Source organism: Pannonibacter phragmitetus DSM 14782 (assembly GCF_000382365.1).
Classification (GTDB): domain Bacteria; phylum Pseudomonadota; class Alphaproteobacteria; order Rhizobiales; family Stappiaceae; genus Pannonibacter; species Pannonibacter phragmitetus.
The window spans coordinates 1-56,069 of sequence record NZ_KB908235.1 but is presented as its reverse complement, the minus strand read 5'-3'; the positions used below and the strand labels follow the sequence as shown (position 1 = coordinate 56,069).

Below are 56,069 nucleotides of genomic sequence, written 5' to 3'. Positions count from 1 at the left end.
AACCGGATTTGCCGCCCGCTGCAGACTGCCGAAAGATGCTCCGGCAAGCTGCATGCGCGACATGCGCCTCGCCCCGGATCTCGTGGCCAGCTACCGCTTCGACATGAAGCTGCTCAGCAGCTGGGGCCGGCTGGACCGGCAGATGGGCGCCCTTTTCGAGAGTTTCCTGCCGCATTGATAGCTGATGCCAAGGCTCCGGGATGCTGACGCATCACGCCTTGAAATTGCTCAGGCGCCGCACGGGCTTGACCAACTCCCGATGAGTCAAGCTCTTCGGGAGTTGGTATGAGCGGCCCCGAACCGGTTGCGCCGAACCGGAAAACAGAAGAGACGCGCCTTGCAGCTTTGCGCAGGGCACGTCCCTTTCAGATCAGTTCCGGCAGCCGGCACCGCTTGCCCATGGCTCCGGCGGCGGCTTGCCGGATCAATCCTCGCCGTCTTCCTCAAGGTCCATCTCGAGGATGGCCATCTGGAAGCTCCAGCTCAGATCATCATCCTCATCATCACGGAAGACGACGCCGATGAACTCGTCGCCGATGTAAACCTCGGCGGAATCGTCCTTCTTCGGACGGGCCTTCACCTTCATGGACGGCAGGTTGAACTTGCGCTGCAGATAGGCTTCCAGCTTCTTGATTTCGTCGGCTTTCACGTCTTTCGCTCCTTTCGGGTCCCCGTATTTCACGGGTGCGGAACCTACACGAACAGCGCCGTGAGCCAACCGCCGGAACCGTCTTTCCCCGGAATCATGGGCTTTCCCACAGGGGGATCACGCGTCAGGCTGTTTATCCGCCAGCAGCTGGTCCATGGACCGGGCCGGTTCTGCGCATCCCGCCTGCCCCACGACCCGCGCCGGAACCCCGGCGACGGTGGTGTTGCAGGGCACGTCCTGAAGGACAACCGAGCCTGCGGCAATGCGCGAGCAGCGGCCAATCTCAAGATTGCCGAGGATCTTGGCGCCCGCGCCGATGAGCACGCCCTTGCGGATCTTCGGATGCCGGTCGCCCTGCTCCTTGCCGGTGCCGCCCAGCGTCACGCCCTGCAGGATCGAGACATCGTCCTCGATGACGGCCGTGGAGCCAACGACAAGCCCCGTGGCGTGATCCATGAAAATGCCCCGGCCGACAGGAACCGCCGGATGGATATCCACCTGGAAGATCTCGGAGGACCGGCTCTGCAGATAAAGCGCAAAGTCGGAGCGCCCGCGCCGCCACAGCCAGTTGGCAAGGCGATGGGTCTGCAGCGCATGGAAGCCCTTGAAATAGAGCAGCGGCTCCAGCAGCCGTTCGCAGGCCGGATCGCGGTCGAACACGGCCATCATGTCGACGCGGAAGATTTCGCCCAGTTCCGGCTCGTCGCTGAGGGCTTCGGAATAGGTTTGGCGGATAAGCGAGGCGGAGACGATGTCCCGGCCCAGCCTGTCGCCAAGCCGGTGTATCACCGCGTCCTCAAGGCGCCCGTGGTTGAGAATGGTCTCATAAACGAAGGACGACAGGGCCGGTTCGCCGATGACCATCTTTTCGGCCTCTTCCCGAAGCTGATGCCATACGGGATCATGCAAGCTCACGGTTGGCTTGGCCGTCTTGAAAGTGGTGTTCACCATGGCGCGTCTCCTGTCGCAAGCCCTGTGCGCAGCCTCTGCAGCACCGGACCTGTCATGCCGTCCTCATATAGGCCGGAGCGAGCCATAACAAAGCCCGGCCAAAAGGGAAAGAACTCATCACCGGACGCCATTCCATCAAGGCGCCAGACAGGGAAGATATCACGTGACGGGACAATCGCACACTCCCCCGCCGGAGCTTCAAATCCGGATTGAAGGCAGCACCGGCTGGCTTGTGATCGCCAATGAAAAGCGCCGCAACGCCATGACGCTGGAGATGTGGCGCGCCCTGCCCGCTGCCGTGTCCGCGCTTGAAGCCGATGGCGGGGTCCGGGTCATCATCCTGCGCGGTGCGGGCAGCGAAACCTTCTGTGCCGGAGCGGACATTTCCGAGTTCGAGGAGACCCGCAAGAACGCGAAGGCCGCCCGTGCCTATGAGGACATCAACCTCGCCGCCTTCGAGGCGCTGAAGGCCTGCCGCAAGCCGGTGATTGCCATGATCCGCGGCCATTGCCTCGGCGGCGGCTTCGGTCTTGCCGCGTCTTGCGACCTGCGCCTTGCCTGCCATGGCAGCAGCTTCGGCATCCCCGCAGCCCGGCTCGGCATCGCCTATCCCCCGGCGGCGCTGATGGATGTGGCTGCACTCATCGGCCCGGCGCGGACACGGGAACTGATCTTCACCGCCCGGCGCATCGAAGCCGGTGAGGCCTTGCACTGGGGTTTTCTCAACCAGCTTCTGGAGGACAGTGCACTGGAGGCCGAGGCACGGAAACTGGCGGCCACGATTGCGCAAAACGCACCGCTGACCCATGCCGCCACCAAGGCGGCGCTGACCATCCCTGCAGGCCACTCCGCACCCGATCATGATAAGGCGGAAGCCGCTGCCATCGCCTGCTTTGACAGCGCGGATTTCGCAGAGGGAAGAACCGCCTTCCTCGAAAAGCGGACGCCGGATTTCAAGGGAGTGTGAGAAGCGCCTCAACCGGACGGGCCAGAGACCTGAAACGACTCAGCTTTCGGCCCGCAGTTGAATCAGAATCAGAACTTGAGCCAAACGGCTCAAGACCCTGATCCGACTCAGGCTTTGGCCTCCACCGCCAGATCCTGCAGAAACTCCAGCAGCGCGCCGGTGAAGACGTCATTGCGGTCTCCGGCCACCATGTGTCCGGCCCCGGCCACATCGGCAAGGCGGGCATGGGGCACGAGCTGGCGGAATTCGTCGAGATGCTCCTGGCTGACCAGTTCCGACTGGCCGCCGCGCACCAGCAGCACCGGCAGGGTCAGCCGGGCGGCAGCTGCGACGAGTTCGGCTTCCACCTTTGCCCGCAGATCTTCGCCCCCTGCGTGGCGGGCGGCGATGAAGGCCGGGTCCCAGTGCCAGCGGTAGCGGCCATCGGGATGAAGGCGCAGGTTCTTCGCAAGCCCGTCCAGCGACCGCGGGCGCGGCCGGTGCGGCAGATAGGCAGCAATGGCATCCGCCGCGTCCTCCACTGTGGCAAAGCCCTCGTCCACCTTCTCGGCCATGAAGTCGAGAATGCGCGAAACGCCGCCCGCATCGACGCGCGGGGTGATATCGACCAGCACCATGGCTTCGAGCCGCCCCGGCGTCTGCGCGCCCTCAGACAGCAGTCCGGCCAGCCCGCCGAGCGACGCACCGACCAGCACCGGCCGGCGGCCATGGCTGTCCGTCACCTGTGCTGCCACGGCGGAAAGATCCCGGCCGAAATCGGCAAAATCATAGGCAGCAGAGGCCACCCACTCGCTGTCCCCATGGCCGCGCTGGTCCATGGCGTAAGCGGTGAAGCCCGCCTTGGCGAGACGGACACCCGCCCCCGCCCAGGCGTGGCGCGTCTGCCCGCCGCCATGCAGCAGCAGCACCGGCTGGCCTGTCCCGCTGCCGAAACGGTCAGCCGCAAGCCGGTTGCCCTCGGCACCGGTAAAGCTGGTGGCGGCGGGGGCGCTCATGCGGTCTGGGCCAGGAAGTCGAGGACGCCCTGCTTGTAGACCTTGTCGCCCACGGCGATCATGTGATCGCGGTTGGGGATCTCCAGCACCCTTGCGCCCGGAATGAGGTCCGCCAGCGCCTGCGGCGATCCGGCAATGTCGTCCTTGGTGCCGACGGCCACCAGCACCGGGCGGGCGATGCGGGCGACATCCTCTTCGGAAATCTTCTGCCGGGACGAGCGGATACAGGCCGCCAGCGCCCGCTTGTCGGCTCCGGTCTGTTCGGCAAAGGCGCGGAAGGCCCGGCCCGTGCGATCGGGAATGCCCTGCAGGCTTTCGGCTTCCAGCGCCCGGGCAATCGGCTCGCCATCACCGATGCCGGTGATCATGCCGTAGCCCATGCCGCCGAAGATTGCCCGGCGCACCCGGTCCGGATGATTGAGCGCCAGAAAGGCGGTGATGCGGGCACCCATCGAATAGCCCATCACATCAACACTGGAGAGGCCGAGATGATCCAGGAGCCACCGGGCATCCTCGGCCATCATCGGCGCGCCATAGTCTCCCGGATCATAGAACTTGCCGCTCTCGCCGTGGCCCCGGTTGTCGAGGGCGATCACCCGGCGGCCATCCTTGACCAGAAGATCCACCCAGCCCGGATTGACCCAGTTGACGGCCTTGTTCGAGGCAAAGCCGTGAATCAGCAGGATCGGCTCGCCCTCCCCCTCATCAATGTAGGCAATGTCGGCGATATCGGATTTGAAGACGGGCATGCGGGACCTGACGTTTACGTTAAAGGCAGAGACAATTTGTCCGATACCTTAGGCGCAAGATCCGCTGCTTGGAAGTCCCCCGGAATGGCTGATCTGCCTTATGCCGGGACAGGGAGCCTGCGGGCCGCCGCTGCGCACGGGAAATCCGCCAAGCCCCCTACACTTTCCGGCGCGGGGGCGGTATGTTCGCGCATCTTTTGACCCGGACAGTAATCTTGGACAGGTGCCATGGCGGATCACGTAGTCCCGCATTTCCAGAACAGCAGCGGCCACGAAAGCGTGGAGGTTGGCGCGCATGAATTCATGTGCATCGGCGCAAATCCGCCGTTCGATCACCCGCATGTGTTCCTCGACATGGGCGATGAAGACCAGATCGTCTGCCCCTATTGCTCGACGCTCTACAAGTTCAACCCGGCACTGAAGCCCGCAGAAGCCAATCCGGCGGATTGCGTCTGGGTTCCGGCTGCGGCCTGATTCCCGGCCGCCTGAGGTATCTTTCTGCGGTGCCCGCCGGGCGCCGCTGATCCGGCATCCCCTTTCGGGTCAGGAGCGGCCATGACGCATCCCGTCATCATAGCCGGAGCGGGCATCGGCGGGCTGACCGCCGCTGTTGCGCTGGCGCAAAAAGGTTTTTCCGTCATCTTGGCCGAAAAGGCCGCCTGGCTTGAGGAAGTGGGTGCCGGCATCCAGCTTTCCCCCAATGCCACGCATGTGCTCGCCGCGCTCGGCGTGCTGAATGCGGTGCGCAGCCATGCCTTTGAACCGCAGGAACTGACAATCCGCAGCGCAAGGCACGGCGGCACTCTTGCCCATGTCCCGCTTGGCGCCACTGCCGCTGACCGTTACGGCGCACCATATCTGCTGGTCCACCGCGCCGATATCCAGCGCGCCTTGCTGGATACTGTCCACGCGCTGCCGGACATTTCCCTGCGTCTGGGCACCCGCGTGTCCTCGGTTTCCGAAGAAGGCGGCAAGCTGCGGGTGACGCTGGCACAGGGGGCGACTCCCCCCGAAACACTGGAAGCCCACGCCCTGATCGGCGCCGATGGCGTGCGCTCGGCAATGCGCCAGACGATCCTCAACGGCCCATCCCCCGTCTTCTCCGGCCGCACCGCCTACCGGGCAACCGTTCCGGCAAGCCTGATCCCGCCCAAATTCCTTGGAGGATCCGGAATCTGGTTCGGCCGGAAGGCCCATCTTGTTCACTATCCGCTACGGCAGGGACGGGAGTTCAATCTGGTCGCGCTGGTGGAGGAAGACTGGGATGCCCCCGGCTGGTCGGAACCGGCCAGCAAGGAAAACCTGCTCACGCGCTTTGCCGGATGGCCTGAACCGGCCCTGAACCTGCTGCGGCTGCCGGATGAATGGCTCCGCTGGGCGCTGCGGGCCGTTGATGCAGGCGGCATCTGGCAGAAAGGCCGCATCTCCCTTCTGGGTGATGCCTGCCATGCCATGCTGCCCTTCGCGGCGCAGGGCGCGGCCATGGCCATCGAGGATGGCATCGTTCTCGCGCACCATCTGGCCGCCCGGCCGGATCAGCCCGCCGCCGCGCTTCAGGCCTATGTGCGCGAGCGCCAGCCCCGCACGGCCAAGGTGCAGCAGACGGCTGCCACAAATTCCACCATCTATCATCTGGGTCTGCCCGCCTCGCTGGCCCGCGACACGGTGCTGCGCCTGTCCTCGCCGCAGTCGCTGCTGCAGCGGATGGACTGGATCTATGGCTGGCGCCCGCCTGCACATGCTTGAGCGCGCCGTAAACCTGAGATAAAGCGTTTTTCCCGGCATGAATGCTGCCAGCAGCCGGGCAATTCCTGAAGGTAGAAAGCCCGGAAAGGCAACAGGCCATGCAGAGCGACAAGCCCAGTGACATCGTGACCGCCGCCTTTCTCGTCGTTGGCGACGAGATCCTCTCCGGGCGGACCAAGGACAAGAACATCGGCCATGTGGCGGATGTGCTGACCATGACCGGCATCGAGCTGCGTGAAGTGCGCGTCGTGCCGGATGAGGAAGACTGCATCGTCGAGGCGGTCAATGCCCTGCGCAGCCGCTATGATTACGTCTTCACCTCCGGCGGCATCGGCCCGACCCATGATGACATCACGGCCGATTCCATCGCCAAGGCCTTCGGCGTCAGCATTGACTACGATCCGCGCGCCATGGCCATTCTCGAGGCCCATTACGCGCCGGGCCAGTTCACCGGTGCCCGCAAGCGCATGGCCCGCATCCCGGCCGGCGCAGACCTCATCGAGAACCCCGTCTCCAAGGCCCCCGGCTTCCGCATCGGCAATGTGCATGTGATGGCCGGCGTGCCCAACATCATGCAGGCCATGCTGGACGCGGTGGTGCCCACCCTGCGCACCGGCCGCAAGATCCTGTCGCGCAGCGTCGATGCCGCCCTGCCCGAAAGCCGCATCGCCGATGCCCTGCGCCAGATCCAGAAAGACCATCCCGAAACGGTGATCGGCTCCTATCCCCGCAATCAGGACGGCCGCTACTCGACCCAGCTCGTGATCCGCGCCCGTGATGAAGACCCCTTGAACCGCGCAACCGAGGCCGTGGAAGCTGCCGTCGCTGCCGCTCTCAGCAACGCCTGAACAGGAAAAGACCTCCATGGAAAACCCGGACCAGCCGAAAGCCTTCCCCGTCTCATGGGACCAGTTCCACCGCGACGCCCGCGCCCTCGCCTGGCGCCTGTCCGGTCAGGGCGAGTGGAAGGCGATTGTCTGCATCACCCGCGGCGGCCTTGTGCCGGCCGCCATCGTTGCCCGTGAGCTCGGCATCCGCACCATCGAGACGGTGTGTGTCGCCAGCTATCACGACTACGAAAACCAGGGCTCGCTGCAGGTGATCAAGCCGATCGACCCGCGCGTCATCGGCCTTGATGAGGGCGAAGGCAGCGGCGTGCTGGTGATCGACGATCTGGTAGACACCGGCAAAACCGCCCGCGTCGTGCGCGAGATGCTGCCGAAGGCGCATTTTGCCACCGTCTATGCCAAGCCGATGGGCCGCCCGCTGGTCGACACCTTCGTGACCGAAGTCTCGCAGGACACCTGGATCTATTTCCCCTGGGACATGGGCTGGCAGTTCCAGCCGCCGCTGGCCAAGACGACGGCCGGCTGACCGCCCGCCCACTGACAGCATGGGGCGCAGCATGTGGCTGCGCCCCAATTGCATCTGCGCCCTTTTTGCCACAGTGATGCTGCCGTGCTGGGCCTTATCCGCCAGTCACGGCGATTTGGCCTCACCCGCCCCCGCGCTGCCACATTCCCCCTTAATGAGGGGACCATGATGACGGCCCTGAGAGGAAATCTGGCGATTCTGGCGCTCGCTCCGGCACTTGTGATGCTGGTGCTGGCACTTGCCGTGATGCGCCCGGCGCAAGCCCACTCCGCCTTTGTGAGAGCGGGACTGGTGAGCCTTGAGACCTTTCAGCCTGCCTCCTACAGCGTCATCGCCAGCATGGCCCCAAAGGCTGACACCCCGGACGAGGGGGCGCCGGTGCTGCCCGGTCAGGGTGCGCCCTGCAAGATCATGCTGTGCACCGGCATCATGGGCTTTCCCCTGCAGGAACAGCCGCAGCGGGTGAGCGTGCCCGCCGGAACGCTGCTTCTGGGGGCGCCGGAGCCTTATGGCGATCCTCCCGCCCGCCAGGACGACCCGCCCCCCAAACCCCGTTCATCAAACTTTTCGTGAAAATAGAACGGATTAAGCCCCCGGAAAGTTAAATCGGGGAGCTTGTCGCCAGGGGCCGGGCCCGTGCTGCGCAATGCCGCCGGCTCCAGATCAGAATTGAGGTCTTAAATGCTGCTTTCCCGTCGCCGGTTTCTGGTTGCTGCCTCGGCAACCCTTCTTGCCGGTTGTAACTCCCGCTACGTCCAGCCGGTCCCCTCGCCCGGTCTCGCCCGTGATGGCTATGAGGGCGCAGCTCCCTCCTACAGCCAGATCCCGGTTGAGTATCTGCAGATGTACGGCCCGATGCCGAACGAGCAGTTCCCGATCCCGGCTGCGGATCTGCGCCGCGTCAAGCCGCAGTTCTTCCGTCAGATCGTGCCCTATCAGAGCGCCGAGCCGACCGGCACCATCATCGTCGACACGCCCAACCGCTACCTCTATCTGACCATGGAAGGCGGACAGGCCATGCGTTATGGCGTGGGCATCGGCCGCGCGGGCTTCACCTGGGGCGGCTCGGCCCGCATTGCCTACAAGCGCGAGTGGCCGCGCTGGACGCCGCCGGCGGAGATGATCGCCCGTCAGCCGGAGCTGGAAGAGTTCCGGAACGGCATGGAGCCGGGCCTCGCCAATCCGCTGGGCGCCCGCGCGCTCTACATTTTCGAAGGCGGCCGCGACACGCTCTACCGTATCCATGGCACCGCAGAATACTGGACGATCGGCACCGCCGTTTCTTCCGGCTGCGTGCGCATGATCAATCAGGACGTGATTGACCTGTACAACCGCGTGCCGAACAACACCAAGGTGGTGGTGCTGCAGGCCCCGGCCGGTGCTCCCATGGCGGGCGCTCCGCAGAGCATGGCCCTGCCGAGCTGACGCCATTTGCCCCGGTCCGCTTCGTCATACCAAGGCTCTGAGATGCTGACGCATCATGCCTTGAATATGCTCAAGCGCCGCACGGGCTTGACCAACTCTCGATGAGCCGGGCTCATCGAGAGTTGGTCTCAGGCGCGGATCGTAACCTTGCGGGTGGCGCGGATGAATTCCGGCGTCACCTCGCAGCCGATGGCATGGGCTTCCACTCCAGCTGCCATGGCCTGTCTGAGGGCCGCCGCATAGGCCGGATCAATGTCGGCGGCAAAATCCAGTTCGCTGCAATCGGGACGCTGCACCAGATAGGCCATCACGGCCCTGTGCCCGGCGCGTACCATATCCTCCAGTTCCACCAGATGCTTGGCCCCGCGTGCCGTCACTGAATCGGGGAATTCCGCAAGTCCGGGCTGACGCATCAGATGGACGTTCTTCACCTCCACATAGGTGAGCCCGCCGTCCGCACCTTCCAGCAGAATGTCGATCCGCGAGTTCTTGCCGTATTTGACTTCCCGCCGCAGGCCGGCAAAGCCGGAAAGCTCCGGGATGAGCCCGGCCAGCAGCGCCTCCTCCACCAGCTTGTTGGGATGGGCCGTGCTGATGCCGACCAGCGCGCCATCGGCCTCGATGATCTCCCAGGACCAGGCCAGCTTGCGGGCCGGATTGTCCGAGCGCGACAGATAGACCAGCGAGCCCGGCGCATTGAGGCCGAGCATGGAGCCGGGATTGGCGCAGTGGGCGGTGATCTCCTCGCCGCTGTCCAGCACCACATCCGCCAGAAACCGCTTGTAGCGCTTGACCAGCCGCCCCCGGATGAGAGGTTTGCCGAAGTCCATCGTCCAGCCTTTCAGTTTGCCCAGAAATCGCGGTCGAGCAGCACCAGTACCGTGAGAAGCTCCAGACGCCCCAGCAGCATGGCAACGCTCAGCACCCACTTGGCTCCGTCCGGCACCGCCGCATAGCTGCCGGCCGGCCCGGCAACCTGACCGAGCCCCGGACCAATGTTGCCGATCGCACTGGCCGCCGCCGAAAACGACGTCATGGCCCCCAGATCAAACACGGACAGCGCCAGGGTGACCGCGCCGACTGCGCCGATATAGACGATGAGAAAGGACAGCACCGAGAAGGAAAGCTCAGGCGTCAGCCGGGTGCGGCCGAAATATTCCGGCGTCACCCGGTTGGGCCGTACCATCTTGCGCAAATGCGAGCGCACCGTGCCGAAAAACACCTGATAGCGGAAGATCTTGATGCTGCCGCAGGTCGAGCCCGTACAGCCGCCGACAAAGCACAGCATCAGCACGAGACCGGCCACCGCACTGCCCCAGGCCTGATAATCGGTCAGCACAAAGCCGGTGGTGGAGGTGATCGACACCACCGTGAAGGCCGCTTTTCTGAAAGCTTCGTGAAAAACCAGATCCTGCGTGCCGCCCAGATGCACGGTCAGGCCCAGCGTCACCACGGCCATGAACAGCAGGAAGGCACGCACCTGCGGATCGCTCCAGAGCTGCAGCGGCCGCCCGCGCAGGGCCTGGACGATCAGCACGAAAGGCAGCGCCCCAAGGATCATGAAGACAATCGAGGTCCAGACCACCGCCGGCATGTCCGCAAAGGCGGCAAAGGAGGCATCTCGCGTTGAAAAGCCCCCTGTCGCCACCGTGGTCATGGCATGGTTCACCGCATCGAAGGTCTCCATGCCTGCGGCCGCATAGGCAAGCGCGCAGGCAAAGGTGAGCAGCAGATAGCAGCCCGCGATCAGCCGGATGTGCTGCACGGAGCGGGCCACGATCTTTTCGGTGCGGTCGGCCACTTCCGTCTGGAACAGCTGCATGCCGCCGACCCTCAGGAAAGGCAGCAGCACCACGGCCATGATGGCAATTCCGGCGCCGCCCATCCACTGCAGCATTGAGCGCCAGACGAGCAGCCCCGGCGGCAGGGAATCCAGTCCCTCCAGAACGGTGGCTCCCGTGGTGGTGAAGCCGGAGACAGCCTCGAACATGGCATCCGCATAGCCGATGCCGAGCCACAGGAACGGCAGCGAACCGAAGGCGGGCAGCGTCACCCAGGCCATCACCGTCAGCACGAAGGTCTGGCGCATGTTCAGCCCGCGGCTCAGCGTGCCGCGCATGGCAAGGGCCAGCAAGGTGCCCGCAAGGCAGGTCAGAAAGGCCGAAAAGACGAAGGCCTGCCAGTCGGCATTCTTGCTGGCCACATCCACCATGGCCGGCACCAGCATGGCCGTCGCAAGAGCGGCGTAGAGAAAGCCGAGAACACTCAGGATTGGGCGCAGAGCAATCAAGTCAGGACTTTCCGCCGGAACAACGTCACCACCGCCGCATCAGGCATCACCCCGCCGGCACATGCGCCAGACATTGCCGCGCCGCACCCGCCCTGTCGAGCCCGGATTGGACCCCATCCCCTGTTGAGGAGCGCAGTTTGGCACTGGAACAGGCAGATGTGCGGCCGGAGAACCTATCTTCCAGCTTCAGCCCGCAGCAAGGCTCCCGGCACTTGCCGGAAACAACCGCTCAGCCCCGGTCACAGGAACAGACCAGAACGCCACAGCGGCGAACCTCGGGCAATGCAAGTTTTGGGAGAGAAGAACGGAATGGCCCTCTGGCTCACGTCCACCTGGGCTAATTCCAGCAGGAGTGAGCAGACGCATGATAAATGCACCCGCCCGTGGAGCTGAGCTGGCCATTCCTGTTTTAAAGATTACAGCTGCCCTGAATCACATTCAAGCTGGAAACACGCGCTGGCGCGGCCATAAAGACCAGCCTCAAGCTACAAGCGCCTCCAAATCCGGCTTGAGCGCCGGGAGCCAAAGAACTGCTTTCGTAACATTCACCTCCCGCGCAGCCCTTGCAACATCATGCAGGCCCACATCAAGCTTGTATTCCTTGCGGGCTTCCAGCCATTCCAGCACATCCGAAAGATGCCACAGGGTGACCGAGGGCCCTTCATGAACAGGGCGCGGAAAGTCCCCGTTCAAGATCATGAACTTGCGGATATTCTGGCGGCTTTTGCCAACAAGATCAGCAATGTCGCTGGCACTGACAAGATCCGGCCCTGCCTCGACGAACTCGGCTGCGGGCACTGCGGCCTTCACATCCTGAAGCGCTGACAGCAGGGCATCATGTGCCGTTCCGGCTTCCCTGTCGAATTGCAGAGCCAGCCGCCCGGCCACCCCGGTTCCAGCCAGAGCATCCGTGCAGCCGGCCTCTCCAAGCCGTTCCACGATAGCGTCATGACCGGCATCCTCTGCAGGCAGGCGGTATTTCAATGTAAAGCTGTATTCCTTCATCATGGTCACTCCCCTCTGCCTTGAGCCGTTTACCCTCCAGTCTTCATGGAGCATTTATCCACCACGCGCCGCAGTGCCTTTGCATGTGATCCGGCATTTTTTGGCGTGCTCCATATGCTCGTCATACAAAACTCGCCACAGCGGCAGCTATCATCATTGTAAGGGCAATACATCTTGCCCCATGCATGGCTGCCACCCAGCCTGATCCGCCAGCCCTTCTCTTCAGCATGCCTTAACGCCGCTTCGATTTCCCTGTCCGGAGGCACTCTGCGCAATATCTCTCCTCCCATAAATGGACATCATGACCCGGTTGTCAAGCGACAACCAAACCATGCGGTTCTTGTGGTTGCTCAAGCTCAAACAACAGTCTGTTCAACTCACCGGACACGCTCTCCCGCGAGAGCTTCATCCCCGCGTGTGCGGGGAACACCGTTCCATCGTCACGCCAGAAACCTCAACACGCGGTTCATCCCCGCGTGTGCGGGGAACACGCATCGCTGCGATGCTTCAGAGAGAACGAAATCGGTTCATCCCCGCGTGTGCGGGGAACACACAGGTCGTCCGAGTACAGTCTGCAACGAACGCGGTTCATCCCCGCGTGTGCGGGGAACACATCTTGAGCGTGACGTAGTTCGGCTGAGGGAACGGTTCATCCCCGCGTGTGCGGGGAACACTCGACGAGGTGACCTGCAGGACCCACGCTGAACGGTTCATCCCCGCGTGTGCGGGGAACACACCGATTGGAACGACCTGAAGCAGGCCCGTGGCGGTTCATCCCCGCGTGTGCGGGGAACACCATGCTGGCCAGAGCCACCGTGTTTTCGATGCCGGTTCATCCCCGCGTGTGCGGGGAACACTCACCAATGTTCACCAGCTCGCATTGATCGGCCGGTTCATCCCCGCGTGTGCGGGGAACACGTCTGTCTGCGTGCCCGCTCATGTTGTTTAGCCGGTTCATCCCCGCGTGTGCGGGGAACACGAGGTCAGCGGCGACCTACTGGTGACATGGACCGGTTCATCCCCGCGTGTGCGGGGAACACGCATCCTTGTTGAACCAGCGGTAATGGGTGAACGGTTCATCCCCGCGTGTGCGGGGAACACTGCAGCTGGGTTTCCGTGACAATCTCGTCCAGCGGTTCATCCCCGCGTGTGCGGGGAACACGTCGATAACTGGCACAAAGAGGTGTTCGCCTACGGTTCATCCCCGCGTGTGCGGGGAACACGAAGAAGGCTGGCGCAAATCAGCAGCAGATGACGGTTCATCCCCGCGTGTGCGGGGAACACCTGCTGCGCATTACGCATACTGTCCAGCGTGCCGGTTCATCCCCGCGTGTGCGGGGAACACGTCTGGTCGGGGTTGAGCGGGCCATCGTCCTGCGGTTCATCCCCGCGTGTGCGGGGAACACAGGCCATGCCGGACGGGCCGCGAAAAACAGCCCGGTTCATCCCCGCGTGTGCGGGGAACACGCCCATTCTAGGGCAGGGAGAGGGGGTCTAAACGGTTCATCCCCGCGTGTGCGGGGAACACCGGCTCGCACCGGCATCGACGAAAAGACCATTCGGTTCATCCCCGCGTGTGCGGGGAACACTGCATTTGCAACAAGCGCCGGAAACCGCCCGGCGGTTCATCCCCGCGTGTGCGGGGAACACGGAAAAACTGAAAGGGAAAAGTGGCCGGGCGCCGGTTCATCCCCGCGTGTGCGGGGAACACCGCCGAACTCAACCTCCGCGCCGCTGCCGCCGCGGTTCATCCCCGCGTGTGCGGGGAACACCCGCCCGGCTTCATTCCTTTGTTGGGCCGCCCCGGTTCATCCCCGCGTGTGCGGGGAACACCAAACTGCTCAAGTGCAGCACCTGACATCAACGGGTTCATCCCCGCGTGTGCGGGGAACACCCGGAACCGGCGCCAGCAGCATTGTGCAGTTTCGGTTCATCCCCGCGTGTGCGGGGAACACAACGCAGTCATCTCACCCCCGCCGCCGCTGAACGGTTCATCCCCGCGTGTGCGGGGAACACTGAAGGACGGCTGCTAATTGTGGGGGCAACGTCGGTTCATCCCCGCGTGTGCGGGGAACACGCCCGCAGGGTCAAGCCAACCTGCGCGCCAGCCGGTTCATCCCCGCGTGTGCGGGGAACACATCCGCATGCCGCGCGCCGCCGTGGCCTGATCCGGTTCATCCCCGCGTGTGCGGGGAACACCCGCGTGGGTCCTGCCTGTGGAAGGCTGTGACCGGTTCATCCCCGCGTGTGCGGGGAACACCTGGCTCTGCGCGTCCGCGTCTTTGCCGCTGGCGGTTCATCCCCGCGTGTGCGGGGAACACAGACCGGCATCCGCCAGCGCCTTCGCGCCAGCCGGTTCATCCCCGCGTGTGCGGGGAACACTCTTGCTGGAGAGCATTGATCTCATTGTAGAATTTCAAAGAGCGGGAAGCTACCGGTTTTTTGGGCGGTTTTGCGGGCTTCCGGAGACGGGCAAAATAACGGGTCCGGCCGGCCTGTTTCAGCCTGATCCGAGCCCACCCGGCCCCGGATTTCCGGCATCCGGCGGATGGAAGGCGACGAGGCGCAGGCCGTCGAAATCGACGGGCATGCGCCGGTTGCGGCCATAGGTCTGGAAGTCGAAGCCCGCGTCGGTGGGGGCCGTCCAGGCGATCACGGCATCCCCATCCTCGATCATCGCCGCCACCTGACTGGCGATCATCTCGCGCGTGCGGGCCGAGTATGTGCCGATGTAGACGCCTGCCCGCACCTCCAGCAGCCAGACGGCGAGACGCCCGCGCAGCCGGGGCGGAGCATTGGTGGTGACAACCATCATCATGACCTGTGCCCCGCATCGCCGGAGGGAGAGGGATCCTCGAAAGCCGGATCGACGGCGTAGTCCGGATCTTCCGGCGGCGGCAGCTCGCCTGCCAGCAGCACCTCCTCGATGGCGGGAATGAGCCGCCCCAGCAGATTGGTGCGGCGGAAGGCATCGCGGCAGGCAATACGCACTTCCCGGTCCACCGGTCCTGTCAGCTTGCCCTTGGCCTGCTGCCCGGCAATGCGGAAAGCCTCCGGCACCACGGTTTCGAATTTGAACAGGTCGGCGATGTCATAGACGAAGGACAGCGGCTTGCCCGTGTGCAGGAAGCCCACGGCGGGCGCATAACCTGCTGCCAGCACGGCGGCCTCCGTCAGGCCGTAGAGGCATGCCGTTGCGGCAGACAGGGCGCGGTTCGGCACGTCCGAAATATCCCAGTTGTCCGGATTGTAATTGCGCCGCGTCCAGGTGACGCCGAACTGGCGGGCAAAGCCATCGTAAAGCGTTCTGACCCGCGCCCCTTCGATGCCGCGCAATTGATCGACCGAGCGCTTTTCAGGCGCGGCCTCGCCGAAGCGCATTTCGAACATCTTGCGCACGATGCGCAGGCGCGCCGCCTCGTCCATGGCGAGACGGCACTGCCACAGCAGCCGGTCAGAGCGCGCACCGCCTGGCTGTCCGGCGGCATAGACGCGCACACCCGCTTCCCCGACCCAGACCAGCAGCGTACCGGCGCGTGCAGCCAGCGACACCGCCGCATGACTGGTGCGCACCCCCGGCTCCAGCATGATCGCCGCCAGCCCGCCGACCGGGATGTGCATGCGGATGCCATTGGCATCGACCAGAACGAAGGCGCCGTCGATGACGTCCAGCTGGCCCTTTTCCACGAAGATGATGGACGAGCGGTCCTTCAGTGGAATGGGGCGCGGCGGTGGGGCACCGGGCATGGTGGAACCGGATGCCGATGCCCCGCCGCCCATGGTTCAGGCCCTCCGGATCATCATCAGGCCGCAGCCGAAGGCCTTGGCCCGGCCGAAGCCACGGCTGAGGCGCGCCAGAAAGGCCGCCGGGTCCTGCACCTCAATGAGACCGGCAAGATCCAGCACGCCGAAGCGGGCGGGCTTGCCCTTGCTGCGCGGCACCTGCTCAACACGGTATGCCTCCATCCGCAGGCCCTTGAGAGCAAAGCCGGAGCGTTCCCCCTGCCCTTTCAGCCAGGCCACCGCCGCATCACGGGCCGCCGCCTCGCGCAAGGTGCCACGTTGCAGGGCAACACCCGCTTCCGCCTCGCGGCGGTGGATCAGGTCCATCACCACATCACTGCGTTTGCGCAGCGGCCTGCCGTTGGCATCCGTGCCAATCTTGCGGTCAACGGTGGCGTTGACGCTCAGCTCGAAGGCCAGCAAGTCGCCGGGTTCCAGCTGCGGCTCAAAGGGGCGGGAGGAAATCTCGAAGAAGGGCGATTCCTCCTGTCCCAGTTCCGGTCCCAGCACGTAGTAACGGTCCTCCTGCGGGTCGCGCCGCCACAGGAAAGGCGCGCCCTCCCCGGCCCAACTCTCCCCGGCACTACCCTCAACTGCCCCGCCCTCAGCTGCCCGGCCCTGCAGATGCGCAGGCATGGCCGTCCACAGCAGACGGTGGCCCGTGTTCATCTGCGCGGCGCTGTCAGCGGGGTTGAGCAGGCCGATAAGCGGGGCCACATTGCGCGAAGAACGGCGCAGATCCAGCCGCGAAAGATAAAGCCCGCTCATCGTGCAGCCTCCCGTTCCGGCCTTGCAGGCAGGCTGAGGCCCGTCACATATTCGCTGCGGCTGGCAAACTGCCAGCTGCTGCGGCTTTGCGGATCATCGCGCCGGGTATGCTGGCGGGAAATACGGGCACCAGACGGAAGATCCCCCAGGGTCTCCACAGCAAGCTCGGCCTCACGCGGCACAGTGGCCAGGAGCGCTGGATCCGCTTCGAGATAGGCAAGAAAGGCGCCTGCCGCATCCGGTGACGGAACCACTAGCGGGTTGAGCGGACGCGACAGCGGGCAGGACTTGCGTCCCAGCCAGAGCGCAAAGCGCGGGCGGCGGAAGGCCTCCGCCAGCGCCGCCAGATCAATGTCCTGCCCTTCCGCAACGCCATCCGCAGCGGTAAAGCCCGCGAGATAGCGCACATCCATGCGGTATTCGCGCCGGGTGATGGAGGTTGAAAGCTCCTCACGCAGGGCAAGGGCTGCCGCACGGCTGCGCGGGGCCCCAGCCGAAGATGGCAGGGACTGGAAGGTATGGAAGTCGGTCAGCAGCTTGCCGCTGCGCTGGCTGAGGCTGGCCGTGCGCAGCCCCGCAAACAGGCGCGCCTGCCCGGCGGCATCCTCCCGGCGCAGGCCAAGCGCGGCGCCAGCCAGGCCCAGCAGCGCCGAGCGGGAGGGCCGCTCCGCCGTGCCGCGCTGCGCGTTGCCCGCCGCCTCACCAAAACTGGCCAGGGGCGCTTCCAGCGTGATGACGAGCCAGCTCTGCGTCATGCTGCCCCGGCCTCTGCATCTTCAGTCACTCCGCCAGCAGCAAAGGCCGCCAGTTCGTCCAGCGTGGCGCTGTTTGCATCGCCCACCTGAAGGCAGCACTCGGACGTCCAGTCCCGGCCATAAGCCTTGGCAAATGCGCCGCGCTTGGCCAGCAGTGCTTCAACGGATGCAGCCGTATGATCGCGGCCTTCGACGGGACGGGTGAAGGCCCCTGCCAGCGTGCGCGGCTGGGCATCGCCCAGCTCGGCCAGAATGAATTCGGCCTTCACATGGTTGGCAAAGCTGTTCTTCTTGCCGGAGGGCGAGGCCACGGAAACAGTGCGCACCAGCGCCTCGACCGCACGGGCCGCCAGCTCCCGGTCACCGCCAAGATTTTCCGCCAGAAGCTCCAGATCGGCGCAGATGTAGAGGTAGAAAATACCGGCACCGAAGCCGGCCTCGCCGACGAAACCAGCGCCAGCATCTTCGCTTGGCCGCTTCAGGTCATCGACGGCGGTGTAGAAGTCGTCCTCCACCTCGGCGCGGGAGGTGGTGAAGGCATGAGCCACCTGAACCGCAGCATCCCGGTTGAAGTCCGGATTGTCGGCCAGCATGCGGCCGAACATGGCAATATCAACGGCGCCGTCGGCCTTGAGGAAAACCGTCTTCGCCAGTTCCTTTTCCTTCGGCAGCTTTTCTCCGGCCAGCTTGCGCAGCGCAATGTCCGTTGCGATCTGCCGCTCCTGCGGGGAAATGAAGGCCAGCTGCTCGGTGTAGGTGGGGTTAGCGTCCTTCTCCCCCTTCAGCTTGCCGAAGACGCCCGCAACCTCGCGGGCGATCTCAACTGCCTTGTCCTCGTCTGCGCCCTTGTCCAGAAGCGCCTGCCTCAGCACTTGCCCCATGCGCTGGGTACGCTCGCCCAGATTGCCGGTCAGCGGCTGGGTGAAGGCTTCATGGGTGCGGATGGAGCGCTTGATGGCCTGGCTGGACATGCGCATGCGCGGCACACCGCCCAGGATCATGCTCTTTGGACGGCCCAGATCATCCCGGTTGGGGTTGGAGGCCGGATAGGGGGTCAGAATGTGAAGCTGCAGAAAGCGGGCCATATCAATTCTCCTCAGGGGTATCATGTCCGGCGGCGGGGCTCTCCTGCTCCCCGGCCTTGCCATCGCCCGCAGCAAGCTGCGGCTGGCCGTAATAATCGAAGGTCCATTTGCGCTGCACGGCGCCGTCAAAGCCGATGACATCGCGGATGAAGGCGGCCGCATCAAAGGGCTCGCGCCTCACCACGTTCAACGCCCGGCGGGCATGGCGGCAGAAGTCATCCGGCTCTTTCCACGCCCGCATCATCGCGCCGAAGCGGGACACGGACCAGCGGCGGCGGTCGTCGGTTCCGGCACGCAGGCCATCCGGCGTGAGGCCCAGAAGCCCGGCAAAACCGCGCTGCCTTTCCTCAAAATGAACGTCCGTCTCTGCCAGCAGAATGGCCAGCACCCCGAAACGCAACAGCAGCGTTTCCTCTTCCTCGAACTGGGCCTGCAAGGACCAGGCCTTGCCGGATGCCCGGCGCACGGCCTCGATGAGAGCCTGCGTCTGCGGCTCCAGCAGAGCTTCCAGCGGCCCGGAGGCCCGGCGCAGCCGTGCCCGCCCTGCCCTGTCGCCGCCTCGGCCGGTCACCGGATTGGGATGCAGCCGCTGCCACCAGTCCCTTGCGGCTTCAGCGGCTGATTTGTTGAGTTTCATGGTCATTCGTCCCTCCCGGAGCGGGATTTTGCCTTTTGCGCGCCTTTGCCCTTGTCCTTTTCCTTGTCGGGGACCGGCAGGGGCAGACGCAGAGCTTCAAAGAACCGCTTTCCGCCCGGCCCATAGCCCCGGCAGCTGCGCTGCAAGGCGGCATAGGCCTCGACAACCGGCTGTGCCCGCTCGGGCGGCACGTCTTCAACGCTGGCAAACTGATTGAAGAGCGACAGCACGGTTTCCTCGATCTGCCGCCGCCAGTTCTGCCGCTGCCGCTCTGCCCGTGCCTCAAGGCTTTCGTCCGCACCTTCCTTCAGAAAAGCGGCGGCCAGCCTGTGAAACTGCGGTTCTGTCGTGTCGAAGAAGGCGGCCTGCGCATTGCCCAGCGCGCCTTTTTCCGCATCCGGCGTCTGGCCGGAAAACAGCGCCTTGCGCAAGGCGTCACGCAGGGCAGACAGCGCAGCACCCCCAGACTCGGAAAAGCTGAGGACCAGCTCGTCCAGAGCCTTCGCCGTGGCCCGGTCACGAGCCAGATGCATGGGCTGTTCGGCGAACTGATAGGCCATGGCCTCCATATTGTTCATCGCCCAGCCGCCAACGCGCAAAACCGGATCGCGGCCAAGCGCCAGCAGTGGCTCTACCCGGCTCAGCCTTGCGGCATGCACATTGAGCGGCAGCCGGGACAGACTGCCCTCCCCTTCCCCCGCAGCCGCAGCCATCCAGTCGCGGTAGCCGAAACGGGCGGTCTTGGGCTTCACCGAATAGGGCGGCTCGCCCTCTTTCATCTGGCGGTAGGGAGTCAGAGGATGCTGCCAGATGCCGTAATTCATGCCGTAGGGCCGCTGGGCAAAGTGTGTCACAACCGGCCCCTCCCGCCCCGTCAGGGCGCAGACGCCCGGCTGCGCGGACGCCACCAGCCGCAGGCGGCGGGGCATGCCGAAGAAAGCCTGCAAGGGATGTGTTGCCCCAGCTTCATCGGGATGAAGCGCCACGCCACCTTCAGAGGTGAGTGTTGGCGCAAGCCAGGGCAGGATGGTGTGAAGCCGGCCGGTTGCGTCACCGGTGCCAAGTTCCGTCACATTGGCCAGCAGCCGGTGCCAGAGCGCAACCGGCGCCTGCCCCTCATCCGCCACGGGGAACACGAGAACGGACAGCGGCCCGCCGCCCCGCATCGACGTGCGATTGCCCGCCCCGCCGGCCGGAGCAAAGGCCTGCAAGGCATAGAGCGTCATGGCTGCCGCAGGCAGGCCCAGCGCCGGATAGCGGCCCCGGTGCGTCAGCACATCAGCATTCTTCTTCTGGCCATTCTGGCCCGGCGTATCAATGAAAAGCCCCTCAATGGGCGAAAGGGCGGCAGGCTTCAGGTCCGCCTCGAAGGCCTCCCGGTCCTGCAGGAAGCGCGGCCCGTCGCCCAGCAGCTCGAAGGCATGGGTGAAAGGGGCGATCCGCTCCGCCAGCTCGTCCCGGCTAAGCGCGCTGTCCCACAGCGCCTGCCAGTCATCCTCGTTCTGCACATCAAGGCAAAGCTGCAGCACCCCGATGCTCAGCTCATGGCAGGCGATATCCAGATCCGGCCTCGGCCAATCAAAGGCGACCGCATAGTCCGCCCCGGCCTCCGGCGCATCAAAGGCGGAAAAGCCGCAAGCCAGCCCGGCAAAATCCACCCACCGCCGCTCCCCGGATCGCATGACCACGGGAAAACACCGGTCCGTCAGAACATTGAACCCCATCCCACTCCCCCGGCACGGGCCTTGCGCTAACAGTCACGCAACGCCCCCATTTCCGATATGAAAGCACCACCAGAAATAAGCACAAAGCCGAAATACACGAAAGTCACATAAAAACACCTCGGCAACGAAGGTTGCCGAGGTGTTCGAATCGGGCTACAAATCAATAATAGCCGAAGATGAGAACCATCCACTGAATGGCTTCTGATACAAGCCAATCAACGATTGTGGACAGAATCTGAGACAATATCATTTCTGCGATTTTCAGCATGGTTTCCTTTCGGATTGAAACGCCTCGCATGGCCGTGCGGGGCGTTTTCGTTTCCATCATCCACTACGGATGATGCGCCTATCAGATAGGTCGATTCGCAATCTATCGTCAAGCCTATCAGAGAGATCATCAAAGCTTACGCCAAACGGGTAAGTCTCCTACACAAATCACTCAGCCTCAAAATGAAAACCCCGCGTTTGCGGGGAACTGGAAACGTCTGATGATCAGAGCGACCAACAAAGCGGTTCATCCCCGCACACGCGGGGAACTCGTCGGAAAAACCCTATAATCCCCTGCATGTCAACCGCCTCCCAGTTGCCCATCACACATCCGCAGCGCGGGGCGGGCGGAGGCGGCGGTAGAGGTACTGGATCAGGGTGCCAAGGCCTCCGATACCCGCAATGCCGAGGAAAGCGGCGATGGCGACGCCGATCTTGTTGGCTGTGTCGAGCGCAACGCTGACGCCGCCAACGGCCCTGCCGATCCGTGTGAAGAGATCCGCAGAGACGGCAATGGTCTTGGGGAAGCTGCGGACGGGTCTTTCGATGGTCTCTCCGCCGAAGATCAGTTTCTGCCGCAGATCAATCGTCAACTGAAGCTGCCCCTCCTTGCGGGGCGTCACCACCCAGAGGAAGGTTTCCTCCTGCCCGTCGGGCACCTGCCGCCAGATCATCTCCTTCGGCTCGATATCGAACCCGGCACCGCGCAACTGCACCCCGATGGTGGATGACGTTTCCGTCTGCACCGGCGCCAGCGTTACGGGCTCCATCGTGGCGCCGATGCTCATGGCCGCCGCAGGGCCGGTTGCCGCGACAGTATCGCCCTTTTTGCCCCGGCTGACATAGATGAAGGCATCGTGCGGTGAATCCAGAACCATGTCAGGGAAGAATTCGCCGCTGACTTCGGTGACGCGCAGTTCCCGCCGCTGAACCTCTTCAAGGATCGCCGCCCGCCCGGCGGCATCAGCCTGCGCATGCCGCTTGCCCAACTCCGTGAGGCTGAGACGTGTCAGATCCTGCGGCAGGATCAGATCCTCCCCCGAGGCGATGGCATGCGGAGAGAGGATATAGGCATGCTCGTGAAGGTAGGCGTAAGATGCCGTTTGCGCGATGCCATGCATCAGGTGGGCAATTGTGGCAGACGGATCGCTGGCAGGCTCCGGATCACGTCCGGGCGAAGGCTCGACGGCACCTGTCGTTGTGTAGTCGATCAGGGCCTTCCTGCCGCCGCCATCCAGCCCGGCCACCTCAAGCAGCGCTGTGCCCAGCGGCGGGGAAAACAGCACGCCGGCAAAGACGCCCGCTCCGAAAACGGCTGGAACACCCAGCCACCAAACCAGCCTGCCCATGCCGCCCCTCCCCACTCAAGGATGCAAACACTCGCCAGCCTCAACCTTACGGCAAGGGCAGGAAGGAATCAATCATGGCTCTTAGAAAACGCGGCAGCCGCTCAGGGCTCCAGCACCAGTGGCACGGAAGCACGATCGCCGAATGATGGGGGAAGTCCGGCACATGTCAGCATGAGGAGACGGGAGCGGAAACCTTGGGAGCCAGCCTGATACCGAGTGCATGCAGCACTTTCATGATGGTCGCAAACTCGGGGTTACCTTCCCCGCTCAACGCCTTGTAAAGCGCTGCACGGCTCATGCCGGTCTCGCGGGAGAGCTGGCTCATGTTACGCGCCCTGGCAACAGTGCCAAGGCAGCGGGCAATAAAGGCAGGATCCTCCGTTTCGAAGGCCGCAAGCATATATTCCTCGACGGCTTCTTCACTGTCGAGATATTCGGCACTGTCAAAAGGGCTGAGTTGGACTGTCATCATCCGTCCTTCCATTCATGTGCGATCTGCAAAGCCTTCCTGATGTCTGCCGGTTGCGTGCTCTTGTCACCGCCACACAGAAGCAGCACCAAGGCGTCACCACGCCGCAAATAGTAGACCCTGTAGCCGGGTCCATAATCTATCCGCAATTCGCAAACGCCCTCGCCTACCGGCGCAAAATCCCCCGCATTCCCTTCGGCAAGCCGGTCTATGCGCATGGCAATCCGTGCCCTCGCCCGCTGATCTGCCAAGGATTTCATCCAGCGGTGAAAGGCATCCGTCTTGATCACATTGACCATAAACATGTACTCCATAGAGTGCAATTTGTCTAGGAGACCTCTGCGATACCTTTGCCTCCAGTCCATCAAACAAGAGCAAGGATGCCGTAAGTCCGGCCCATCCCTGCGTGTGCGGGGAACACTTCGGCAAGCGCACGCTGTACCCTGAGGCGTTCGGTTCATCCCCGCGTGTGCGAGGAACACGGCCACCCAGCCCGCCTTCCCGGTCAGTCTTCCGGTTCATCCCCGCGTGTGCGGGGAACACGGCAAGACGCAGAACGTCGGCACTCCGGATCCCGGTTCATCCCCGCGTGTGCGGGGAACACTAGTCAATCTGCGGGACCGCCTCTCCGGCGGTCGGTTCATCCCCGCGTGTGCGGGGAACACACAGGCGATCTGCCCCAGGAAGTGGCAAAGCCGCGGTTCATCCCCGCGTGTGCGGGGAACACATCACGACGTTGTCGTAGAGGCGCCAAGTGACCGGTTCATCCCCGCGTGTGCGGGGAACACTGCCGCCGCATCCATTTCCCGCTCTACCCGCGCGGTTCATCCCCGCGTGTGCGGGGAACACGACCCCAGGATTGGTCAGCAGGACCGAGACGACGGTTCATCCCCGCGTGTGCGGGGAACACGCCGTGGATCAAGGATCTGGCCAGCCTGACGGACGGTTCATCCCCGCGTGTGCGGGGAACACCGCAGGATCAGCCGGAGCCGGGTCCAGATAACCGGTTCATCCCCGCGTGTGCGGGGAACACAGAGCTTCAACGCAACGCAAGGAAAGCTGGCGCGGTTCATCCCCGCGTGTGCGGGGAACACTCTGTAGGGCGATGTTGGCCTACGTTGTTCGCCGGTTCATCCCCGCGTGTGCGGGGAACACGTGTCCCGGCACGTGCCGCGCAGATCCGCCACCGGTTCATCCCCGCGTGTGCGGGGAACACCGATGTTATCACCGGCTCCAAGGCCACGTTCATGGTTCATCCCCGCGTGTGCGGGGAACACCACGGAGCGGATCGCGCCAGCAATGCGCAGCGCGGTTCATCCCCGCGTGTGCGGGGAACACGAGCTCCGCCGTCCGCCGCTGCGCCATGCTGGCCGGTTCATCCCCGCGTGTGCGGGGAACACGCGGTAACGAGGATCCCTGCCGCAATGCTGGTCGGTTCATCCCCGCGTGTGCGGGGAACACACACAAGCGGACAAAGCGCGGTCATTTGTCCGCGGTTCATCCCCGCGTGTGCGGGGAACACGCCCGCAGGGTCAAGCCAACCTGCGCGCCAGCCGGTTCATCCCCGCGTGTGCGGGGAACACCACCGCTCGTATTGCCGCCACCGAACGCCGCGCGGTTCATCCCCGCGTGTGCGGGGAACACTGTAGTGCGGCTGCTAATTGTGGGGGCAACGTCGGTTCATCCCCGCGTGTGCGGGGAACACGCAGGCCTCAACCGCAGTTACCTGCGCAAGACCGGTTCATCCCCGCGTGTGCGGGGAACACGGGTAGTCTTGGGTTCGTGGTGACTGGTGGCGCGGTTCATCCCCGCGTGTGCGGGGAACACAATCGCTCTACCATCAGCAATCTGTCCCCAACCGGTTCATCCCCGCGTGTGCGGGGAACACCGTCGATGAGCTAGGCCTGTCTCTGGAAAGCGCGGTTCATCCCCGCGTGTGCGGGGAACACACTAAGCTCGCACAAGATCAAGGCCGAATACGCGGTTCATCCCCGCGTGTGCGGGGAACACCGTTGATCAGGCCACCACAAACCTGCAAACGGCGGTTCATCCCCGCGTGTGCGGGGAACACACCGCTGATCTTCATCTTGCAATGATCACAGGCGGTTCATCCCCGCGTGTGCGGGGAACACATCATCTTCATTGCCAACCACCATGCCCCAGGCGGTTCATCCCCGCGTGTGCGGGGAACACATTGAGCGGGGATGAATTGAGGACAGTATGTCCGGTTCATCCCCGCGTGTGCGGGGAACACTCCTCCATCTGCCCGGCAAGACCGCTGATCCGCGGTTCATCCCCGCGTGTGCGGGGAACACGTGGTGCCGGTCGGCCAGATGCCAGAGCACCAGCGGTTCATCCCCGCGTGTGCGGGGAACACCAACCCGGCAAAACGCTCCAGCGCCGCCACCACGGTTCATCCCCGCGTGTGCGGGGAACACAGCGGCGCCGCCTTCTTGGGCTTCCGCTGTTCCGGTTCATCCCCGCGTGTGCGGGGAACACTCTTGCTGGAGAGCATTGATCTGACAGTAGAATTTCAAAGAGCGGAAAGCTACCGGAAAATCAGGGGCTTTCGGGGGCGGGTTGGAGAGTGGCGCAAAGGGCTGTAACAGGCAAGAGAAACCCGGCCAGATTGCAGCTCTGGCAGAGCGGCATCACTCTCGCGCCGCGCCGTTCATCAGGCCCTTGCTGCGGCTGTAGGACAGCGAGCGGCTGAAGTCCGGGCCCGCATCCAGATGGCCGTCTTCCTCCAGAATGGCGATGACGATGGAGGCCTCGAACTCCGGCCAACTGCGGCGCAGGGTTTCGCGGGCAGCGGTGCGGCACCTTTCTTCTGCCGCGTCCGGTGCCGGGCTTGCATCCCTGCCCTGCCGGGTAAGAATTGCCTTGCGGCAACTGAGGGCAGACAGGGCCCAGGCCTCTGCCATGGCATCGGGGCCGGGGCCGCCGGGTTCGGCCAGCGGCACCAGCTTTCCATCCCGCATCCGGGCGATGCGCAGGGTGAGCGTTGCCTCCCCCAGCCTTGTGCCGATTTCCTCATCGGAGGAAAGCTGATCCTGAAGCCCGGTGTAGCCATCGGCAGGCGCCGCCAGATTGAATTTTGCCAGCTGCCGGTTGCCCTGCTCCTCGCCTTCCGCCATCTGCTGGGCCTGATGAAGGGGCTCAGGCACATCGTCCCAGCTGCCTGCATCATAGACAGTCTCGATCAGCGGGCGCATGTCCGTGGGGCTGACGATGCGGCCCCGGTCAAAAAGGTGGCGCGCCGTGCGCCACAAGACAGCGGGCCGCCTGTAGGTGAAGGCCGCCTGCTGCAGGACATCAACGCCCCATTTCGCATCCGCCACTTCGTCCGGATCCGCCGAGAGCACCACAAGAGCGGGGGCGGCAAAGGGCCGGGTTTCCAAGGGCCGCTGCGGCATGTGCCGCCACAGGCGCCCGGCACGCTGGATCAGCAGATCCACTGGCGCAAGGTCGGTGAAGATGAGATCAAAATCGAGGTCCAGCGACTGCTCGATCACCTGCGTGGCGACAAGAGTGCGCCCGGCGCGCCGCTCTTGCGGCGCATTCTTGCCGAAGCGCGAAAGAACTTCCGCCTCGATGGCCTGCCGGTCTACCTGCGCCATGCGGGCGTGGAACAGGTCCACCGGCACACCGCCTGCCTGCCTGAGTGCTTCAAACATGCAGATGGCCGGGTCCACCGCATTGCAGATGATGGCAACGGCAGCGCCCTGGCGGGCTGCTTCCAGCGCCTCCTGCATCACCGCTTCCCGGCTGGCAGCCCGGCGCACCGTCACCTCACGGTGGAGACGCGGGTCCGTGCCCGGAGCGGTTCGCGTGACGGTGCCTGCATCCAGACGGGTGATCAGGGGATAGGGAACACCGGCAGGGTCTGCCCCCGCATCCAGGCCCTGCGGTGCGCGCATGCCCAGCCCTTTGGCAAAGGCTTTCAGCATCGCAGCCTTCTGCGCCTCGGCGAGCGTTGCCGACAGCACGATGGCAGAGCCGCCCAGCATGGCGTGCAGTTCAAGAAGGCGCTCCAGTTCCTCGCCCATATAGGCATCAAAGCAGTGGGCTTCATCCACGATCAGCACATGGCTGGCAAGGCCTGCCTGCCGCAGGGCCAGATGCTTCTTGCGCAGGATGGCCAGAAACGCCTGATCGATGGTTGCCGCCCCCACATCCGCCAGCAGCGCCTTGCGGCGGCTGTCCGCCAGCCAGCTGGCACAGAAGGCGGAAACGGGCTGTTCGTCTGCGCCGGGATCAAGGATTGCAGTGGCGGCCTGCGCCGCACTGGCCCGGAACACCTGCGATAGCGAAGCCTGCCCATGGGCAAGCACCAGCGAGGGTGAGCTTCCGTCTTCAAAAAACTGCCGGTAAACCGGAGCAAGCCGGCCATACATGGCGTTGGCGGTCGCCATGGTCGGCAGGGCCATGAAGACGCCCTCCCCCATGCCCTCTGCCAGCATGCGTGCGGCCAGCACAAGAGCTGCCTCCGTCTTGCCGGCACCCGCCGTATCTTCAAGGATCACGAGGGCCGGATGGCCGGACAGCGGCAGCTCTGCTGCTGCCTGTTGCAGGGGCCGGGGCGAGATAGCCGCAGCGGGGGCCACGCGGGCGAGATCCGGCGCGGCGAAGGCGGCGGGCGGGCACAGGCCCTTTTCCCGCACGGCCTTCCCGGCTGCCTCCAGCGCCAGCGGCCAGTATTCATCCGCGCCCATGTCCGGGTCCTGCGGCCCGAAGAAGTCAGCATCCGAGCCCACCCAGTCCGCCAGCGTGATCAGCCCGGCAACAGGCCAGGACAAGGCCTTGAAGGCAGAATTGTCCTTCAGCCCTTCCAGCGGCTCGGGCTTCAGAATGCGCGCCAATTCCCCCGCCACATGGGCAGCGATGGGGACAAGCTGCGGGCCGAGATCGGGATCGTTCACGGCATCCCTTGTCATATCGTCAGGAGATGGCGGCACACCGTGATGTCCGGCAATGGCCGCAATCAGCGGTGCCATCTGACTTTGCAGGTAGGCTGGCTTGACAGAGGGAAACAGCCCGGTGAGCAGAGGCGCAATCGATGGCGCACGCAACAGCAGCGCCGTATTGCGCCAGTGCGACCGTCCCGCCACCGGCAGCAATGGCCCAAACTTGTCCTCAGGCCAGATTTCGGGCCACTTGATCTGGAAACAGCGGGAAATCTTGCCAAGATCATGCAGCCCGGCCAGAAACGCCAGCACCAGCAGCAAGCGGTACTCCGGCACGTCATACCGGACTGCCAGACGGCGCAACAGGCCCGGCTTTGCCTGCAAGAGACAATAGGCGGCGGCCGCCACGTCCAGCAGATGATGCAGCACCGGCTTGTAGGCCGCGCCCCCCAACAGATCCGCAGCCAAGGTCTTGGCCCAGAACCGGCTCGACAGATGATGAAGATCTTCCTGCATGCTCAACCCCTTGCAGCTCTTCTGCTTTCATCAATCATCACGTGCATGCGGTCAATGCGGCAGAGGCTTCGCCACGTCCTGAAAATTTTTTCCCCGTATTTTGCGTTTCGGGCCAAGCCGATCCGGTATTGAGGCGATATAGATGACCCGGTCCCTCGCGCCGGAGGCGCGGCTCTGGGATATTAGAGTCACAGTCTGCCAGCAGGCCCCCTCCCGGGGCGTTGCGGGCGGTCCTTCCAACAGGTTCCTTGCCCCCGTGAACATGCAATCCATTCCGCCCGATCCGCACAGTCTTGCGTCCACAGAAGCTGACGGCAGCCCGGCGCCTCTGGTGCAGATCAAGGGCGTGGCGAAGATCTATCCGGCCCGCAGCGGCCATGCTGCCGTCGAGGCGCTGAAGGACATTGACCTGTCCGTCGCGCGCGGGCGCATTCTGGGCGTCATCGGGCGTTCGGGTGCTGGCAAATCCACCCTGATCCGCCTCGTCAACGGGCTGGAGCGTCCCAGCCGGGGCGCGGTGATCGTCGATGGTACCGACCTGACGCAGTTGAGCGAAGCGGCTTTGCGCGCCGAGCGCCGCTCCATCGGCATGATCTTCCAGCACTTCAACCTGCTGGCCCGGCGCACCGTGTTCGACAACGTGGCCCTGCCGCTGGAAATCATCGGCGCCAGCCGGTCCGAGATCGAACGGCGGGTGCGCCCGCTGCTGGATCTCGTCGGCCTCGACGGCAAGGCAGACCGCTATCCGGCCGAGCTCTCCGGCGGCCAGAAGCAGCGCGTCGGCATCGCCCGGGCTCTGGCCACCGATCCCAAGGTGCTGCTGTCCGACGAGGCGACATCGGCACTCGACCCGGAAACGACGGAGCAGATCCTTGACCTGCTGCGGCAGGTGAACCGGGAACTGGGCCTCACCATCCTGCTCATCACCCACGAAATGAGCGTGATCAACGCCATCACCGACGAGGTGGCGGTGATCGACGGCGGCAAGATCGTCGAGCATGGCCGCACCTTCGATGTCTTTACAGAGCCGCAGCACGCCACCACGCGCAGCTTCGTCTCGGCCGTGACCGGCGCCGTGCTGCCGGAGCATCTGCGCGCGAAGTTGCAGAGCACGCCCCAGCCCGGCGGGCAGGCGCTGGTGCGCCTGATCTTCAAGGGCGAAGGCAGCCAGAGCCCGTTCATCAGCCACTTCTCGCGCACGCTGGGGCTCGACCTGTCCATCGTGCAGGGCAAGATCGACCAGATCGCAGGCCAAACCTATGGCCAGCTGGTCGTCAGCGTCGATGCCGCACCTGAAACCCTTGCCGCCGTTGAGGCGGGAGCCCGCTCCCACGGCCTGACCAGCGAGGTGCTTGGCTATGTTGCCTGATTTCCTGCCGCCGCACATTCTCAAGCTGATCTTCGACAGCCTGCTGCAAACCCTTCACATGGTTGCCGTTTCCGGCCTTCTGGCAACGGCCATCGGCCTGCCGCTGGGCGTGTTCCTGGCCACCAGCCGCAAGGGCGAGCTGTTTGCCGCCCCCGCCCTCAATGCCGTGCTGGGCCTCATCGTCAACGCGGCGCGCTCCACCCCCTTCATCATTCTGGTGGTGGCCATCGTGCCGCTGACCCGGCTGATCGCGGGCACGTCGATTGGCACCACTGCGGCCATCGTGCCGCTGACGATCGGCGCCACGCCGTTCGTTGCCCGTGTCATCGAAGGCGCAATCCGGGGCGTGGATCAGGGCCTGATCGAGGCCGCCCGCGCCATGGGGGCAACGCCCTTGCAGATCGTGCGCAAGGTGCTGCTGCCGGAGGCGCTGCCTGCCATCACTCACGCCCTCACCTTCACCGCCGTCAGCCTTATCGGCTATTCGGCCATGGTCGGCGCCGTCGGCGGCGGGGGCCTTGGTGATCTCGGCATCCGCTTCGGCTACCAGCGCTTCATGCCCGACGTGATGCTGGCGGTGGTGCTGGTGCTCATCCTTCTTGTGCAAGGCGTGCAAAGCCTTGGCGACAGCCTTGCCCGGCGCTTCGACAAGCGCGCCCGGCATTGAAGTTTCCGCTTGTCCTTTCCCAGAACCGGAGTGCTCACATGCTCTTCAAGTCCATTACCGCGTCCCTGACGGGCGCCGTTGCTGCCCTCACCCTCTTCGCTGCCGCCCCGGCTTTTGCCGAGACGATCAAGGTCGGCGTCACCCCCGGCCCCCATGCCCAGATCATGGAAGAAGTGAAGCGCCTTGCCGCGCCGAAGGGGCTCGACATCGAGATCCTCGAATTCTCCGACTATGTGGTGCCGAACGAGGCGCTGAATGCCGGTGATCTGCAGGCCAACTCCTTCCAGCACAAGCCTTATCTCGACAACCAGGTGGCCGACCGCGGCTATCAGCTGACGGATGTGGCCTTCACGGTCAACTTTCCCATCGGCGTCTATTCGCAGAAGCACAAGGCGATCACCGACCTGCCGGAAGGCGCGACGGTTGCCATCCCGAACGATCCGACCAACGGCGGCCGCGTGCTGCTGCTGCTGGATGACGCGGGCGTGCTGAAGCTGCGTGAAGATGCAGGCGTCAAGGCCTCCATCGCCGACATCGTCGAGAACCCGAAGAACCTGAAGATCGTCGAGATCGACGCCGCCCAGCTGCCGCGCTCGCTGCCGGATGTGGATGCCGCCGGCATCAACACCAACTATGCCAAGGAAGCCGGCCTTGATCCGGTCAAGGACCCGATCCTGCGCGAAAGCCCGAAGGGTCCTTACGTGAACCTGATCGCCGTGCGCACGCAGGACAAGGACGCCGCCTGGGTGAAGACCCTCGTGGAAACCTACAATTCCGACGAAGTGCGCAAGTTCGTGGAAGACACGTTCCACGGCGCAGTTCTCGCCGGCTGGTAATCAGCCCGGAACTTTGACCGAAGCAAACGGCAGCGCCCCTTTCCAGCGATGGATTGGGGCGCTGTTGTTTTTGGGAAGCTGCGGCGAACATGTGCGCCGGTTCTGACGCTCCGCCCCTCACTCCGTCATGCCATGGCTTGACCATGGCACCCATGCCATTCCCCATCGGCACGGGCAGCACCTCGAAGGGTCTCATCGTCACAGGGGCCCAATCCCGTGCACAACGTGCTGAGACGCATCGGGGTGGATGCCATGGTCGAGCCATGGCAGGACGAAAGCGGAGGGGTTTTCGCGTGATGGCGGCGTGGTCATTGGCGAGGCGGCGGGACTGCGCAAGGTGGCAGGACGGCGCAAGGCCGCAGTGCCGGTTCTGACACTCCGGGCCACCCACACACTCGGTCATGCCATGGCTTGACCATGGTACCCATGCCGTTCCCCATCCGCACGGGCAGCACCTCGAAGGGTCTCATCGTCACAGGGGCCCAATCCCGTGCACAACGTGCTGAGACGCATCGGGGTGGATGCCATGGTCGAGCCATGGCAGGACGAAAGCGGAGGGGTTCTCGCGTTATGGCGGCGAGGTCATTGGCGAGGCGGCGGGACTGCGCAAGACGGCAGGACGGCGCAAGGCCGCAGCGCCGGTTCTGACACTCCGGGCCACCCAAACACTCCGTCCTGCCATGGCTTGACCATGGCACCCATGCCATTCCCCATCCGCACGGGCAGCATCTCGAGGGGTCGCGTCGTCACAGAGCCCCGATCCTCCGCACAGTGTGCTGAGACGCATCGGGGTGGATGCCATGGTCGAGCCATGGCAGGACGAAAGCGGAGGGGTTTTAGCGTGATGGCGGCGTGGACTTTGCCAAGGAGGCAGGACTGCGCAAGGTGGCTGGACGGGGCAAGGCCGCAGCGCCGGTTCTGACGCTCCGCCCCTCCCTTTTCTCCGTCATGCCATGGCTTGACCATGGCACCCATGCCGTTCCCCATCCGCACGGGCAGAATCTCGAAGGGTCGCGTCGTCACCGATTCCGCGCACAATGTGCTGAGACGCATCGGGGTGGATGCCATGGTCAAGCCATGGCATGACGAAAGTGGAGGGGTTTTAGCGTGATGGCGGCGTGGACTTTGCCAAGGTGGCAGGACTGCGCAAGGTGGCTGGACGGCGCAAGGCCGCAGCGCCGGTTCTGACACTCCGGGCCACCCACACACTCCGTCATGCCATGGCTTGACCATGGCACCCATGCCGTTCCCCATCCGCACGGGCAGCACCTCGAAGGGCCGCCCCTCAGGCCCCACTTAATCCAGCAGCCCAGCGCGATACATCCTCCGCAGTCCGTTTGCCGGTGAGGGCGTCAGCCACGCCGAGGCCCATCAGCGGGCCGAGCTTGAAGCCGTGACCGGAACAGGCGCTGAGCAGCCAGCCGGACTTGCCCAGCGGCTCGCTGACGAAGCGCTCGTCCGCCGAGACGGTGTAGTAGCAGATCTTTTCCTCGATGATCCGGTAGCGGTCAGAGCCGCGCAGCGTGCCGGTCAGGGCCTCGCGCACCGGGGCAATGTCGGCAGGCGTGGGCGTGCGGTCATCGCTGCCGTGGCCGATGCGGGTGAAGCGGTGGTCGCCGATCTTCAGCCGTGTGCCGTTGCAGGGCGGCAGGACATAGGCGCCATAGCTGCCGCTGCCCATGTCGATGATGATGGGTGCCAGCGCCCAGGCGGCGGCCATATCCTGCGGCGGCTCCAGATAGAGCACCAGCTGGCGCGAAGGCACGAGGCGGCAGGCGGCGGAAGGCACCAGATCGCTCACCCAGGCACCGGCGGCCACGATGACCGCATCGAAGCTCTCGCGGCTGCCATTTACCGTTACCGTGGCGCTATCCGGGTCAACATCCGTCACGCGGGAGTGAGGCCTGAGGTTCGCGCCGTTTTCTGCCAGCCAGGCGGCAAGGGCGGTGATCGTGCGGGCAGCAAAAAGCACACCGGTTCCGCCCACCTCGAAAGCCTCGCGGATGCCGGAGGTTTCCAGCACCGGGATCATGGCCGCAAGCCCGTCCAGCGGCAGGGGGCGGATGGGGATGCCCAGCGCGTTCATTTCCGCTTCGGCGGCGGAAAAATAGCTCACCTCCCCGCGCGAGACATGCACCATCGGGCGCGGCTCGAAATGGCACTGCCCCAGATCCTGCCAGAGCGCATCATAGGCGCGGAAGGCCTGTGGCATCAGCTGGCCGTAGCCATCCAGCCCCGGATAGATGTGGCGGGTGATGCGGTGCTCGTCGTGAGAGGTGGCCAGCGGATTGGGGATCGGCCCCTGATCAAAAACCGTCACCGCCACACCGGCCTTGCGCAAGGCCCATGCTGCCGGCAACCCGCCAATACCAGCGCCAACAATCGCAACTTTCACCGTCTCGTCTCCTGTGCCTGTCAGACCCAATCTAGACAGGAAGCGTCAGCGGCAACAGCGGCGCGCGGCCATCCCCAGAGGCGGGAGTTCCCTCTCCCAGAAAGATGCGTTCAATTTCCCAGTCTGGTTAGGATGGCGTGGGACCGGGTGGAGCCGCCTTAAACGCTGATACCATTGATCTATTTCGTACACCCCAATGTGTCTTTCTAGCGGCTTTTATAGCGGCAAGCAATTTGCAGCCACTTTCTATAAGATGTTCGACGTGCACTGCAAGGCGCACTCCATTCGTGCCAAAGCAGCTTCGCGTCACCAACTATGGAGCAGTCAAAAGCCAGACCAACAAACAGCGATCTTCAGCACGCTGAATTACCAAACAAACCACTCTCAATTCGCAGAATATCTTCCGCATTCAGAATCGCTCGGCGTATCGAACGATAATCGTCAACTGGGACGTCGATGTAGTCAAAAGCGTCTGTCTGGAACAGGCCTGCTGGAGCTTTCTGTGTGTTGATAAGCTCAACATAACATCCGTAGTCGATCTTAAATGCATCATACCGGACACCTGGCTCGTCGTGAGACGAAATGTTTTTCTTCAAGGTATGAATCACTCGAGCATCATATAGTCTATCGATATGACTATCGCGACTTCCTGATTTAACTAGAAACGCCCTCGCTTTGCGCTGACCGATGACATAGTCAATAATAAACTCCAAAATACTCGAAAGTACAACATTCGAGTTAACAGGCGACGCTTTGTCTTGGAGATACCAATCCCTGGCCGCAGTTCTTACATCAACGACTGACGCTTTGTTCCCAAATGCCTTCGTTACAACTTTAGTAGCAAGATTCAACGCATCCCGAGGGACCCCCTCAGATGCCCTGACCAATTCCTCGAACGCATTGACCTGCGTGAACAAGAGCTGAACCAATTGATCAGCAGACTTAACGTCTGCAAAGTCTCCGCCCGCTTGCAAGTGCCTGTAAAACAAATTTTTGAAAAATTGCAGGGACCTATGCTGATTACTTTCGAATACGAGAAAGTCATCAAGGTTGATGTCTGCCGAGATGTCAGCTCCCAGCTCTAGACCAACATACTCTCCTCTCTCGCCGGGTAGATAAAACAACGAGCGATGTTCTATAGCGCCGATCTTAACCACCACATTTTCAACGGGCATTAGAGTTCTACGTAGAAGGTCCGCGAGGTAGGGCTGAAGGTCGACTGGAATCTCGGACCACTCGTCGAACAAGACCCAAAACGTCCCAGGACTAAGCACGGACAGGAGCGACCGCAAAGTTCCCTGCACTCGGCCAAAGTTTACCGATACACGTTGTTTTCCAACATTTTGCATGTGCCTTTCTGACTCATGTCCAAAGTTGCCGGAGCTTTTGCCTCCCAACGCTAGAGAGCCGTCACGGACCGAGAAATCAGCATGGACTTCGGAAACACTCTGTGAAGTCGCGGCCTCTCTGACAAGAGCAGTCGTTTCACCGACAACCCTTACCTCAGAAATCGCCTTTTCGAAGTCATCAACCCGAAGGGATATCTGCTGGGGATGCAACGCGGTGCTGATGGCTGACACAGCCACCTCAAACAAGTGACCGGCAATGGCATTGAGAACATCTATAATAAGCCTTGAGCTCCGCTCAGCAAGTGAGAGGCGATCATCATTGTAAATTGATCCATCTGAGCCAATAGAACGTAAATCTATATATATTGCATAATCACCACCCCTGTTAACCTGCTCAGCAAGGTATAACAAAGCATGCGTCTTTCCAGTCCCCCTTCTCCCATAAACAATCTGACTATTCTTTGTATGAATTACATCCGCCAGCGGCTCCGTATCAACAAAAGTCTTTGCCAATATCTCAGAGCTTACCTTCTCAGAACGCTTAGCAAACCCCATGATACATTTTTGAATTGTCTTCAGATCGGATGACATATTCACCCTTCGCTTTCTGCTCGGCCGCGTTCAGCAAGCGTAGACAATTCTAGCCGAGGGTCGCAAGCTTAAAGTGCTAGATAATCACCAACTTGAGAAGGCATTGCCCCCCTTAAAGAGTAAAGCTAACGGTCGCGGACGAAGCGCTCGAAATACACTCGACCTGCTAGTTACCAAATCCACAGCAATTTGCTCAAAGGTCCGCCGCTTGGCCTTCATCCGTTTCACTTCGGATGGAATCATGCAGCCGGAGCGCTTGCGCCATTTATAGAACCTCACGCCGCCCCTGCCGCCATCCTGTCCGGCTGTTACACTGCCGCAACTCTAGCCGGGCCAGGACAAAAGCCCAAGCCCGGCAAAAGGAACCGGCAACAAGCCCTCAGCGTGATGCGGCCCGCGCGGATGCGGGGGAGCCTGCCTCCTCCCCGGCCGCACCGGAGACGGCAGCCCCGCCATTGGACGGAAACACCTTCCACGCAAGCGGGCGGAAGGAAATCTGGCTGCGCAGCGAGGCCGGGTGGCTGACGGGAACGTCGATCTCCACCTTGTGGCGCGAGCCGCCGAGTTCCAGTTCGAGACGCCGGGAGCCGGCATGGCGGCGGCTGGCGGAAACGGTGCCGGCAAAGCAGCCGCCGCAGCCCTGCGTGATGTCCACCTGATCCGGGCGGAAGAACAGCGTGCCATCCCCTTCAGCAGCGCCCTGTGCGGCAAGGCCGGTGGGCCGGTCATCGAGCCACACCTGCCCGCCCTCGATCCGCACCGGCACTTCAGATGCTTCGCCGATGAAACGGTGCACGAAGGGCGAGCCGGGATTGTCATAGACATCATCGGCAGAGCCTACCTGCTCGATCCGGCCCCGGCTCATCACCACGACCCGGTCAGCCAGCTCCAGCGCCTCTTCCTGATCATGGGTGACGAAGACCGTGGTGTGGCCGGTGGTGTCGTGGATCTCGCGCAGCCAGCGGCGCAGATCCTTGCGCACCTGCGCATCCAGCGCGCCGAAAGGCTCGTCCAGCAGCAGCACGCGCGGCTCGATGGCGAGCGCCCTTGCAAGAGCCACACGCTGGCGCTGGCCGCCGGAAAGCTGCGCCGGATAGCGCTTTTCGAGGCCGGAAAGCTGCACCAGATCCAGAAGCTCCAGCGCCCGCCGGTTGATATCCTCCTTCAGCGGGCGGAAGGCGCGCGGGCGGACGGAGAGGCCGAAGCCGATGTTCTCCAGCACGGTCATGTGCCGGAACAGGGCATAATGCTGGAAGACGAAACCAATCTGCCGCTCCTGCACGCCGCGGCGCGACGCATCCTCCTTGCCGAAGAAGATCTGGCCGCTGCTGGGTGCTTCAAGCCCGGCAATCAGCCGCAGCAGCGTGGTCTTGCCGGAGCCGGACGGCCCCAGAAGGGCGATGAGTTCGCCGGAATGAATGTCCAGAGACACATCCTCCAGCGCATTGGCGGCACCGAAATCCTTGCGGATGTTGCGGATGGAAAGCTCCATGGGTCAGGCTCCATCAATGGCCGCGCGAGGCGGACAATTGTCCGGCGTAGCGCAGCTCGATTGCGGTCTTGAGGATGAGGGTCAGCAGCGCCAGACCGGCCAGCAGCGAGGCGACGGCAAAGGCAGCGGCAAAGTTGTATTCGTTGTAGAGGATCTCGATATGCAGCGGCATGGTGTTGGTCACGCCGCGAATGTGGCCGGAGACCACCGATACGGCGCCGAACTCGCCCATGGCACGGGCATTGCACAGCAGCACGCCATAGAGCAGGCCCCAGCGGATGTTCGGAAGCGTCACACGCCAGAAGGTCTGCCAACCGCTGGCCCCGAGGCTGAGGGCGGCTTCCTCATCGCCCGTGCCCTGCTCCTGCATCAGCGGGATCAGCTCCCGCGCCACGAAGGGAAAGGTGACGAAGACCGTCGCCAGCACGATGCCCGGCACGGCAAAGAGGATCTCGATGCCATAGCCCTTCAGCCAGGGCCCGAGCACGCTGCCGGAGCCGAACAGCAGCACGTAAACCAGCCCCGAGATGACCGGAGACACGGAGAACGGCAGATCGATCAGCGTGATCAGGAATGCCTTGCCCTTGAACTCGAACTTGGCAATGGCCCAGGCCGCCGCCACGCCGAAGACCAGATTGAGCGGCACGGCAATGGCCGCAACCAGCAAAGTCAGGCGGATGGCAGACAGAGCATCCGGATCCTGCATGGCCGCCACCCAGGCGCCCGGCCCGTTGCGGAAGGCTTCGCTGAAGACCGCAAGCACCGGCAGAGCCAGAAACACCGTCAGGAACAGCAGGGACAGAAGCACCAGCAGCAGCTTGGCCAGGGGGCTTTCGCTGATGGGCGAGGAGCGGGTCAGAAAGGCAAGATCAGCCATGGCCATATCTCCGGCGGCTCCAGGCCTGCGTCAGGTTGATCACCAGCAGCATGACGAAGGAGATGATCAGCATCAGCGCGCCAATGGCCGTCGCTGCGCCATAGTTGAATTCCTCAAGCCGGATCACGATCAGCAGCGGCGCGATTTCCGTGACATAGGGAATGTTGCCCGCGATGAAGATCACCGAGCCGTATTCCCCAGCCCCGCGGGCAAAGGCGAGCGCGAAACCGGTGAGGCTGGCAGGCAGCAGAGCGGGCAGAAGCACGCGGAAGATGGTCTTGAACCGCCCTGCCCCAAGGGTTGCCGCCGCTTCCTCCACCTCCCGGTCCAGATCCTCCAGCACCGGCTGCACCGTGCGCACCACGAATGGCAGCCCGATGAAGACCAGAGCGATGACCACGCCCGGGAAAGCATAGGCGATCTTGATGCCATAGGGCGCCAGCAGCGCGCCAATGGGGCCGTTGGGGGCATAGATGGCCGTCAGCGCGATGCCCGCCACAGCCGTCGGCAGGGCAAAGGGCAGATCGACGATCGCGTCGATCACACCGCGCCCCGGAAAGCGGTAGCGCACCAGCACCCAGGCGGTGATCAGGCCGAAGACCAGATTGATCAGGGCCGCGATGAACGCCGCCCCGAAGCTGACCCGCAAGGCCCCGACCGTGCGCCGGTCGGTGGCGATGCGGATGAATTCGTCAAGCCCCAGCCCGGCGGCGCGCCATGCAAGCGCCGCCAGCGGAATGAGGATGATCAGCGTCAGGTAGGTCACCGTGTAGCCGAGCGTGAGCCCGAAACCGGGAAGCACGCCCGGCTGACGGAACCGCCACCGCGCCTGTGGAGTGATGGCTGCCATCTGTTCTTACTGCGCCGGCTTGTAGATCTGGTCGAAGATGCCGCCGTCACCGAAGAACTCGGGCTGCACCTTGGCCCAGCCGCCGAAGTCCTCGATGGTGACGAGTTCGACTTCGGGGAAGCGCTTCAGATCCTCCGGATTGGCCAGTTCAGGGCTCGCCGGACGGTAGTAATGCTTGGCTGCAAGGGCCTGCCCTGCCGGGGAATAGAGATAGTCGAGATAGGCCTTGGCCACCTCTTCCGTGCCCTTTGCCTTGGCATTGCCTTCCACCAGCGCCACCGGGGGCTCGGCCTTGATCGAGATGGACGGAACGATGATCTCGAACTGGTCCGGCCCCAGTTCCTCGAGAGCAAGGAAAGCCTCGTTCTCCCAGGCCAGCAGCACATCGCCAATCCCGCGCTGAACGAAAGTGGTGGTGGAGCCGCGTGCACCGGTGTCAAGCACAGGCACATGGCGAAGAAGCTCGGTTACATACTCGCGCGTCTTGGCTTCATCGCCGCCATAGGTCTTCTGCGCCCAGCCCCAGGCGGCCAGGAAGTTCCAGCGCGCACCACCGGAGGTCTTCGGGTTCGGGGTGATCACCTGGATGCCATCGCGGACCAGATCCGGCCAGTCGTTGATCTCCTTCGGGTTGCCCTTGCGGACAAGGAAGACGATGGTGGAAACGTAAGGGGCGCTGTTGTTCGGCAGCAGGCTGCGCCAGTTTTCGGGAATCTTGCCGGTGGCCGAGGCGATCTCGTTGATGTCGGCCTCAAGCGCCAGCGTCACCACGTCGGCTTCCAGCCCGTCGATGACCGAGCGCGCCTGCTTGCCCGAGCCGCCATGGGACATCTGCACGGTCACGTTGTCTCCCGTCTTCTCCTTCCAGAAGGCGGCGAAGGCGGGATTGAATTCCTTGTAGAGCTCGCGGGTCGGATCGTAGCTGACATTCAGCAGCGTCACGTCTGCGGCAAAGGCCGGGGCTGGCGCCGCAAAGGCGAGCGCGAGGGCAACGGCGGCGGCGGATTTCAGAAACCGGATGCGTGTCATTTGGGGAACCTCCCTGCTATCAACGCATTTAATCTCTATCGATTTTGTCGAGTTTAAAAACAAACCGCCACTGCAATAAAGCCGAAATCGTAGAAAATTTATCCAACAAGGCGGGCTGGATTGGATTCCGGCAGCCCCTGACCCTTCAGGCAGTCGGCAATCGTGGTGTTATCGAGGATGGCGCGGTTGGCTTCGGCAACCTTCGCAAAGACCCGGCGGATCTCGCAGGACGCCTCGTCCCGGCAGGTATCACAACGCCGGTAGGCCGTGCGGCTGAGGCAGGGAAGCGGCGCCAGCGGCCCCTCCACGATGCGCAGGATTTCGCCGAAGGTGATGAGGTCGGGCGACTTGCGCAGCATATAGCCGCCCGCCTTGCCGCGCCGGCTGACGACCACCCCGTTGTGCTTGAGATCCAGCAGGATCTGCTCAAGGAATTTCTTCGGAATCGCCTGGGTTTCGGCAATATCCGCCGTCAGCTGCACCTCGTCCGCCCCGTTGCGGGCGAGCGCGATGACGGCCTTCAATGCATATTGTGCCTTGAGAGATAACACGTGCGTCTCTGTTCCCCGGTCAGGGCTGCAAGGCAACCAGCCGCCGGACCATCCGGCGGGAACCACGAAGGGGCTGCCTGCATTGTAGGGCATCCGGCTGCGGAGGGAAACAGGAACAGTTTTCTCCCGCACAGCCCTTTCGGGGAATTTGCAATGCTCCGCAGCGCAAGCGCGCAGAACGGAGCCAGCTTGACAGAAGCACCTTCCCGGCGAAATATATCTACTAATTCGATATACATATTGGAGAAGGCATGTCTCTGGACCTCATCGACCGCAAGATCATCGCCGCATTGCAGGCGGATGCCACCTTGTCGATTGCCCAGCTCGCCGACCGGGCAGGCCTCTCCCCCACGCCTTGCTGGAAGCGCATCCAGAAGCTGGAGCAGACCGGCATCATCCTTGGGCGCGTCGCGCTCGTCGCGCCGGAGCGGATCGGGCTGGGTCTCACCGTCTTCGTCGAGATCGAAGCAGCGGACCACACGCCGGAATGGCGCGACAGCTTTGCCCGCATCACCGGCGCCATGCCCGAAGTCATGGAGATCCACCGCATGGCGGGGGACGCCGACTATCTGCTCAGGGTCGCCGTGGAAGACATGGCCGCCTTCGACGCCTTCTACAAGCGGCTGACGGAAAGCGTGCCGCTGAAGAACGTCACCTCCCGTTTTGCGATGGAGCGGATCAAGGCCACCACGGCCTATCCGGTCGACGTGTCGCGGAGATGAGTTTGTGCGCCGGACGGGCCGGCGGAGAACATCCATGCTCTTCGGGGCACTGCCTTTGGAATTCAAAAGTACAGCGAACCAGTAGATGATCAGCACAATGTCAACAGCAGCCATATGGAGATGGCAATGACTGTCACCCTGATCATTCCGGGCCTTGGCGGCTCCTGCAGCAATCACTGGCAGACCTGGTGGCTGAAGACGGATCCGTCGGCCATCTGGGTGGGCCAGGACGACTGGAGCGCGGCTGATCCCTATCAGTGGGACGTGACCATCGTGCGGCATCTGCGCGAGCATCCCGGCGCCAATATCGTGGCGCACAGCCTTGGTGCCACGGCCATTGCCCGCGTGGCGGCGCGCTGGCCCTCGGTGGAAATCGGCACCGCCCTGCTGGTCGCCCCTGCTGATGTGGAACGCGGCATCGGCGCCCAGCGCCTCGGCCATTTCGGCCCGCTGCCGCGCGAGCGGTTCGAGTTCAATGCTGCCGTTGTGGCAAGCCGCAACGATCCCTGGATGACCTTCGACCGGGCCGGCCGGCTCGCCGATGACTGGGGCGCACGGCTGATCGATCTCGGGCCTTCGGGCCATATCAATCCGGACGCCGGTTTCGGCCCGTGGCCGGTTGGCAAGACGCTGCTGACCGACCTGTCGCTGATCCCCCGCTATCCCGGCGGCCGCAGCGCAAGCCCGCGCCGCCGCACAGATGACGGACGCACCGTCACAACCCATGAGAGGAGGCACGGAACATGACCGGACGACGCATCACGGCCACCAGCCCGGCCAGCAACACCACGGCGCGCAAGGACATCATGCGCCTCGCCGCCTGGATTGCCTTCGTTGCGGCCTATGCACTTGTCGTCGCCGTGCTCGCCTCTCCACGCGGAGCGATGGCGGGCGGCAGCAGCGGGGTGCAGACAGCCCCAGCCACCGTTCCCGCGCAGACCGCCGCCACCCGGACAGATGGCAACCTGCCGCGCACACTGGCGCTGGCCGGTTTTGCGTCTGGTTCCGCCCATGGCCCCCGGTACTGAACCTCACCGGGCAGTGCTGCACTTCTTCGCGCCGCCGGTTCTCCGGCCGCGCACCCTTCCGCCGTGGCGGAAAGCCTTTGGTTCTGGCCAGAAAGGACAAACCGGTCTATATGGACGATCAACAAAATGGATGAATAGGGTCCATTGTCCTGCGGAGTCCTGTTTCCATGCTGTCCATGAAAGGCAAATACGGGTTGAAGGCCATGTGCCATCTGGCAGGCCTGCCCGAGGGACAGGTTGTCCAGTCGTCGGAAATTGCCGACGCCAATTCGATTTCCAAGAAGTTTCTCGATGCCATTCTGGCGGACCTGCGCCATGCGGGCTTCGTCCATGCCCGCAAGGGGCGCGGCGGCGGCTACTGCCTGACACGCCCGGCGGAAGACATCATGGTGGGGCATGTGCTGCGCGTCCTCGACGGACCGCTCGCCCCGATCCATTGCGCCAGCCGCACCGCCTATCACCGCTGTCACGACTGCCCGGACGAGAACGCCTGTTCTGTCCGGCTGACCATGCTGGATGTCCGCGAGGCAATCGCCTCGGTGCTGGACACCAGATCCATCGCATCCATGCGACAGATGGCCGAGGCCGAGGAGAGCGAGAAGATCGCAGCCCTCCACGTGTCCTGATGCGAGGCACATGCCGCGCCCCGGCCGCCAGAAACCGGGAGAACGCAGCATGACGCATCACATCGCCATCATCGGGGCTGGTGCCAGTGGAACGCTGCTGGCAGCCAATCTGGACAGACTGACCGCGGGCCGCATCCGCATCTCGCTGATCGAACAGGCCGACCGCATTGCCCGCGGCATCGCTTATGCGCCCGTTGACCGGGGCCATCTTCTCAACACCCGCGTGCGCAACATGAGCGCCTATGCCGATGCGCCGGATCATTTCGGCGAATGGCTGGCCACCCGGCCCGGGGACGCAACGCCGGCCTGCTTCGTCACCCGCGCCATCTACGGCGACTATCTGGAAGCGCAGCTGCGCCCCGGACTGGAGCGGGGCAGCATCCGCCTGCATGCTGCCTCCTGCACCGCCATCGAGACCCTGCCCCGCAGCGTTGCCCTGACCCTCGACGATGGCTCCACCGTCATGGCCCATGCCGCCGTCCTGGCCACCGGCCACCCTTCAGGCGCCCCTGCGGGCTCTGCCCTGTCCAACCCCTGGCATGCTCTGCCGGATATTGCCCCCGATGCCCCGGTGATCTTCATCGGCAGCGGGCTGACCATGGTGGACTGGGCGCTTTCCCTGCTCGACCGGGGCCACACGGGGCCCATGACCGCCCTGTCCCGCCATGGCCTTCTGCCGCAGGCCCACAGCAGCGCCCATCCGCTGCGGCTGTCGGCAGCCGATATTCCGCTTGGCACAAGCACGCAGTTTCTCACCCGCTGGCTGCGCAAGCTTGCCGCTGAGCATCAGGCGCGGGGCGGCGACTGGCGCGAGGTGCTGGACGGCATCCGCCCGCATATCCGCACGCTCTGGCATCACCTGACGGCGGAAAACCGCAAGATCTTCCTGCGCCATCTGGCGTCCTTCTGGGAAGTGCACCGCCACCGCATGCCACCCCAGTCAGCAGAACGGATCGCGCAGGCTCTGGCAAGCGGCCAACTGAAGGTGGTCAAGGGCCGTTATCTCTCGGCCCAAAGAACCGCAGACGGCACGGTCGAGGTCTCCTATCAGCCGCGCAGCGGCGTGGTGCGGGAGCCGCAAATCCTGACGGCCGCCGCAGCCCTCGACTGCCGGGGCATCCGCCGCTCGCCGGAAACACCTTCCACGCCGCTGTTGCAGGACATCCTGGAGAATGGGACAGGCCGCATCGATCCGCTTGGCCTCGGCCTTGATTTCGACAGCGAGTCCCGCCTGCTCACCGCCAGCGGCCAGCCGCATCCCCGCCTGTTCGGCATCGGTCCAGTGACACGCGCCGCCTTCTGGGAGATCACGGCGATTCCGGAGATCCGCGAACAGGCGGCCCTTCTTGCCCGGCGCCTCAGCCAGCCGCCGGCAAGCGGCCAGATGGCCGCAGCCCCGGCAAGGGGAAAGCTTCTGCTGCCGCCGGTGTGAGGGAGAACGCAGTTCTTCTCTTTGCGGCTCTGACTATGGAATGGACCGGAGGCATGAAAGTTACTTAGTCTATCTACATTATAGACTAATAACGGACATGCCTCATGACACAGCCGTCCATCGTCAGCCTCTCCGGCAGTTCGGGATCCGGGTCCAAGACCCGGGTCCTCGCCGCCACCGCCGCCCGCCTTGCCGCCGAACGTTTCGGCCGCACCACCCGGGTATATGACATCTCGGACTTTCAGCCCTTCCTCGGCAACGCCCAGCGTGCCGAGGATCTTGGCCCCGATGCCCAGACGGCTCTTGCCAGCCTGAAGGCGGCAGAGGCGGTGATCATCGCCGTACCGGTCTACAAGGGCAGCTATCCGGGCCTCTTCAAGCACCTCATCGACCTGTTGCCGGTGGACTTCTTCGCCGGAAAGCCGGTGCTGCTGACCGCCACCGGCGGCGGTGACAGGCATGCGCTGGTCATCGAGCATCAGCTGCGCCCGCTGTTCTCCTTCTTCAGCGCGCAGACGCTGGGAACCGGCGTCTATGCCAGCGAGCGGGACTATCTCGACGGGCGCCTTGTCAACGAGGCAGTGCTTGCCCGCCTTGGCCAGGCCGCCGGGGAGCTTGCCCCCTTCCTTGGCCGCCCGCAGATCAACTCCGCCGCCGTGGGCCACTAGGCTCAGCCCCAACCGCCCGCCCGCCGGAGCGGTTCTCCGGTCTTTCCCAGATGAAATGGAGCGAAATCCATGACCTTGACACTCGACCGCCGCAACGCCCTGCTTCTCGGCTTCGGCGCCTCGGCCCTCGGCCTCTTCGGCCCCTCGTTCAACGCCCGCGCACAGACCGCCAAGGAAGTGCGCATCGGCTGGCAGAAGGGCGGCGTCGTGGCGCTGCTCAAGGGGCGCGGCCTGCTGGAGGAGCGCCTTGCTCTGCGCGGCATAACCGTCTCCTGGGCGGAGTTCACCTCCGGCCCGCCGCTGCTGGAAGCACTGAGCGCGGGTGCCCTGGACTTCGGCACCACAGGCGATGTGCCGCCGCTGTTTGCCCATGCTGCCCGCGGCAATCTGGTCTTCGCCGGTGCCTATACCGGCTCGGACACCGGCTCGGCCATTCTGGTGCGCAAGAATTCCGGCATCACCTCGCTCGAAGATCTGAAGGGGCGCAAGCTCGCCTTCAAGCGCGGCTCCAGCGCCCATAACGTCGCCCTGCAGCTGCTGCGCACCGCAGGCCTTTCGCTGGATGACGTGGAGCAGGTGGACCTTTCCCCGCCGGACGCTGCCCCCGCCTTTGCCAATGGCTCCATCGACGCCTGGTCGATCTGGGACCCCTACACCGCCAGCGCCGAAAAATCGCCGGAGACACAAGTGCTGGCCACCGCCGACGGCGTTATCCCGGCCTATGGCTTCCTCTCCGCCAACGGCAAGTTCGCCGAACAGAACGGCGAGCTCCTGGCTGAGTTGATCCTCGCCCTGCGCGAGGTTGGCGAGGCGGCGCAGAACGACCTGCCCGGCACCGTCAAGGCCTTTGCCGCCGCCACCGGCCTGCCGGAAGACGTGCTGACCACCGTCGCCACCCGCAAGGGCCAGAATTACGGCGCCATCGGCTTCGTCGAGGAAAAGCACATCGTCTACGAGCAGGCGCTTGCCGACGACTTCCACGCCCTCGGCATCATTCCGCGCAAGCTCGACATCCGTTCAGCCGTCTGGACACCGAAATCCGCCTGATCCGCCGCCGTATCACTCAAGGAGCCTGATCCATGTCACAGGACAAACTCGACTTCCTCTGGTTCATTCCCACCTCCGGCGACGGCCCCTATCTCGGCTCGTCCGAAGGCCACCGCCCGCCGGAGCCGCAGTATCTGCGGCAGGTAGCACAGGCAGCCGATACGCTGGGCTATGACGGTGTGCTGCTGCCCACCGGCATCTTCTGCGAGGAAAGCTTCATCACGGCTGCCGATCTCGCCGCCCATACGGAAAAGCTGCGCTTCCTCGTCGCCATCCGCCCCGGCACCGCGTCGCCGGCCTATTATGCGCGCCTGTCCACGGCGCTCGACCGGGTGTCGAACGGACGCCTGCTGCTGAACATCGTGGTTGGCGGCAACCCGGCGGAACTGGCCGGTGACGGCATCTTCCAGGCCCATGACGAGCGCTATGACTTTGCCGAAGAGTTCTTCACCGTCTGGGAGGATCTTCTGGCCAAGGGTGAAGCGCATCTGGATGGCAAGCATGTGCGCGCCCTCAATGCCCGCCTGCCCTTCCGCCCGGTGCAGAGCCCGCGCCCGCCGCTCTATTTCGGTGGCTCGTCAGATGCTGCCATCGAGTTCGCGTCCGGCCGGGTGGACAAGTACCTGACCTGGGGCGAGCCGCCCGCGCAAGTGGCCGAAAAGCTGGACCGGGTGCGGGAAGCCGCCGCCCGCAAGGGCCGCGAAGTCTCCTTCGGCATCCGCCTGCATTTCATCGTCCGGGAAACCGGCGAGGAAGCCTGGGCAGCCGCAGACCGGCTGATTTCGAAGCTGACGGACGAGGACATTGCCAAGGCGCAGGCCTGGCTGAACAGCCAGTCGGACAGCGTCGGCCAGCAGCGCATGACCGCCCTGCATGGCGGGCGGCGGGACCGGCTGGAAGTCTCGCCCAACCTGTGGGCTGGTGTCGGCCTTGTGCGCGGCGGTGCGGGCACTGCCCTTGTCGGCTCCCCGGAAACGGTGGCGGAGCGCATCCGCGAGTATCAGGCGCTTGGCATCGATACGATCGTCGGCTCCGGCTATCCGCATCTGGAAGAGGCCTACCGGGTGGCCGAGCTGCTCTTCCCCGTCCTCAAGGGCACGGCCAAGCCGCAGCAGCACGCCTCGCGCTTTGAAAACATCAGTCCGCAGCGCGGCGGCACGGAGACGGCCCGGCCGGAATTCCGCCCGAAGGTGGCCAGCGCAAGCTGACACTGAGGCCCATTGGCCGCACCGGTTCATCTGAGCCGGATCCGGGGCGCGGCGGGACGGTTCTCCTCCCGCCCCACCGCCGCGCCCCGCTCCTTCCTCAACGGGGAGGGTTTGCAACGGACTGCCAGGCAGGTGCCAACTCCTCTCCCCCCTTGAGGGGGAGAGGCCCCCGGCAGGGGGGAGAGGGGCGCTGCGGCAAAAGGAGGGCGCGATCCTCCTCCGCGCAGTTCGCGCCCCTGACCAACGGGCAGAGAGAGGCCAGGACCACACGCCCGAAGCCCCTCAGACGTGAGTGAAGCAACCGCCGGACAGAGAAAAGGACATCGTCTCATGAGCACCAGTGATCTCATCTACGCCGGGGATCTGCCCTCCCGCCCGCAGCTGCGGCCCGGCGCATTGTGGCAAAGCCTCAAGTCCCTGAAACGCCCGCTGGCCGCCCTTGTGCCCTATATCTTCCCGGTGGGTGTGCTGCTGCTGTGGGAGGCAGCTGCCGCCGCCGGTCTGCTGCCGGACATCTTGATGCCGCGCCCCAGCGCCGTGGCCGTCTCGGCCTGGGAAACCCTCATCAGCGGTGAGCTTTTCACTCATCTCGGCGTCTCGGCCCTGCGCGCCCTGTCCGGCCTTGCCATCGGCGGCAGCATCGGCTTCCTGCTCGGCCTGGCCAACGGGGTGAGCCCGCTGTTCCGCGAAGCGACGGACACCACCTTGCAGATGATCCGCAACATCCCCAATCTCGCCCTGCTGCCGCTGGTCATCATCTGGTTCGGCATTGGCGAAGGGGCGAAGCTGTTCCTCGTTTCCATCGGTGTGTTCTTCCCGATCTATCTCAACACGCTGCACGGCATCCGCAACGTCGACCCGCAGCTTATCGAGATGGGCAGTGCCTATGGCATGAAGCGCACGGAGCTGTTCCGCAAGATCCTGCTGCCCGGCGCACTGCCATCCGTCTTTGTCGGCCTGCGCTATGCACTCGGCATCATGTGGCTGACGCTGATCGTCGCCGAAACGCTCTCCGCTTCATCCGGCCTTGGCTACATGGCGATGAAGGCCCGCGAATTCATGATCCTCGAAACCGTGGTTCTGTCGATCATCCTCTATGCCCTGCTCGGCAAGCTTGCCGATGTCATCACCCGTGCGCTGGAACGCCGCGCCCTGGCCTGGAGCCCCGCCTATGCCGCATCCTGATGGACACTTCCCGGCCTTCCTCGACGGCCACCCGGCAGCCGCACTCGCCGCTGCTGCCCTTCCCGAAGGCTACCTGCACCTATCCGGCCACAGGGCGCAGGATGAAGACCGCGCGCCCGAAAACCACAAGACAGGGAACCGCACAGAGGGACAGAACGAAAACCACCCCGCAGGCGGTGCTGCCATCCGCGTGCGCGGTGTCTCGAAAGACTTCGGCGGGCTGACAGTGCTCGACAGGCTGGATCTCGACGTTGCCCCCGGCGAATTCCTCGCCATCGTCGGCAAGAGCGGTTGCGGCAAGAGCACCCTGCTGCGGCTTCTGACCGGCCTCGACACCGCCACCAGCGGCAGCCTCGCCATTGACGGCAAGGCCCCGCAGAAAGGCTCGGACGACATCCGCCTCATGTTCCAGGAGCCGCGGCTCCTGCCATGGGAGAAGGTGGCCGGAAACGTTGCCATCGGCCTCAGACATGGCAGTGATACTGGAAACGCCGGTCTGTCAGCAGCAACGCACACCGCCGCCCTGCCCCAGCCCGTGGCCGAAGCGCTGGAGGCGGTGCAGCTTTCGGACAAGGCCCATGTCTGGCCCTCCACCCTGTCCGGCGGCCAGAAGCAGCGCGCCGCCCTTGCCCGCGCCCTCGTCAGCCACCCGCGCCTGCTCGCCTTCGACGAGCCGCTGGGCGCCCTCGATGCGCTGACACGGCTGGTGATGCAGGAGCTTATCCTCAAGGTGAAACAGCAGACCGGCTTCACCGCCATCCTCGTCACCCATGACGTGGCCGAAGCCGTGGCCCTCGCCGACCGGGTGATCGTGCTCGACGAAGGCCGCATCAAGGCCGAATTCCCCGTCCCCCTCCCCCACCCGCGCCCCAGGGCAAGCACCGAAGCCGCCCGCATCGAGGCACAGATACTGGCGGCGATTTTTGGGTGATGGCGTAAAGGAGGACGAAGCCCTTTCCTTCAGCCCGCCCGGACACCAACCTCTCTGCAGCGCAGCCCGTGGCGGCGCTGGCGGCAGACGGCGACAGCCTGATGACGCCCTGGCGCCTTCAGACGCGGTTGCCGTCTTCGTCGAACAGGTGCAGATGTTCGGCCGGAAAGCTGACCCGCAGGCCTGCTGCAGGTGTGAGGACGGAGCGGTCCAGGGTGAAGGCCTTGAACGCCTGGCCATGCAAGGCCAGATGCAGGATGATGCCGAAGCCCGTGGGTTCCACCAGATCGACACCGGCCTCCCAGCGCCCCTCGTCAGAGAGGCTGACATGCTCGGGCCGGATGCCAAGCGTCGCCGGGGCGCCATCCGCCAGACCGCCGCGCGGGGACAGGGGAATGGCTGTTCCATCGGCAAGGCGGAACTCCGCACTGCCACTGCCGGTATGGTACCGGCCTTCAAGAAAATTCATGCCCGGCGACCCGATGAAGCCGGCGACGAAGAGGTTGGCCGGCCGGTCATAAAGATCGAGCGGTGTCCCGACCTGCTGCACAACGCCGCCATGCATGGCAACGATCCGGTCGGCCAGGGTCATGGCCTCGATCTGGTCGTGGGTGACATAGATCGAGGTTGCGCCCAGGTCCGCGTGCATTTTCTTGATTTCCGCGCGCATCTGTTCGCGCAGGCGGGCATCCAGATTGGACAAGGGTTCATCGAACAGAAAGGCTTTCGGCTTGCGGACAATGGCCCGGCCCATGGCAACCCGCTGGCGCTGGCCACCGGAAAGGGCCTTCGGCCGCCGTTCCATCAGAGGCTCGAGGCCAAGTTTTCCGGCAGCCTCCCCGATCATTTCAGCGATCAGTTCCTTCGGCGTTTTGCGCAGGCGTAGGCTGTAGCTCATGTTTCCGGCGACGGTCATATGCGGGTAAAGCGCATAGGACTGGAACACCATGGCGATGTCCCGGTCCTTCGGCGGCAGATCATTGACCCGCTTTCCGGCGATATGAATACCGCCCGAACTGACGTCCTCCAGCCCGGCAATCATGCGCAGAAGCGTGGACTTGCCGCAGCCGGACGGACCGACGAGAACGATGAATTCACCGTCCTGGATGTCGAGATCGACACCGTGCAGAACCTCGACCACGCCGTAGTTTTTCCGGACGTCCTGAATTTCGATTGAGGCCATGAGAAAACCTTTCAGCCTTTGACCGCGCCGGCCGTCAGACCCTGCACGAGATAGCGCTGGATCATCAGGAAGAAGAGGCAGGCCGGGATCAGCGCAAGCACGCCGGCAGCCATCATCTGTCCGAAATCAACGGAGAATTTGGAAACGAAGGTCAGCAGTCCGACCGGGAATGTCGCTGCGTCCGTGCCGGAGATCAGCATCAGGGCGAACAGGAGTTCACTCCAGGCCGCAGTGAAGACGAAGCCAAGGGTCGCCGCGATCCCCGGCAGGGTGAGCGGCAGAATGATCTGGCGGAACGCCTTGAACTGGGTCGCGCCGTCGATCATCGCCGCCTCCTCCAGATCCTTCGGAATACCATCGAAGAACGACTGCATCAGGAAGGTCGCGAAGGGCACGTTGAAGGCGGAGTAAACGATCACCAGCCCGGTCAGGCTGTTGGTCAGGCCGAGCGGCGAGAGGATCTTGAAGATCGGGGCGACCAGCATCACCAGCGGAAACATCTGGGTGATCAGCATCAGGGCGATGAGCCAGTATTTCGCCCGGAACGAGAACCGCGACAGGGCATAGCCGGACAGCGAGGCGATCAGCGTTACCACCAGCGCAGTCGAACCGGCGACAATCACCGAGTTGCGGAAGAAGGTCGGGAAAGCGCTGTGCCGGAGCACGAAGTCGAAATGCTCGTAGGTCGTCCTCGACGGCCACATCCGCACCCCTTCGCTGTAGAGCAGATCATTGGGTGTAACGGCGACCTTGAGCAGCCAGTACAGCGGAAACAGGGCAAAGACCACATAGCAGAGAATGGCCAGGCGATGGGCCGCGACGAGAGAGAATTTGCGGACATGCATGTTTCAATCCTCCTTCAGAAGCGTCTGGCGGAGGAAGACGATCAGCATCGAATAGACCAGCAACAGGATCAGCAGCACCAGCGCGATGGCCGAGGCATAACCAAAATCGAGACGCTTGAAAGCCTGGGTGAAAATATAGCTGGCGACGATCTGGGTCCGGTCCGCCGGCCCGCCATTGGTCATCACCACGATCAGATCAGCAAAATTGGCGATCCATACAGTGCGCAGCAGCACGGTAATGGCGATGGTCGGGGCGAGGAAAGGCAGCGTAATGGAGAGGAACCGCTTGATGGGTCCGGCGCCGTCGATGGCCGCAGCCTCATAGAGATCACGCGGAATGGACTGAAGCGCGGCAAGCAGGGTGATGGCAAAGAACGGAATGCCCCACCAGACATTGGCGGTGATCGGCCCCCACATGGCCAGGTGCGGATCGGACAGGATATTGTTCGCCTCACTGCGCAGGCCGAGGGCGAAAAGCCAGTGCGGCAAGGGGCCGATGACCGGATTGAACAGCCAGGCCCAGTTCAGGCCGGCCAGGAACGTCGGCACCGCCCAGGGCAGAAAGACGAGCGCCTGCACGAGACCGCGCCCGCGGAACGGCTTGTTGAGCAGCAATGCCAGGATCAGCCCGAGGCCGAACTGCAGAAAGACGGAAGCACCGGTCCACCACAGCGTGTTCGAAAGCGCCCGGTAGAAGGCCCTGTCGCGGGCGAGAGTCTGGAAATGCTCCAGCCCGACGAAGCCGCCGGAAAAGGGGTTGAGCAGCTGAATATCACGGAAGGCATAGGAGATGCCGAGAACCAGCGGCACCAGCATGACCGCAGCGATCAGGAACAGCGCCGGGGCGCTGTACAGATAGGGTTCGGCATCAAGGGCAATGCGCCGCAGCAAGGGCGGCCTGCCCCGGGACTGAACAAGGCGTGTCATCGTTCTGCGCTTCTCTCGCGTCGGGATGGCGTGAGGCCCTGGCGGCGCAGAACGCCGCCAGGGTAAGGCTGCACGGGAAAGGGCAGTTATTTCTTGGCGAGAAACTTCTGCTGCGCCTTGGTCATGTAGTCCGCCCACTTGGCGGCCAGCTCTTCCGGCGTGATGTCGCCGAGCAGGGCTTCCTGCGATGTCTGGATCGCCAGGGAATCCTTGAAATAGGCGAATTCTTCCAGATAGGTCGGCATGGTGGTCGGGATCGCGTCCGGATCCTCCAGAACCTTGAACCAGCCCTTGAACTGCTCGCTGGCATAGAACGGATCATCGGACGCAGATTTCAGGGCAGGCAGCGCCCCGGTGCGCTTGTTCCAGGTCAGATTGCCTTCCGGTCCTTCAAGCGTCGCGATCAGCTTCCAGGCGAGATCCTTGTTCTGGCTCTTGGCCATCATCGACCAGCCGGCATAGCCGATGGTCGGGAAGGTCTTGCCCGACGGTCCCTTCGGCATGGTCGTGACGCCGAAATCCTCCGGCTTCATCCGCTCGGCAATGGCAATCAGCGCATCGGGGTCCTGGTCCAGGAACGCGCAGGTGCCGCTGTAGAAGCCGGCGACGATCTCGTTGAAGCCCCAGTTGATGGAATCCTTCGGCGCATAGCCATTCTTGTAGAGGTCGATCAGCCAGCTGATGCCCTTCTGCCAGCCCTCGCTGTCGAATGTCGACGTGCCGTCTTCATTGAAGAAGGTATTGGACCCGGCCATTGTCGCGCCGAACATCACCCAGCCGTTCAGGCCACCCGGACCGCCGCGCAGGCAGTAGCCGTATTTGCCCGGCAGGGCGGAGACCTTGCGGGCGGCTTCGGCAAACTCGTCCATGGTCACGGGTGGTTCGGAAACGCCGGCTTCGGCCAGCAGCTTCTTGTTGTAGAACATGGCCCGCAGATAGAAGCCATAGGGCAGCATATAGGCCGTGTTGTCGATGTCGCGGCCAAGCTCCAGAGCCCGGTCGGACAGATCTGCGGTGACTTCCCAGTCGCTCAGATAAGGCTCCAGGCTCTCCAGCATGCCGTTGTTGGCATAGAGCGAGAGCCAGGTGTCCGGCATTTCCATCACATCGGGAATCTCGCCGGCGGAGACCATTGTGGCGAACTTCTGGAACGCCTCGCCCCACGGCAGGGAGATGATCTCGACCTTTGTTCCCGGGTTTGCCTGCTCGAATTGCGCGACGATGGATTTCAAGGTCTCCGTCCGGGCCGGGCTGGTAATGACTTCAACCAGCTTCAGCGTCGTATCGGCCAGTGCCGTACCGGACATCATCGAGGCCAGCAGGCCCGCTGTCAGCATTCTTTTCATCATTGTACTTCCCCTCTTTTTGAAGACATTGATTTTTTATTGGTTTTGGGAGGCAGCGAACGCAGCCTCCAGATCGCGCCACAGGGCCGTGGTTCCCTCCAGGCCCACATGGATGCGCACGGATCGGGGGTCGATGCCGAAGGCCTGTGCCGAATTGGGCTGCGCCTTCTGCTGCAGGACGACCTCGCCGGGGACGATCAGGCTTTCGTGGCCGCCCCAGCTGACCCCGAGCTGAAACAGCTTCAGGTGATTGCAGAAACCGGCGATGACCGTGCCCTCGCGCAAAGTGAAGGAGAACAGTCCGGAGGTTCCCTCAAGGCCCGGCGGCAGCCGGTTCGCAAGCGCGGGATGGAACACCTCGCCGACCCTTTCGTGGGCTTGCAGACGCCGCGCGATTTCCAGCGCCGAAGCCTCATGCGCCTTCATGCGGACCGGAAGCGTGCGCAGGCCTCGGATGAGCAGCCAGGCATCGAAGGGCGACAGCTTGCCGCCGAGATAAGGCAGAGCCTCGCTGCGGATGCGGCCGATCAGCTCTGCCGAGCCTGCAACAACCCCGGCCACAACGTCGCTGTGCCCGCCCAGATATTTGGAGGCCGAATGCAGCACCAGATCGGTGCCCAGCGCCAGGGGGCGCTGAAAGACCGGTGTCGCCCAGCTGTTGTCGATGATCGAGATGACGCCTTCCTTGCGCGCCAGTGCCGCCAGCGCCCCGACATCATGGGCATCCATGACCCAGCTCACCGGGCTTTCGAGATAAAGGATCCTGGCACCGGGAAGAGCCCTGGCGACCGCATCCTCATCGTGGCCGTCCACATAGGTCACCTCGACACGCATGCGCTTCAGGATCGTGCCGAACAGGCGGAAGGCATCGGGATAGACATGCCGCACGGCGACGATCCGGTCTCCCGGCTCAACGAAAGTCAGGATGGAAGAGGCAATGGCGGCCATGCCGCTCGCAAACCCGAGTGCATCCTCGCCGCCCTCAAGCTTTGCCAGCATTTCCTCGAAGTGGCGGACGGTGGGGTTGAGGCCGCGCGAATAAACCGGGCGGACTTTCTCGCCGCGGTAGGTCTCCAGCATTTCCTCATAGCTTGCGAATGTAAAAAGCGACGTCTGCACGATGGGCGGCACCACGGCACCATAAGCGTGGGCCTCATCGTGAGCCGCGATCAGGGAAAAGGGATCCAACGGGCTGGAACCGTCATTCATTTGGACATTTCCTTAATATCTTCCTCGACCACATCGAGAATTTTCAAGGTTTCGCGCCGCGCCGCTTCCGTGTCCTGTGCGGCAATGGCGTTGAACAGGGTGCGGTGATAGGGAAAGGAGCGGCGGGCAAAATCCGCCCGGTTGAAAGGCCGGTCCCAGAAGCGCTCGAAAGCCTCGCGCATCTGCTCCAGAAGCTGCCGGAACAGCGGATTGTGCGTGGCATCGTAGATGGACAGGTGAAAGGCCAGGTCCTCCGGACCGGAGGTGCCCTGCTCCAGATGCACCCGTTCCATCTCCATGAGCTTCAGCTCGATGGTGGCAAGGTCTTCGCTGGTCCGCTGCCGCGCCGCGACAATGCTGGCTTCCGCTTCGAGGCCGCGCCGGACCTCCAGCGTCTTCAGCAGCACATCGCGCAGGTTCGCCGTGTCCAGCGACAGCGGCATATGGATCGTGGCGGAAGTCACCGGCTTGATCAGATAGGTGCCGCTGCCCTTGCGGGTTTCCAGCACGCCGAGCGCCTGAAAGTGCCGGATCACCTCGCGGATGGTCGAGCGGCCGACCGCCAGCGCATCCATCAGCTCCCGCTCGGCCGGCAGCCGGTCACCGGCCTTCAGTCCGGCCTGCGAGACATAAGCTGCCAGCGCTTCCGTCACCTGGCGCACCCGGTCCATGGGCGCCAGCGGCGCGATCACCGGTCTGCTGCTCTCCCCGCTACCCCTCATGCCGCCCCCGTTCCATAGATCCGAATTGGTCTGACATCTTACCAAAACGGCTGCATGAAAGTTTGTCAAGGGGCGTTCAGGCCAAGGCTCCGGACGGCCGGCGCCTCCAGCCCCCAAAGGCCCAAGCGCCACAACGCCTTAACCGGCATCCGCGGTTTCAGGTCCCTTTGCAGCAGATATGCCGACGCCCGCGGCCAATGGCCGGCCGGGAGGGCATACGGATCGGGGCGGAGATACCGGGGGCGTTTTTCGGGTGAAGGTGGCTGATGCAGCCTGGTCAGGGTGAACCGTCCTGGCTTTCCAGGAGGCTCCTATTTGTGAGAAGGAGCTGAGATGAGCGCTACAAGGAACAAGTTTTCGGGTGAGTTTCGCGACCGTGCCGTGCGGATGGTGGCGGAGCATCGTGGGGATTACCCGTCGGAGTGGGCGGCGCTGACCTCGATTGCTGGCAAGATCGGCTGCACGAGCGAGACGCTGCGCCGCTGGTGCCGGGAGGAGGCTGGCCGACGAGCGGGGCCAGAGGCGCAGGCCGTCAACGACCGGGACCGGGTCAAGGCATTGGAGCGCGAAGTG

Annotated in this window: 54 protein-coding genes and 2 CRISPR repeat arrays (1 of these 56 running past the window's edge); of the genes, 23 read left to right on the top strand and 31 right to left on the bottom strand. The window is 63.9% G+C overall.

Annotation, left to right across the window (positions count from 1 at the left end):
* Window positions 1–178: the end of a hypothetical protein gene (locus H163_RS0120460; RefSeq protein ID WP_019966488.1), read on the top strand. The gene continues 536 nt to the left of window position 1, outside the view; the window shows 178 of its 714 coding nt (coding positions 537–714); its start codon lies beyond the left edge, outside the window; its stop codon occupies window positions 176–178.
* Window positions 179–424: 246 nt separating this feature from the next.
* On the opposite strand, the gene H163_RS0120455 is transcribed toward H163_RS0120460, so the two are convergent.
* Both H163_RS0120455 and cysE read right to left on the bottom strand, forming a co-directional pair.
* Complete coding sequence (locus tag H163_RS0120455; protein ID WP_019966487.1) at window positions 425–649, bottom strand: DUF3126 family protein; 225 nt, start codon at window positions 647–649, stop codon at window positions 425–427.
* A gap of 117 nt (window positions 650–766) precedes the next feature.
* Entirely contained in the window at window positions 767–1,600 is an 834-nt protein-coding gene (gene cysE / locus H163_RS0120450) for a serine O-acetyltransferase (protein ID WP_019966486.1), read from the bottom strand.
* A 163-nt stretch (window positions 1,601–1,763) separates the two neighbouring features.
* Between cysE and H163_RS0120445 the strand changes: the two genes are divergently transcribed.
* Window positions 1,764–2,567 carry an enoyl-CoA hydratase gene (locus tag H163_RS0120445; RefSeq protein ID WP_040679351.1) on the top strand — a complete coding sequence of 268 codons (804 nt, stop codon included), beginning with the start codon at window positions 1,764–1,766 and terminating at the stop codon, window positions 2,565–2,567.
* Between the two features lie 107 nt (window positions 2,568–2,674).
* On the opposite strand, the gene H163_RS0120440 is transcribed toward H163_RS0120445, so the two are convergent.
* Entirely contained in the window at window positions 2,675–3,562 is an 888-nt protein-coding gene (locus tag H163_RS0120440) for an alpha/beta fold hydrolase (RefSeq protein ID WP_019966484.1), read from the bottom strand.
* A complete protein-coding gene (locus H163_RS0120435) occupies window positions 3,559–4,311 on the bottom strand; it encodes an alpha/beta fold hydrolase (protein WP_019966483.1) in 753 nt (250 codons plus the stop codon). The genes H163_RS0120440 and H163_RS0120435 overlap by 4 nt, the downstream gene beginning before the upstream one ends.
* 228 nt (window positions 4,312–4,539) lie before the next feature.
* Here H163_RS0120435 and H163_RS0120430 point away from each other — a divergent pair, with 228 nt between their 5' ends.
* The 6 genes from H163_RS0120430 (at window position 4,540) to H163_RS0120405 (ending at window position 8,856) form a co-directional block, all read left to right on the top strand.
* Window positions 4,540–4,785: a zinc-finger domain-containing protein gene (locus H163_RS0120430; RefSeq protein ID WP_019966482.1), complete on the top strand. Its 246-nt coding sequence runs from the start codon at window positions 4,540–4,542 to the stop codon at window positions 4,783–4,785.
* A gap of 81 nt (window positions 4,786–4,866) precedes the next feature.
* Window positions 4,867–6,057 (top strand): FAD-dependent monooxygenase, encoded by a 1,191-nt coding sequence (locus H163_RS0120425; RefSeq protein ID WP_019966481.1) that lies wholly within the window; start codon window positions 4,867–4,869, stop codon window positions 6,055–6,057.
* A 98-nt stretch (window positions 6,058–6,155) separates the two neighbouring features.
* A complete protein-coding gene (locus tag H163_RS0120420) occupies window positions 6,156–6,905 on the top strand; it encodes a competence/damage-inducible protein A (RefSeq protein WP_026356124.1) in 750 nt (249 codons plus the stop codon).
* A 16-nt stretch (window positions 6,906–6,921) separates the two neighbouring features.
* Window positions 6,922–7,431, top strand: coding sequence for a xanthine phosphoribosyltransferase (gene gpt, locus H163_RS0120415; RefSeq protein ID WP_019966479.1), 510 nt, complete (start codon window positions 6,922–6,924; stop codon window positions 7,429–7,431).
* 165 nt (window positions 7,432–7,596) lie between these two features.
* Complete coding sequence (locus H163_RS0120410) at window positions 7,597–8,004, top strand: hypothetical protein (RefSeq protein WP_019966478.1); 408 nt, start codon at window positions 7,597–7,599, stop codon at window positions 8,002–8,004.
* A 108-nt stretch (window positions 8,005–8,112) separates the two neighbouring features.
* Complete coding sequence (locus tag H163_RS0120405) at window positions 8,113–8,856, top strand: L,D-transpeptidase (RefSeq protein ID WP_019966477.1); 744 nt, start codon at window positions 8,113–8,115, stop codon at window positions 8,854–8,856.
* Between the two features lie 128 nt (window positions 8,857–8,984).
* Here H163_RS0120405 and sfsA read toward each other — a convergent pair whose 3' ends face one another.
* The 14 genes from sfsA to H163_RS23320 all read right to left on the bottom strand — a co-directional run bounded on the left by sfsA (window position 8,985) and on the right by H163_RS23320 (window position 28,411).
* Window positions 8,985–9,686 carry a DNA/RNA nuclease SfsA gene (gene sfsA, locus H163_RS0120400; protein WP_019966476.1) on the bottom strand — a complete coding sequence of 234 codons (702 nt, stop codon included), beginning with the start codon at window positions 9,684–9,686 and terminating at the stop codon, window positions 8,985–8,987.
* Window positions 9,687–9,697: 11 nt separating this feature from the next.
* Window positions 9,698–11,146 (bottom strand): TrkH family potassium uptake protein, encoded by a 1,449-nt coding sequence (locus H163_RS0120395; RefSeq protein WP_019966475.1) that lies wholly within the window; start codon window positions 11,144–11,146, stop codon window positions 9,698–9,700.
* A gap of 480 nt (window positions 11,147–11,626) precedes the next feature.
* Window positions 11,627–12,154 carry a helix-turn-helix transcriptional regulator gene (locus H163_RS0120390; RefSeq protein WP_019966474.1) on the bottom strand — a complete coding sequence of 176 codons (528 nt, stop codon included), beginning with the start codon at window positions 12,152–12,154 and terminating at the stop codon, window positions 11,627–11,629.
* A gap of 398 nt (window positions 12,155–12,552) precedes the next feature.
* Window positions 12,553–14,533: a CRISPR direct-repeat array (repeat unit 29 nt; unit sequence CGGTTCATCCCCGCGTGTGCGGGGAACAC).
* A gap of 118 nt (window positions 14,534–14,651) precedes the next feature.
* A complete protein-coding gene (gene cas2e, locus H163_RS0120385; protein ID WP_019966473.1) occupies window positions 14,652–14,969 on the bottom strand; it encodes a type I-E CRISPR-associated endoribonuclease Cas2e in 318 nt (105 codons plus the stop codon).
* Window positions 14,966–15,931 carry a type I-E CRISPR-associated endonuclease Cas1e gene (cas1e, locus tag H163_RS0120380; protein ID WP_019966472.1) on the bottom strand — a complete coding sequence of 322 codons (966 nt, stop codon included), beginning with the start codon at window positions 15,929–15,931 and terminating at the stop codon, window positions 14,966–14,968. Before cas1e ends, cas2e begins: the two co-directional genes overlap by 4 nt.
* A 3-nt stretch (window positions 15,932–15,934) precedes the next feature.
* Window positions 15,935–16,702, bottom strand: a complete 768-nt coding sequence (gene cas6e / locus H163_RS0120375; RefSeq protein ID WP_019966471.1) for a type I-E CRISPR-associated protein Cas6/Cse3/CasE — start codon at window positions 16,700–16,702, stop codon at window positions 15,935–15,937.
* Entirely contained in the window at window positions 16,699–17,457 is a 759-nt protein-coding gene (cas5e, locus tag H163_RS23335; protein ID WP_019966470.1) for a type I-E CRISPR-associated protein Cas5/CasD, read from the bottom strand. The genes cas6e and cas5e overlap by 4 nt, the downstream gene beginning before the upstream one ends.
* Window positions 17,454–18,542: a type I-E CRISPR-associated protein Cas7/Cse4/CasC gene (gene cas7e / locus H163_RS23330; RefSeq protein WP_019966469.1), complete on the bottom strand. Its 1,089-nt coding sequence runs from the start codon at window positions 18,540–18,542 to the stop codon at window positions 17,454–17,456. Before cas7e ends, cas5e begins: the two co-directional genes overlap by 4 nt.
* A gap of 1 nt (window position 18,543) precedes the next feature.
* The gene (gene casB, locus H163_RS0120360) at window positions 18,544–19,185 is read right to left on the bottom strand and encodes a type I-E CRISPR-associated protein Cse2/CasB (RefSeq protein ID WP_019966468.1); all 642 of its coding nucleotides are present in this window, start codon (window positions 19,183–19,185) and stop codon (window positions 18,544–18,546) included.
* A complete protein-coding gene (casA, locus tag H163_RS23325; RefSeq protein WP_051105442.1) occupies window positions 19,182–20,903 on the bottom strand; it encodes a type I-E CRISPR-associated protein Cse1/CasA in 1,722 nt (573 codons plus the stop codon). Before casA ends, casB begins: the two co-directional genes overlap by 4 nt.
* A 590-nt stretch (window positions 20,904–21,493) precedes the next feature.
* Window positions 21,494–22,519, bottom strand: a complete 1,026-nt coding sequence (locus H163_RS0120345) for a hypothetical protein (RefSeq protein ID WP_019966465.1) — start codon at window positions 22,517–22,519, stop codon at window positions 21,494–21,496.
* 166 nt (window positions 22,520–22,685) lie between these two features.
* Entirely contained in the window at window positions 22,686–22,991 is a 306-nt protein-coding gene (locus H163_RS0120340) for an addiction module antidote protein (protein WP_019966464.1), read from the bottom strand.
* A complete protein-coding gene (locus tag H163_RS0120335; RefSeq protein WP_026356121.1) occupies window positions 22,988–23,287 on the bottom strand; it encodes a type II toxin-antitoxin system RelE/ParE family toxin in 300 nt (99 codons plus the stop codon). Before H163_RS0120335 ends, H163_RS0120340 begins: the two co-directional genes overlap by 4 nt.
* Window positions 23,288–23,380: 93 nt before the next feature.
* Window positions 23,381–25,487: direct repeats of the CRISPR family, unit length 29 nt; unit sequence CGGTTCATCCCCGCGTGTGCGGGGAACAC.
* Between the two features lie 152 nt (window positions 25,488–25,639).
* On the bottom strand, window positions 25,640–28,411 hold the full coding sequence (locus tag H163_RS23320; RefSeq protein ID WP_019966462.1) for a CRISPR-associated helicase/endonuclease Cas3: 2,772 nt from the start codon (window positions 28,409–28,411) through the stop codon (window positions 25,640–25,642).
* Window positions 28,412–28,673: 262 nt separating this feature from the next.
* Here H163_RS23320 and H163_RS0120325 point away from each other — a divergent pair, with 262 nt between their 5' ends.
* The 4 genes from H163_RS0120325 (at window position 28,674) to H163_RS24500 (ending at window position 31,698) form a co-directional block, all read left to right on the top strand.
* Window positions 28,674–29,780, top strand: coding sequence for a methionine ABC transporter ATP-binding protein (locus H163_RS0120325; protein WP_019966461.1), 1,107 nt, complete (start codon window positions 28,674–28,676; stop codon window positions 29,778–29,780).
* On the top strand, window positions 29,770–30,447 hold the full coding sequence (locus tag H163_RS0120320) for a methionine ABC transporter permease (protein WP_019966460.1): 678 nt from the start codon (window positions 29,770–29,772) through the stop codon (window positions 30,445–30,447). Before H163_RS0120325 ends, H163_RS0120320 begins: the two co-directional genes overlap by 11 nt.
* Window positions 30,448–30,485: 38 nt before the next feature.
* Entirely contained in the window at window positions 30,486–31,283 is a 798-nt protein-coding gene (locus tag H163_RS0120315) for a MetQ/NlpA family ABC transporter substrate-binding protein (RefSeq protein ID WP_019966459.1), read from the top strand.
* Between the two features lie 247 nt (window positions 31,284–31,530).
* On the top strand, window positions 31,531–31,698 hold the full coding sequence (locus H163_RS24500; RefSeq protein ID WP_155975147.1) for a hypothetical protein: 168 nt from the start codon (window positions 31,531–31,533) through the stop codon (window positions 31,696–31,698).
* Window positions 31,699–32,568: 870 nt separating this feature from the next.
* Here the strand turns inward: H163_RS24500 and H163_RS0120300 are convergent.
* From H163_RS0120300 to H163_RS0120270, 7 genes are all read right to left on the bottom strand, one after another.
* Window positions 32,569–33,678, bottom strand: coding sequence for an NAD(P)/FAD-dependent oxidoreductase (locus tag H163_RS0120300; RefSeq protein WP_026356119.1), 1,110 nt, complete (start codon window positions 33,676–33,678; stop codon window positions 32,569–32,571).
* Between the two features lie 353 nt (window positions 33,679–34,031).
* Window positions 34,032–35,618 (bottom strand): ORC-CDC6 family AAA ATPase, encoded by a 1,587-nt coding sequence (locus H163_RS0120295; RefSeq protein WP_019966456.1) that lies wholly within the window; start codon window positions 35,616–35,618, stop codon window positions 34,032–34,034.
* 379 nt (window positions 35,619–35,997) lie between these two features.
* Complete coding sequence (locus tag H163_RS0120290) at window positions 35,998–37,110, bottom strand: sulfate/molybdate ABC transporter ATP-binding protein (protein ID WP_019966455.1); 1,113 nt, start codon at window positions 37,108–37,110, stop codon at window positions 35,998–36,000.
* 13 nt (window positions 37,111–37,123) lie between these two features.
* On the bottom strand, window positions 37,124–37,993 hold the full coding sequence (gene cysW / locus H163_RS0120285; protein WP_019966454.1) for a sulfate ABC transporter permease subunit CysW: 870 nt from the start codon (window positions 37,991–37,993) through the stop codon (window positions 37,124–37,126).
* The gene (gene cysT / locus H163_RS0120280) at window positions 37,980–38,837 is read right to left on the bottom strand and encodes a sulfate ABC transporter permease subunit CysT (protein WP_019966453.1); all 858 of its coding nucleotides are present in this window, start codon (window positions 38,835–38,837) and stop codon (window positions 37,980–37,982) included. The genes cysW and cysT overlap by 14 nt, the downstream gene beginning before the upstream one ends.
* Before the next feature lie 6 nt (window positions 38,838–38,843).
* Entirely contained in the window at window positions 38,844–39,866 is a 1,023-nt protein-coding gene (locus H163_RS0120275; protein WP_019966452.1) for a sulfate ABC transporter substrate-binding protein, read from the bottom strand.
* Between the two features lie 98 nt (window positions 39,867–39,964).
* Window positions 39,965–40,417 carry an RrF2 family transcriptional regulator gene (locus tag H163_RS0120270; RefSeq protein ID WP_026356118.1) on the bottom strand — a complete coding sequence of 151 codons (453 nt, stop codon included), beginning with the start codon at window positions 40,415–40,417 and terminating at the stop codon, window positions 39,965–39,967.
* A gap of 251 nt (window positions 40,418–40,668) precedes the next feature.
* Here H163_RS0120270 and H163_RS0120265 point away from each other — a divergent pair, with 251 nt between their 5' ends.
* The 10 genes from H163_RS0120265 to H163_RS0120220 all read left to right on the top strand — a co-directional run bounded on the left by H163_RS0120265 (window position 40,669) and on the right by H163_RS0120220 (window position 49,264).
* A complete protein-coding gene (locus H163_RS0120265) occupies window positions 40,669–41,139 on the top strand; it encodes an Lrp/AsnC family transcriptional regulator (protein WP_019966450.1) in 471 nt (156 codons plus the stop codon).
* A gap of 126 nt (window positions 41,140–41,265) precedes the next feature.
* Entirely contained in the window at window positions 41,266–41,886 is a 621-nt protein-coding gene (locus H163_RS23315; RefSeq protein WP_160118262.1) for an RBBP9/YdeN family alpha/beta hydrolase, read from the top strand.
* Window positions 41,883–42,167 (top strand): hypothetical protein, encoded by a 285-nt coding sequence (locus H163_RS0120255; RefSeq protein ID WP_019966448.1) that lies wholly within the window; start codon window positions 41,883–41,885, stop codon window positions 42,165–42,167. Before H163_RS23315 ends, H163_RS0120255 begins: the two co-directional genes overlap by 4 nt.
* 167 nt (window positions 42,168–42,334) lie before the next feature.
* Window positions 42,335–42,793 carry an RrF2 family transcriptional regulator gene (locus H163_RS0120250; RefSeq protein WP_019966447.1) on the top strand — a complete coding sequence of 153 codons (459 nt, stop codon included), beginning with the start codon at window positions 42,335–42,337 and terminating at the stop codon, window positions 42,791–42,793.
* 49 nt (window positions 42,794–42,842) lie between these two features.
* Window positions 42,843–44,225 (top strand): FAD/NAD(P)-binding protein, encoded by a 1,383-nt coding sequence (locus H163_RS0120245; protein ID WP_160118263.1) that lies wholly within the window; start codon window positions 42,843–42,845, stop codon window positions 44,223–44,225.
* Window positions 44,226–44,329: 104 nt separating this feature from the next.
* Window positions 44,330–44,893: an NAD(P)H-dependent oxidoreductase gene (locus tag H163_RS0120240; RefSeq protein WP_019966445.1), complete on the top strand. Its 564-nt coding sequence runs from the start codon at window positions 44,330–44,332 to the stop codon at window positions 44,891–44,893.
* A 69-nt stretch (window positions 44,894–44,962) separates the two neighbouring features.
* Entirely contained in the window at window positions 44,963–45,940 is a 978-nt protein-coding gene (locus H163_RS0120235; protein WP_019966444.1) for an aliphatic sulfonate ABC transporter substrate-binding protein, read from the top strand.
* 32 nt (window positions 45,941–45,972) lie between these two features.
* A complete protein-coding gene (gene ssuD / locus H163_RS0120230; protein ID WP_019966443.1) occupies window positions 45,973–47,148 on the top strand; it encodes an FMNH2-dependent alkanesulfonate monooxygenase in 1,176 nt (391 codons plus the stop codon).
* Window positions 47,149–47,478: 330 nt separating this feature from the next.
* Window positions 47,479–48,333: an ABC transporter permease subunit gene (locus H163_RS0120225; RefSeq protein ID WP_019966442.1), complete on the top strand. Its 855-nt coding sequence runs from the start codon at window positions 47,479–47,481 to the stop codon at window positions 48,331–48,333.
* Window positions 48,320–49,264: an ABC transporter ATP-binding protein gene (locus tag H163_RS0120220; RefSeq protein WP_019966441.1), complete on the top strand. Its 945-nt coding sequence runs from the start codon at window positions 48,320–48,322 to the stop codon at window positions 49,262–49,264. The genes H163_RS0120225 and H163_RS0120220 overlap by 14 nt, the downstream gene beginning before the upstream one ends.
* Before the next feature lie 118 nt (window positions 49,265–49,382).
* Here the strand turns inward: H163_RS0120220 and H163_RS0120215 are convergent, their stop codons facing one another.
* From H163_RS0120215 to H163_RS0120190, 6 genes are all read right to left on the bottom strand, one after another.
* Window positions 49,383–50,447, bottom strand: coding sequence for an ABC transporter ATP-binding protein (locus tag H163_RS0120215; protein WP_019966440.1), 1,065 nt, complete (start codon window positions 50,445–50,447; stop codon window positions 49,383–49,385).
* 11 nt (window positions 50,448–50,458) lie between these two features.
* Window positions 50,459–51,292 carry a carbohydrate ABC transporter permease gene (locus H163_RS0120210; RefSeq protein WP_019966439.1) on the bottom strand — a complete coding sequence of 278 codons (834 nt, stop codon included), beginning with the start codon at window positions 51,290–51,292 and terminating at the stop codon, window positions 50,459–50,461.
* A 3-nt stretch (window positions 51,293–51,295) separates the two neighbouring features.
* Complete coding sequence (locus H163_RS0120205) at window positions 51,296–52,219, bottom strand: carbohydrate ABC transporter permease (protein ID WP_026356113.1); 924 nt, start codon at window positions 52,217–52,219, stop codon at window positions 51,296–51,298.
* A gap of 86 nt (window positions 52,220–52,305) precedes the next feature.
* Window positions 52,306–53,565: an ABC transporter substrate-binding protein gene (locus H163_RS0120200; protein ID WP_026356112.1), complete on the bottom strand. Its 1,260-nt coding sequence runs from the start codon at window positions 53,563–53,565 to the stop codon at window positions 52,306–52,308.
* 36 nt (window positions 53,566–53,601) lie between these two features.
* Complete coding sequence (locus H163_RS0120195) at window positions 53,602–54,774, bottom strand: PLP-dependent transferase (RefSeq protein ID WP_019966436.1); 1,173 nt, start codon at window positions 54,772–54,774, stop codon at window positions 53,602–53,604.
* Window positions 54,771–55,496, bottom strand: a complete 726-nt coding sequence (locus H163_RS0120190) for a FadR/GntR family transcriptional regulator (RefSeq protein WP_026356111.1) — start codon at window positions 55,494–55,496, stop codon at window positions 54,771–54,773. The genes H163_RS0120195 and H163_RS0120190 overlap by 4 nt, the downstream gene beginning before the upstream one ends.
* Window positions 55,497–55,829: 333 nt before the next feature.
* Here H163_RS0120190 and H163_RS0120185 point away from each other — a divergent pair.
* On the top strand, window positions 55,830–56,069 hold a 240-nt coding region (locus H163_RS0120185), incomplete at its 3' end, for a transposase (protein ID WP_019966434.1).

Excerpts from the sequence above, each read along its gene's own strand:
- H163_RS0120220 (WP_019966441.1), top strand. The coding sequence starts at position 48,320 with ATGCCGCATCCTGATGGACACTTCCCGGCCTTCCTCGACGGCCACCCG.
- H163_RS24500 (WP_155975147.1), top strand. The coding sequence starts at position 31,531 with ATGCCATGGTCGAGCCATGGCAGGACGAAAGCGGAGGGGTTTTCGCGT.
- cas6e (WP_019966471.1), bottom strand. The coding sequence starts at position 16,702 with ATGAGCGGGCTTTATCTTTCGCGGCTGGATCTGCGCCGTTCTTCGCGC.
- H163_RS23320 (WP_019966462.1), bottom strand. The coding sequence starts at position 28,411 with ATGCAGGAAGATCTTCATCATCTGTCGAGCCGGTTCTGGGCCAAGACC.
- H163_RS0120425 (WP_019966481.1), top strand. The coding sequence starts at position 4,867 with ATGACGCATCCCGTCATCATAGCCGGAGCGGGCATCGGCGGGCTGACC.
- H163_RS0120420 (WP_026356124.1), top strand. The coding sequence starts at position 6,156 with ATGCAGAGCGACAAGCCCAGTGACATCGTGACCGCCGCCTTTCTCGTC.
- H163_RS0120390 (WP_019966474.1), bottom strand. The coding sequence starts at position 12,154 with ATGATGAAGGAATACAGCTTTACATTGAAATACCGCCTGCCTGCAGAG.
- H163_RS0120215 (WP_019966440.1), bottom strand. The coding sequence starts at position 50,447 with ATGGCCTCAATCGAAATTCAGGACGTCCGGAAAAACTACGGCGTGGTC.
- cysE (WP_019966486.1), bottom strand. The coding sequence starts at position 1,600 with ATGGTGAACACCACTTTCAAGACGGCCAAGCCAACCGTGAGCTTGCAT.
- H163_RS23315 (WP_160118262.1), top strand. The coding sequence starts at position 41,266 with ATGACTGTCACCCTGATCATTCCGGGCCTTGGCGGCTCCTGCAGCAAT.
- H163_RS0120200 (WP_026356112.1), bottom strand. The coding sequence starts at position 53,565 with ATGAAAAGAATGCTGACAGCGGGCCTGCTGGCCTCGATGATGTCCGGT.
- H163_RS0120250 (WP_019966447.1), top strand. The coding sequence starts at position 42,335 with ATGCTGTCCATGAAAGGCAAATACGGGTTGAAGGCCATGTGCCATCTG.
- cas2e (WP_019966473.1), bottom strand. The coding sequence starts at position 14,969 with ATGATGATGGTTGTCACCACCAATGCTCCGCCCCGGCTGCGCGGGCGT.
- H163_RS0120210 (WP_019966439.1), bottom strand. The coding sequence starts at position 51,292 with ATGCATGTCCGCAAATTCTCTCTCGTCGCGGCCCATCGCCTGGCCATT.
- casA (WP_051105442.1), bottom strand. The coding sequence starts at position 20,903 with ATGGGGTTCAATGTTCTGACGGACCGGTGTTTTCCCGTGGTCATGCGA.
- H163_RS0120190 (WP_026356111.1), bottom strand. The coding sequence starts at position 55,496 with ATGAGGGGTAGCGGGGAGAGCAGCAGACCGGTGATCGCGCCGCTGGCG.
- H163_RS0120290 (WP_019966455.1), bottom strand. The coding sequence starts at position 37,110 with ATGGAGCTTTCCATCCGCAACATCCGCAAGGATTTCGGTGCCGCCAAT.
- H163_RS0120195 (WP_019966436.1), bottom strand. The coding sequence starts at position 54,774 with ATGAATGACGGTTCCAGCCCGTTGGATCCCTTTTCCCTGATCGCGGCT.
- H163_RS0120405 (WP_019966477.1), top strand. The coding sequence starts at position 8,113 with ATGCTGCTTTCCCGTCGCCGGTTTCTGGTTGCTGCCTCGGCAACCCTT.
- H163_RS0120410 (WP_019966478.1), top strand. The coding sequence starts at position 7,597 with ATGATGACGGCCCTGAGAGGAAATCTGGCGATTCTGGCGCTCGCTCCG.
- gpt (WP_019966479.1), top strand. The coding sequence starts at position 6,922 with ATGGAAAACCCGGACCAGCCGAAAGCCTTCCCCGTCTCATGGGACCAG.
- cas7e (WP_019966469.1), bottom strand. The coding sequence starts at position 18,542 with ATGGCCCGCTTTCTGCAGCTTCACATTCTGACCCCCTATCCGGCCTCC.
- H163_RS0120340 (WP_019966464.1), bottom strand. The coding sequence starts at position 22,991 with ATGATGACAGTCCAACTCAGCCCTTTTGACAGTGCCGAATATCTCGAC.
- H163_RS0120235 (WP_019966444.1), top strand. The coding sequence starts at position 44,963 with ATGACCTTGACACTCGACCGCCGCAACGCCCTGCTTCTCGGCTTCGGC.
- H163_RS0120240 (WP_019966445.1), top strand. The coding sequence starts at position 44,330 with ATGACACAGCCGTCCATCGTCAGCCTCTCCGGCAGTTCGGGATCCGGG.
- casB (WP_019966468.1), bottom strand. The coding sequence starts at position 19,185 with ATGACCATGAAACTCAACAAATCAGCCGCTGAAGCCGCAAGGGACTGG.
- H163_RS0120345 (WP_019966465.1), bottom strand. The coding sequence starts at position 22,519 with ATGGGCAGGCTGGTTTGGTGGCTGGGTGTTCCAGCCGTTTTCGGAGCG.
- H163_RS0120255 (WP_019966448.1), top strand. The coding sequence starts at position 41,883 with ATGACCGGACGACGCATCACGGCCACCAGCCCGGCCAGCAACACCACG.
- H163_RS0120205 (WP_026356113.1), bottom strand. The coding sequence starts at position 52,219 with ATGACACGCCTTGTTCAGTCCCGGGGCAGGCCGCCCTTGCTGCGGCGC.
- cysW (WP_019966454.1), bottom strand. The coding sequence starts at position 37,993 with ATGGCCATGGCTGATCTTGCCTTTCTGACCCGCTCCTCGCCCATCAGC.
- H163_RS0120325 (WP_019966461.1), top strand. The coding sequence starts at position 28,674 with ATGCAATCCATTCCGCCCGATCCGCACAGTCTTGCGTCCACAGAAGCT.
- ssuD (WP_019966443.1), top strand. The coding sequence starts at position 45,973 with ATGTCACAGGACAAACTCGACTTCCTCTGGTTCATTCCCACCTCCGGC.
- H163_RS0120335 (WP_026356121.1), bottom strand. The coding sequence starts at position 23,287 with ATGGTCAATGTGATCAAGACGGATGCCTTTCACCGCTGGATGAAATCC.
- cas5e (WP_019966470.1), bottom strand. The coding sequence starts at position 17,457 with ATGACGCAGAGCTGGCTCGTCATCACGCTGGAAGCGCCCCTGGCCAGT.
- H163_RS0120315 (WP_019966459.1), top strand. The coding sequence starts at position 30,486 with ATGCTCTTCAAGTCCATTACCGCGTCCCTGACGGGCGCCGTTGCTGCC.
- sfsA (WP_019966476.1), bottom strand. The coding sequence starts at position 9,686 with ATGGACTTCGGCAAACCTCTCATCCGGGGGCGGCTGGTCAAGCGCTAC.
- H163_RS0120275 (WP_019966452.1), bottom strand. The coding sequence starts at position 39,866 with ATGACACGCATCCGGTTTCTGAAATCCGCCGCCGCCGTTGCCCTCGCG.
- H163_RS0120295 (WP_019966456.1), bottom strand. The coding sequence starts at position 35,618 with ATGTCATCCGATCTGAAGACAATTCAAAAATGTATCATGGGGTTTGCT.
- cysT (WP_019966453.1), bottom strand. The coding sequence starts at position 38,837 with ATGGCAGCCATCACTCCACAGGCGCGGTGGCGGTTCCGTCAGCCGGGC.
- H163_RS0120440 (WP_019966484.1), bottom strand. The coding sequence starts at position 3,562 with ATGAGCGCCCCCGCCGCCACCAGCTTTACCGGTGCCGAGGGCAACCGG.
- H163_RS0120430 (WP_019966482.1), top strand. The coding sequence starts at position 4,540 with ATGGCGGATCACGTAGTCCCGCATTTCCAGAACAGCAGCGGCCACGAA.
- H163_RS0120265 (WP_019966450.1), top strand. The coding sequence starts at position 40,669 with ATGTCTCTGGACCTCATCGACCGCAAGATCATCGCCGCATTGCAGGCG.
- cas1e (WP_019966472.1), bottom strand. The coding sequence starts at position 15,931 with ATGGGCGGCGGGGCATCGGCATCCGGTTCCACCATGCCCGGTGCCCCA.
- H163_RS0120245 (WP_160118263.1), top strand. The coding sequence starts at position 42,843 with ATGACGCATCACATCGCCATCATCGGGGCTGGTGCCAGTGGAACGCTG.
- H163_RS0120225 (WP_019966442.1), top strand. The coding sequence starts at position 47,479 with ATGAGCACCAGTGATCTCATCTACGCCGGGGATCTGCCCTCCCGCCCG.
- H163_RS0120320 (WP_019966460.1), top strand. The coding sequence starts at position 29,770 with ATGTTGCCTGATTTCCTGCCGCCGCACATTCTCAAGCTGATCTTCGAC.
- H163_RS0120435 (WP_019966483.1), bottom strand. The coding sequence starts at position 4,311 with ATGCCCGTCTTCAAATCCGATATCGCCGACATTGCCTACATTGATGAG.